The organism is Streptomyces sp. NPDC047886 (assembly GCF_043204435.1).
Taxonomy (GTDB): domain Bacteria; phylum Actinomycetota; class Actinomycetes; order Streptomycetales; family Streptomycetaceae; genus Streptomyces.
In genome coordinates, this window is sequence record NZ_JBIDCF010000005.1 from 567005 (window position 1) to 608210 (window position 41206).

16 protein-coding genes and 1 pseudogene are annotated in these 41206 nt (G+C 74.2%); 6 read left to right on the top strand and 11 right to left on the bottom strand.

Annotated elements, in window-relative coordinates:
- Window positions 1-106 precede the first annotated feature (106 nt).
- The 5 genes and pseudogenes from ACGF5U_RS20425 to ACGF5U_RS20445 form a co-directional block, all read right to left on the bottom strand.
- Window positions 107-2197 carry an RICIN domain-containing protein gene (locus tag ACGF5U_RS20425; protein WP_392713533.1) on the bottom strand — a complete coding sequence of 697 codons (2091 nt, stop codon included), beginning with the start codon at window positions 2195-2197 and terminating at the stop codon, window positions 107-109.
- 402 nt (window positions 2198-2599) lie between these two features.
- Window positions 2600-3037, bottom strand: a complete 438-nt coding sequence (locus tag ACGF5U_RS20430) for a hypothetical protein (RefSeq protein WP_392713531.1) — start codon at window positions 3035-3037, stop codon at window positions 2600-2602.
- A 136-nt stretch (window positions 3038-3173) separates the two neighbouring features.
- Window positions 3174-4031: a metallophosphoesterase family protein gene (locus tag ACGF5U_RS20435; RefSeq protein ID WP_392713530.1), complete on the bottom strand. Its 858-nt coding sequence runs from the start codon at window positions 4029-4031 to the stop codon at window positions 3174-3176.
- Between the two features lie 223 nt (window positions 4032-4254).
- The gene (locus tag ACGF5U_RS20440; protein WP_392713528.1) at window positions 4255-4914 is read right to left on the bottom strand and encodes a response regulator; all 660 of its coding nucleotides are present in this window, start codon (window positions 4912-4914) and stop codon (window positions 4255-4257) included.
- A pseudogene (locus ACGF5U_RS20445) lies at window positions 4887-5861 on the bottom strand (sensor histidine kinase); the annotation flags it as partial. The gene ACGF5U_RS20440 and the pseudogene ACGF5U_RS20445, both read right to left, overlap by 28 nt.
- Before the next feature lie 56 nt (window positions 5862-5917).
- Here ACGF5U_RS20445 and ACGF5U_RS20450 point away from each other — a divergent pair.
- Complete coding sequence (locus tag ACGF5U_RS20450) at window positions 5918-6790, top strand: FtsX-like permease family protein (protein ID WP_392713526.1); 873 nt, start codon at window positions 5918-5920, stop codon at window positions 6788-6790.
- Between the two features lie 135 nt (window positions 6791-6925).
- On the opposite strand, the gene ACGF5U_RS20455 is transcribed toward ACGF5U_RS20450, so the two are convergent.
- The 3 genes from ACGF5U_RS20455 to ACGF5U_RS20465 form a co-directional block, all read right to left on the bottom strand.
- Window positions 6926-8428: a flavin monoamine oxidase family protein gene (locus ACGF5U_RS20455; RefSeq protein ID WP_392713524.1), complete on the bottom strand. Its 1503-nt coding sequence runs from the start codon at window positions 8426-8428 to the stop codon at window positions 6926-6928.
- 146 nt (window positions 8429-8574) lie between these two features.
- Complete coding sequence (locus ACGF5U_RS20460; RefSeq protein WP_392713522.1) at window positions 8575-9465, bottom strand: NAD(P)-dependent oxidoreductase; 891 nt, start codon at window positions 9463-9465, stop codon at window positions 8575-8577.
- Between the two features lie 88 nt (window positions 9466-9553).
- Entirely contained in the window at window positions 9554-10729 is a 1176-nt protein-coding gene (locus ACGF5U_RS20465; RefSeq protein WP_392713521.1) for an acyl-CoA dehydrogenase family protein, read from the bottom strand.
- Between the two features lie 223 nt (window positions 10730-10952).
- Here ACGF5U_RS20465 and ACGF5U_RS20470 point away from each other — a divergent pair, with 223 nt between their 5' ends.
- The gene (locus ACGF5U_RS20470; protein WP_392713519.1) at window positions 10953-11534 is read left to right on the top strand and encodes a maleylpyruvate isomerase N-terminal domain-containing protein; all 582 of its coding nucleotides are present in this window, start codon (window positions 10953-10955) and stop codon (window positions 11532-11534) included.
- An 82-nt stretch (window positions 11535-11616) separates the two neighbouring features.
- On the opposite strand, the gene ACGF5U_RS20475 is transcribed toward ACGF5U_RS20470, so the two are convergent.
- The 3 genes from ACGF5U_RS20475 to ACGF5U_RS20485 form a co-directional block, all read right to left on the bottom strand.
- A complete protein-coding gene (locus ACGF5U_RS20475) occupies window positions 11617-18300 on the bottom strand; it encodes a type I polyketide synthase (RefSeq protein WP_392713518.1) in 6684 nt (2227 codons plus the stop codon).
- A gap of 69 nt (window positions 18301-18369) precedes the next feature.
- The gene (locus tag ACGF5U_RS20480; protein ID WP_392818863.1) at window positions 18370-21936 is read right to left on the bottom strand and encodes a type I polyketide synthase; all 3567 of its coding nucleotides are present in this window, start codon (window positions 21934-21936) and stop codon (window positions 18370-18372) included.
- 36 nt (window positions 21937-21972) lie between these two features.
- The gene (locus ACGF5U_RS20485; protein ID WP_392713517.1) at window positions 21973-36804 is read right to left on the bottom strand and encodes an SDR family NAD(P)-dependent oxidoreductase; all 14832 of its coding nucleotides are present in this window, start codon (window positions 36802-36804) and stop codon (window positions 21973-21975) included.
- A 267-nt stretch (window positions 36805-37071) separates the two neighbouring features.
- On the opposite strand from ACGF5U_RS20485, the gene ACGF5U_RS20490 reads away from it, so the two are divergent.
- From ACGF5U_RS20490 to ACGF5U_RS20505, 4 genes are all read left to right on the top strand, one after another.
- A complete protein-coding gene (locus ACGF5U_RS20490; protein WP_392713515.1) occupies window positions 37072-37449 on the top strand; it encodes a YybH family protein in 378 nt (125 codons plus the stop codon).
- Between the two features lie 229 nt (window positions 37450-37678).
- Window positions 37679-39103: a flavin monoamine oxidase family protein gene (locus ACGF5U_RS20495; protein WP_392713513.1), complete on the top strand. Its 1425-nt coding sequence runs from the start codon at window positions 37679-37681 to the stop codon at window positions 39101-39103.
- Window positions 39104-39246: 143 nt separating this feature from the next.
- Window positions 39247-39666, top strand: a complete 420-nt coding sequence (locus ACGF5U_RS20500) for a YybH family protein (RefSeq protein ID WP_392713511.1) — start codon at window positions 39247-39249, stop codon at window positions 39664-39666.
- A gap of 158 nt (window positions 39667-39824) precedes the next feature.
- On the top strand, window positions 39825-41012 hold the full coding sequence (locus ACGF5U_RS20505) for an acyl-CoA dehydrogenase family protein (protein WP_392713509.1): 1188 nt from the start codon (window positions 39825-39827) through the stop codon (window positions 41010-41012).
- Window positions 41013-41206: the final 194 nt, after the last annotated feature.

Genomic DNA, 41206 nt, shown 5'->3' on the forward strand with positions numbered 1-41206 from the left:
CGGGGGGGGGGGGGGGTGGGGGGGGGGGGGGGGGGGGGGGGGGGGGGGGGGCCCGGGCCCCCCCCCCCCCCGCCGCACTGTGACGGGGTGGCCGGGTCAGGCCGGGTCAGGAGGCCGTCTGGACCGTCCACACCTGGGCCGGGGCTCCAGCGGCGCTCCGCAGCTCGATCAGCCAGGAGCCGTAGTACGGGCGGTTGCTCACGGTGAGGGCGTGGCGGCCGTCGCCGGTGGTGACCATCACGCCGTTGCCGCTGCGGGTGATCCGCCACTGCTGGCCGGTGACGTCGCGGCAGGGCTGCTGCGCCATCCACATGCCGTCGGACGCCGTGCCGCCGGTCTGCAGGCACTTGCCGGAGACGGCGGAGCGGATCCGGCTGTTTCCGTTGCCCGCGTCGTCGAAGTACCACTGCTGCTGGGCGTACCCGTTGCGCTGGGAGCCGACGAGGACGGTGCCGTCGGCGGTCCTGCCGCCCCAGACCTCGGCGGCCGCGCCGGTGGCGCCGTTGGTCAGCAGGTGGCGCGTACGGGGTGCCGGGGTTGTCCCGCCGCCGCCGTTGCCGGGGGTGCGGAAGGAGGCCGCACGGCCCGGTCCGGAGTCCCGGCCCGAGGCGTCGCGCACGGAGACGGCCAGGGTGTAGTCGGTGCCCGGGGTGAGGTTGTAGACGCGGGCGCTGGTCGACTGGACCCAGCCGAACGGCTTGCCGTTCAGGTAGAGCTGGTACCAGGTGGCGCCCGCGACCGCGCGCCAGCTGGCCACGACGGAGTCCGGCGCGAGCTGGCCGACGGTCACGTCGGGTCCGGCGGTGGGCCGGGTCGGCGTGGGCGTCGGTGTGGGCGTCGGTGTGGGGTTCGGGTTCGGGGTGGGGTTCGGGTTCGGGGTGGGGCCGTTGCCCTTCGTGCCCATCAGGAACTGGTTGTTGGCGATGTTCCAGTGCGTGGCGAGGTAGCTGCCGGCCCTGGGGTTGGTGTGGAAGTAGTCGTCGTGGTTGCAGTCGAGCCGGTTCTCGTAGCCCCGGTCCGCGCAGACGGTGCGCATCTTCGGGTAGTACGGGGTGTCCGAGTAGCACATGACGTCCCACTCGTCCGTGCAGTGCGCGCCACGACTGGTGTTGGGGGCGCTGTTGTTCACGGCGCCGAGGTTGTGGCCGAGTTCGTGGGCGGCGGTGTGGCCGCCCCAGCAGCCGGAGTCGGTGCGGCCGTAGGAGGGGCCGAAGTTGCTGAGGTTGTTCTGGCCGGGGCGCTCGTCACCGGCGAAGGTGCCGATGCCGCAGTACACCTGGGTGTCCGCGAAGATCATGTACTTGCGGTCGCGGCGGTCCAGGCCCTTGGCGGCGAGGGCCCGGTTGGTGGCGCTGAACTCGGCCAGCGCGGACGCCGGGAGTTCGATGTTGAGAACGGTGGGCGTGCAGTCGGCAGCCGTCACGTAGCGTATGTGCCGTATGCCGCCGGTGTCCTTGGCGCTCTCGGAGTAGATGAGGTCGGCGTCGGCGGCCCACTTGCGGAAGGACGGCAGGTACTGGGCGTACCGGTCCTTGCCGGGGGCGTGGACGTACACGACCTGGACACGGTTGCCGGTGCTGCCGTCGCCGTCGCACTGCACGGTCTGTCCGGCGGGCCCGTTCGCGGGGGTGGTGGTACGGGACGGGGCTTCGGCGGCGGCGGGCGGGTCGCTCGCCTTGCCGGGGGCCGCGGCGTCCAGGGTGGGCTGCGTGGTGCGGGGCGTCTCACCGCCGGACGGCGTGGCGGCGGACGGCGCGGTGCCGGGCGTCTCGGCCGGCTCGCGCGGCGGTGCGGCGGCCTGGACGGCGGGCGGGGTGTCCTTCTTGATGTCGACGCCCTTCGGCGGGGCGTCGGGGCCGTGGGTGCAGTGGCCGCTCGTGGTGCGGTACACACCGGCGCAGGTGTCGCCCTCGGGGGCGGTGGCGAGGCCCTTGTAGACGAGTCCCCGTTCGGGTTCGTTCTCGGGCATCCGGGTGAGCGGTTCCGGGTCCTTGTCCCGGGCGGGTTCGGCCGCGGGCTCGGGTGCCGCGGCGGGTGAGGCGGCGGCGGGCTGTGCGAGGGCCGACGGACGGTTCCCCGCGTCCGTCTCGCCCGGCTGGGCCGCCTGGTACACGACACCGCCGACGGTCGCCAGGACGGCGACGGCGGCGGTGGCGAGTATGTACCTGCGCGGCTTGCTGTGTTGACGCTTGTTCAATCTCCGGCGTCCGGACAATGCGCACCTCTTCCTTGGTCAGGGGACGGTGCGCGGAAGCCTGCCAGAACAAATGGCCGAAGAATTCCGGCAAACGGGACTGAACAGTCGAGTCCGTTCCGTTACCGGGACTCACCTTCTGATGATCAATCAATCTCCTTTACCTCCAAGGGAGTTACGCGCGTGGACCGCTCATGGTCTAGCCCTTTTTAAGGATGTCGTAATCCGATCGAGATATGCGGGACGCGTATAAGAAAGACCGTCAACACAATGCGTCACTCGACGAATTGCCGCGATCACCGGGGGTTCACCCTCTCAAGCGCCCGCTTGGGCATCCCATAAGTGCCGCTGATCACCGCGCCGGGCCGATGGGCCCGGCGCGCCGTCGTCCACGGCTCCGGGCCGTCAGCCGAGGGTCAGCGCCCTGGCGGCGCTCGCCATGGCGTTCGACGGGGTGAGGTCGGCGAGGGCCACACCGCTGTGGACGCCGGACATGAGCACCCTCGCCACGGCGGTGTTCCCGGGGCGCCAGCCCGGGGCCGTGGCGGCGACCAGGTCCGTGCGCGTACGCCGCGCACCGTCGCACACCTGCGGCTCCTGGACGAGCGTGACCTCGGAGGCCACGCGGCCGGTGGTGTCGGTCAGCCGGACGGCGAAGCGCACCGCCCCCACCTCCGCGCCGCACACGTACGAGTAGGTCACGCTCGCGCGCGACCCGGCGGGATCGGCGACCGCGCGCTCGACCCGTACGGTGCCCGCGCCCGAGGCGGGCGCCGCACTCGTCACCACGGCCAGCAGGGCGGCGGCGAAGGCCACCGGGGCCGGACCAAGCCGACGTCTCATGAAACAGCCCTCCAGAACAGGGAACGAACCAGCCGGAACCTAGCCAATCCCGACGCCCGATTCCCGACGGCGGCCCGGCCCAGGCGCGACACCCCCCGCCCGGCACCCGCCCGGCACCCGTTCGGCGGGCACACCCTCAGCTCGCCGGGAGCCGTGCCGGGTCCTTCTCGGGAAGGATCCGGCGCAGGCCCACCCGGGGGTGACCGGGGCGGCGCCATTCACGCGGGTAGCCGACCGAGACCTCCTCGAAGCGGACTCCGTCGTGCCACGTCGTCCGGGGGATGTGCAGATGGCCGTAGACGACGGCGCGGGCACGGAACCGGCGGTGCCAGTCCGCGGTGCGTTCCGTGCCGCACCACTGGGCGAACTCCGGGTAGTGCAGGATCCGGGTGGGTTCACGGACCAGGGGGTAGTGGTTGACGAGCACCGTGGGCAGGTCGGGGTCGACGGCGGCCAGCCGCCGCTCGGTCGCCTCGACCCTGGCCGCGCACCAGGCGTCCCGGCTCGGATAGGGGTCCGGGTGGAGGAAGAACTCGTCGGAACAGACGATGCCGCTCTCCCGGGCGATGGCGAGGGACTCCTCCTTGGTGGTGGCGCCCGGGGCCAGGAAGCTGTAGTCGTAGAGCACGAACAGGGGCGCCACGGTGACGGGTCCGCCCTCCCCGTCCCACACCGCGTACGGGTCCTCCGGGGTGAGGATCCCGAGGTCGCGGCAGAGCGCCACCAGATGGTCGTAGCGCTCCTGGCCGCGCAGGGCCAGCGGGTCCTGGCGGGGTGTCCACAGCTCGTGGTTGCCGGGCGCCCAGACCACCTGGGCGAAGTGGTCGCGCAGGGTCGTCAGGGCCCAGGCGATGTCCTCGGACCGCTCCCCGACGTCGCCCGCGACGAGCAGCCAGTCGTCGTCGGACGTGGGGCGCAGACCGGCCACGATGGCGCGGTTGTCGGCATGGGCGACATGGAGATCGCTGATGGCCAGCAGCGTGCCCTTGTTCACGCCGCACCGGCCGCTGTTCGGGTCATGAGTGGTCGACTTCCTTCGGTCGCGGGGCTGCTGACGGGTGGTCCGTCCCGTCGTGCCCGGTGGGACCAGCGGAACATCCGGACGCCGGGGGTGTCCAGTGGGCGCGGCACCCGGGCTGTTCCCTCCGGCGGTGTACGGCGGTGCGCGGGCGACGCCGCGCGGTGTGCGGCCGGTGTCAGGCGGTGCGCGGCCGGTGTCAGGCTCGGAGGTAGGCCAGGACGGCGAGGACACGACGGTGGGTGTCGTCCGCCGGCGGCAGGTCCAGCTTGCCGAGGATGTTGCCGATGTGCTTGCCGACGGCGGCCTCGGAGACGACGAGGTCCCGGGCGATCGCGCCGTTGGACCTGCCCTGCGCGACGAGCGCGAGGACTTCCCGCTCCCGGGCCGTGAGCCGTTCGAGCGGGTCGCGGCGGCGGCGCAGGAGGTGGCGGACGATCTCCGGGTCCACGACCGTGCCGCCGTCCGCGATCTCGTGGAGGGCGTCGAGGAAGTCCTCGACCTGGCCGACCCGGTCCTTCAGCAGATAGCCGACGCCCGACCCGCCCCCGGAGTCCAGCAGCTCGCCCACGTAGGCCCGTTGGACGTACTGGCTCAGGACGAGGACGGGCAGCCCGGGGTGGCGCTCCCGGACGGCGACCGCGGCGCGCAGGCCCTCGTCCTGGAAGGCCGGCGGCATCCGGACGTCGGTGACGACGATGTCGGGCGCGTGCTCGGACACGGCGGCCACCAGCGCGTCGGCGTCGCCGACGGCCGCGACGACCTGGTGGCCGAAGCGGGCGAGCAGGCCGATCAGGCCCTCCCTCAGCAGCACGCTGTCCTCGGCCAGTACTACGCGGAACGCTCGCTCCGATCGCACGAAGTCTCCACGGGGATCTCCACGGGCATCTCCACCGGGATCTCCACCCGTACCAGGGTCGGTCCACCCGGCGGGCTGGACAGGGCGATTGTCCCATCCAGCACCGACAGCCGGTCGGCGAGCCCGGCCAGTCCCGTACCGGCGCCGGGGTCCGCGCCGCCCCCGCCGTCGTCGGAGATCTCCAGGACGAGACGGCCGTCCCGGCAGCCCCCGCTGATCACGGCCCGGCCGGCGCCGCTGTGCCGGGCGATGTTCGTGAGCGCCTCGCCGACGACGAAGTACGCGGTGCTCTCCACGGACTTCGGAAGCCGGCCGGCCGGCAGGTCGAGCGCGAGGTCGACGGGGACCGGCGAGCGGTCCGTCGCGTCCTCCACGGCGGCGGCGAGACCGAAGTCCGTCAGCACCTTCGGATGGATGCCCCGGATCAGCTCCCGCAGTTCGTCCAGGGCGCGCAGCGACTCGGCGTGGATCCTGTCGAGTCGCTCGGCGAGCGGGCCCGGCGGCGCGTCCAGCCGGGCCAGGCCCAGCATCATCGTCATGGCGACCAGCCGCTGCTGGGCGCCGTCGTGCAGATCGCGTTCGATGCGACGGCGTTCCGTCTCGAAGGCGTCGGCCAACCGGGCGCGCGAGCGGGTGAGTTCCACGACCCGGCGGTCCAGGGCGGCCTCCCTGGGGGCGATCAGGAACCGGGTGAGTTCCGCGCGGGCCCCGGCCGCCGCCCCGATCCCGTACAGGCACACGGCGAGCAGCAGCAGGCCGAGCAGGGCCACCGCGAGCGCCGCGGGCCAGCCGGTGACCGTCCACTGCTTGAGCACGGGCGTCTCCTGTCCGCCGCCCGGTGCCGCCATCAGAACGGGTACGGACACCAGCCCGAGGGGTACGGAGAGGCCGAGGACGACGGCGAGCGCGTCCAGCGGCCACAGGACCACGGCCAGCAGCAGGCGGTGCGGCGGGCTACGGCGAGGCACCGGTGGCGCGGCTGCGTCAGGTGCCGGGGGTGCGCGTGTCGGCGACGGCCCCGTCCTCCGTGCACGTTCTGGAGGACGGCACCGCCCTGATCAGGTCCGACGCGACGGCCGCCGAGCCTGCGGCGCTCGCCGCGACCGCCCGGCTGCCGATCGTCTCCGGGAGCGTGAGCGATCTCGACGACGGGTCGATCATCGTCAACGACGAGTGGGAGACCCGGGGGGTGGGCCGGACCGTGGACGTGTGGCTGGCCGACGGGACGCGGAGGTCCCTCCGTATCGCGGCGGTGGCGCGCGCGGGCACGGGCGGCGTCGGCGTGTACGTGACACCGCGCAACGCCCCCGGCGCCAGGCCCGATCGGATCGACGTGGCGCTCGCCGGCGGCATGGACGGCGCCGGTCGGGCGGCCGCCGAGGCGGCTCTGCGGGAGGCCGCCGACGCGGTGGGCGGCGGGCTGCTGACCCGGGAGGCGTGGCTGCGGGCCGGCCACCCGAAGAGCGACGGGACGACCCGTACGGGGTTCCTGCCGGTCCTCGGCATCGCCCTCGTCTACACCGGGATCGCGCTCGCGAACACGCTGGTGATGGCGGTCTCGGACCGGTTGCGGGACCTGGCCGTGCTGCGGCTCGCCGGTGCCACGCGGTGGCAGGTGCTGCGGCTGGTGGCGGCCGAGGCACTGCTCGTCGTGGGCGTGGGCGCGGTGCTGGGGGCGCTGGTCGCCGGGGTGAACCTGCTCGGGATGTGGGGCGCGCTGGGGATGCTGGCCGTGTGGAGCCCGGTGGCGGTCCCGTGGGGCGCCGTCGGTGCCGTGACGGCCGCGTGCGCGTGCCTGGCGGTGGTCGCCGCGACGGTGTCGGCGGCCGTGTCCCTGCGGCGTCCGCCGGTCGAGGTGGCAGGGCTGCGCGAATGACCGCGCCGCCCGCTCCACGGCGTTCTACGCTCTTCACATGAGACCGGGGGGCGCCCGCACCGGGCTCACGGGCGCCCGGTGCGGGCGGTCGCGGGGCCCGCCGGTCGGGCCGGCGGGCGGTCGCGGGGCCGCGGGTCAGCGGGCGGCCAGCGCGGTGGCCTGGTCGGCGGCCCGGAAGCCGGACTCGATCGCGCCCTCCACGAACGCGCCGTACCAGCCGCTGGCGATGTCGCCTCCGGCGAAGACGATCCGGCCGTGCGGCTGCTGGATGGCGGGCAGTTGCCGCAGCAGCTGACCGGGGCGGCGCAGCCCCCAACCGCCGCGCGCGTACCGGTCCTTGGTCCACTCCATGGCGCGGTGGTTCACGACCGTGGCCTCGGGCACCAGCTCGCGGACGGCCGCCCGGACGGCCACCGGGTTCGTGACGTCGAGGGCGGGGCCGGTGAAGGCGACGTAGAGCCTGCCGTCGGGCAGCTCCTGCTGGGGCAGCATCAGCAGGATCGGGGCGCCTTCGGGAGCCTGGGCGTACACCGGCTCGGTGGTGCCGCGCAGGTGGAGGAAGAGCTTGGTGGCGTGCGGGACGCCGATGCCCTCGACGGCGGCGTCGGCGTGGACCTTGGGCAGCCCGGGACGGAAGTCGATGTGCCGCCAGGTGTTGACGGGGGTGGCGACCACCACGACGGGCGCCCTGTGCACCTGGCCGCTGCTCACCCGTACGGACACGATGCCGTTGGCCTCGCTGATCCCCGTGACCGGCGACCCGTGGCGGACCACGGCGCCCGACTCGCGGAACATGGCCTGGAGGACGGAGATCATGCCGCCATCGGGCCGCAGGCTCATCGTCGACAGGAACCCGTCGTACGTGCCGCCGGCCAGCTGGAACCACTGGGCGAGGCCGGTCAGGCCGCCGACCGTGTTCCCGCCGGCGAAGACGGAGGTGGCGCCGCTGACCCACTTGTGGTCGACGGCCGGCAGGTCCAGCTGGGCGAGCCGGTCCGCGAGGGACAGCCCGTCCACCTGCTGGAGGAGGTCCTTGCGGTACAGCGGTTCGAGGGGGCGCTCGAAGTAGGCGGCCGAACCCTCGTAGTACCGGTCGAAGAGGGTGCCCAGCCGGCCGAAGGCCGCCGCCGGGTCATGGCTGCGGAATCCGTGGACGTCCGGCATGACGGCCCGGGTCGCGGTCACGTCGTGGGTGGTGGCGATGGAGTACCGGGCCAGTTCGCGGGCGACGAGTTCCTGCCCGGGGCCGAACCAGCCGCCGCCCAGCTCCACACGCTCCCCGGCGAACGAGGAGGTCCATACCCGGCCGCCGATGCGGTCCCTGGCCTCCAGCACCAGGGTGGACAGGCCACGGGCGCTCAGTTCACGGGCGACGGTGCCTCCGGCGTAGCCCGCGCCGACGACGATGGCGTCCCAGGTCCGGTCCACCGAGCCGTCACCGTCCCCGGACCTGGTCACGGAGGGGGCGGCCACGCCCGGGGTCGCCGCGGCGACCGTGGCGACGGTGGCGGCCAGCGCGCCGGCCCCGGCCGCCTTGAGCAGCGACCTGCGGCCCAGGCGCGAGGCGGACGCGGAGCCGGATGGGGACGCGGCGCCGGATACGGAGGGGGACGGGTGCTCGCTGCCGTGCTGACTCACAGGGTTTCCCTTCCTTCGTGCCCTCGTCGAGGGCGGGTCCTACGTGCCTGGGGGCGGGGTGACGGCGGTCGGCGGGGGGGCCGGCCGCTCCGGAGCGTGCCCGGTGCGGCCGGCCCCCGCCTGTCCGCTTCAGCGGAGCCGTCGGCTCACTCCGACGGCTTGCGGTACGCCTTGACGACGGCGGCGTAGCTGTTCTTGGCGTGGCCCTGCGCGATGACCCGCTCCATCAGCGCCTCGGAGTACTTGGGCAGTTCGGCGTCGACGCCGAGCGCCTCGCTCTCGTGGACGAGGTGCTTGAGGGCGCCGAGGTGCGTTTCGAGCGTGGCGTCGTTCGCGGGGAACGCGCCGTCCCCGGCGTCGATCTGGGCGGCGTAGTCGGCGGTGAAGCCCTTGATGGCGTCGAGCCACATGTGCGCCCACGGCAGGAAGTCCTTGGCGCCGACCTTCGCGGTCTCCACGATGGCCACGCCGTGCAGGAAGCTGTTGAGCGTGCCCCACATCAGGCCGAGGAGCGACACGTCGTACAGCGCGGGCATGCCGTGGTCGGTGCCGAGGTACGTGGTGCCGCCGCCCAGCAGGCCCAGGGTCTCCTTGTGGGTCTCGAAGACGTCCTGCGGGCCGGCGTAGAACAGGACGGACGTCTCGGAGCCGATACCCGGAGGCGTGATCATGATCGCGCCGTCGAGGTAGGACGCGCCCCGCTCCTCCGCCCACTTCGCGGTCTCCCGCGCCTGGTCCGACGAGCCGCTGGTCAGGTTCACCAGGACCTTGCCGCGCAGAGCGTCGGCGCCGAGGCCGTCCAGCACGTCGTGCATGACGTCGTACGTCGACACGCACACCACGAGCAGGTCGCTCGCGGCCACGGCGGCGGCGGGGTCGGCGGCGAGGACGGCGCCCTCCGAGACGAGCTGTGCGGCCTTGTCGGCCGACCGGTTCCACACGGTCGTCGCGTGGCCGGCCTTGAGGAACGCGGCGCCCAGCGCCTGCCCCATCAGACCGAGTCCGATCACCGTCACCGGAGTGCGGTTGTCACCCATGGAATGTCCTCCAGAATTACGTGTACTTCAGTACGGGGGTGGTGTGCGGGGGTGTAGGGGGGTGTGTACGGCGGGGTGTGTACGGGGCTCAGAGGAATACGGTCCCGGGGTCCATGCCGAGCAGCACCCTGCCCTGCAGTTCCAGGTTCACGTCGATCTGCGCCAGCGCGTGGAGCGAGAATCCCTGAATGTCGCGGTGGAATCGCTGGAGCGGCACGCTGCGCTGAATGACGGATCCGCCGCTGGCGTTGAAGAGGATTTCCACGGCCTCCTTCGACAACTGGGCGGCGAAAGCGGTCTGGCCGCGTACGATCGCCTTCTCCTCCGGCGTGGGCTGTTCACCGGCGTCGGCGCGTTCCTGGAGCAGCGTGAGCCAGCGGGCCGACAGCGCCTGGGCTGCGTCGATCTTGTTGGCGGCGGTGGCGACCTGGATCTGCGTCAGGGGGTGCTGCTTCTGGTCGGTCCAGTCGGTGTACGTGATGCCACGGCCGGGGAGGCGCTCCAGGAACAGTTCGTACGCGCCGCGCGCGATGCCGATGAAGACGGCGGCGCACTCGGCCATGACGAAGCTGAGCAGCCCGTAGTTGCGGCCGGTGGCACCGGTGTTGGACCGGTCGCCGGTCGCGCTGACCATGACCTCTTCGAAGGTGACCACGTGGTGCGCGGGGACGAAGACGTCCTTGGCCATGGTGGTCGCGCTGCCGGTGGCGGCGCCCGCCGACACGTGCCAGTCGTCCGCGACGGTCATGCTCTCCATGGGGACGATCGCCATGACCTCTTCGTGCGTCCCGTCCGGGCGCTCCAGCATCGCGGCGGTGAAGTTCCACTGGGCGCCGGGGCTGCCGGAGTTGAACCTCCAGGTGCCGTTGAGGATGTAGCCGCCGTCGGTGGGGACCACGGTGCCGGTGGGGGCGAAGGCGCTGGAGATCCGCACCGACGGGTCGGCGAAGATCTCCTCCTGCGCCTTGTCGGGGTAGAGGGTGGCCGTCCAGGTGCTGGTGACCCACACCATGGTGACCCACGCGGTGGCGGGGCAGCCCCGGGCGATCTCCGTGATGACCTCGGCCTGGGCGGCCAGGGGCAGGTCGAGGCCGCCGAACCGGGCGGGCACGGCCATGCGGAACACGCCCGCCTTGTCGAGCAGTTCGATGTTCTCGTCCGGCAGCCAGCGCTGGTCCTCGCCTGCGAGACCGTTGCTGCGGAGGGTGGGAACACCGCTTCTCACCGCGTCCAGTACGGATGCCAGCGCTTCTTCGGTTGCCATTCTGACTCCTCGATAGTGCGGTTCTTGCTGCCTGGCGAGAGGCGCGCGGACACAGCACTCTCAAGGCATCGAAAACACTACTGGGGGCGGAGCGGTTCGCAGTAAGACTCCGTCAACTGCCCGGTCATGGAAGGCAGACACTCATCCGGCCTGCGCAATTACCGTTTCATTACCGTGAAATGGAGGAGAAATTCCCGCCGCGCCGTGTGGCATTATCTGCCGCATGACTCTCTCCTGGCCCGAACTCGTCAAGGCAGCAGCAGCCGACAGCACCGCCGTTCTCGAAAAGGGAGCGGATCAGGACTGGTCCCGGAAGGCGGGCGACCTGGACTGGAGCGTGCGCGAGACCCTCTCGCACATCGCCCTCGGTGTCGTGGGCTACGCCGGTCTGCTGATCGCGCGCCCCACCGACCGCTACATCACCCTGTTCTCCTCGATCGACGGCCACGCGCCGGCGCCCGCAGCCCTGGAGGGGATCCGGATCGCCGGGACGCTGCTGGCCACGACCGTGCGGGACGCCCCGCCGGAGGTGCGTGCCTGGCACCCGTACGGGCACTCCGACGGCCCCGGCTTCGCGGCCATGGGCGTCCTCGAACTGGTCGTGCACGGGCGGGACATCGCCCGGGGGCTGGGGATCGACTGGACGCCGTCGGACGAACTGTGCGCCCCGGTCGTCGAGCGGCTCTTCCCGGACGCCCCGACGGGCCACGGCCCCGCCGAGACGCTGCTGTGGTGCACGGGCCGCGTCGCCCTGCCCGGTCTGCCGCGGCGTACGGGCTGGCGCTGGGACGGCACCGTCCGCTGACCGGGACACCCGGCCGGACAAGGGGCGGCGGGCGGTGCGTACGATCCGTACGCGCCGCCCGCCGCCCCTGTCGTCGTCCCGCTCAGCCGGCCGCGGTGGCCGGGGTGTCCGGTGCGGCGGGGAAGTGGCCTTCCTGGACGAAGAACTCGACGTACCTGTCGAAAAGTTCGCCCGTCAGCGGCGGGCAGTCGATACCGGTGCCGGCGAGCGCGGCGTCCGTCTCGGTGGTGTCGATCGGCGGATAGAACGCGTCCGTGTCGGAGGTCATCATCTCGAAGGCGTGGAGCAGCGGCAGGAGCGCGTTGCCCGGGTCCGACCGTACCGCCGTGTCCCACGCGTCCCGGTCGCTGTCGCGCAGCCGGTAGCCGAGGCCGCGCAGCCGTTCCACGCAGTCGGCCAGGCTCAGGGAGCTGCGGTTGAACAGGTGGAACGTGCCGTCGGCCGTCGCGGGGTCACGGGAGATGCCCAGGATCGCCGCGCTGACGTAGTCGACCGGCAGCAGATGGAACCGGCCGCCCACGCCGGAGGGCACGGCGCCGGACTGGACGAGCCCCTTGAGGGTGAGCCACACGAAGTCGCGGGTCTGGCATGCGCCGTTCACCTGGTCTCCCGAGATGACGTCCACGCGGTACACGGATACCGGCAGCCCGCGCTCCCGGGCGATCCCGATGAGCTGTTCGGCGACCCACTTGCTCTGCAGGTAGCCGCTGGGCAGCGCCTCGGCGGGGCCCGTCGGGTCGGTCGTGCGCAGCGGCTCGCCCGGCGTCGCGGGGCCGTTGAAGACACCGACGGTGGAGACGTAGTGCACGGGGACCGTGCGGTGCCGTGCCGCGAGCCGCAGGATCTCCTCCGTCCCGCCGACGTTGGCCGCCCTCAGCGCCGTGTACGGGTGGAGCCAGTGGACGGTGGCGCCCGCGTGGTGGACGACGTCCACCGTCCGGGAGAGCTCGTCGTACGTCCGCTCGGGCAGGCCGAGGAACGGTTCCGCGAGGTCGCCGGCGAGGACGCGCAACCGGTCGGGGTCGATGTCGTCCCAGACGCGGTACCACTCCAGGCCGGCGCGGAGCCTCTCGTACGCCGCCGTGTCGTCATCGCCCCGCACCAGGCAGTGGATCCGGGCCCGGGTGGTGCGCATGAGGTCGCGCAGCAGGAACGCGCCCAGGAAGCCGCTGGCCCCGGTGAGCAGCACCTCGCGCGGGTCCTCGGCGGTGCGGACGACCTCGGCGGCGGGCCGGATGTCGTCGGCCAGACGGATGTCGGCGGCGAAGTCCGTACCGCGTGTGTCCCCGCCCGCGCCGCCGCCGGTGGTCGGGGCGAGCAGCTCGTCCAGCAGACGGGCGGCGAGGGCGTCCGGTGTCGGGTGGTCGAACACCAGGGTGGCGGGCAGCCGCAGCCCGGTGCGGCCGGAGAGCCGGTTGCGCAGTTCCACCGAGGTCAGCGAGTCCAGGCCGAGCTGCGGGAACGGCTGGTCGGCGGCGACGCCCCGGCTGTCGGCGTGACCGAGCGCCCCGGCGATCTCGTCGAGGACCACGTTCCGCAGCGTCTCGTGCCGCCGCTCCTCGCTCAGCCCGGCCAGCCGCTCCGTCAGCGACGAGGCGCTCTCGGCGGTCTCCCCGAGGGTGACGGCCGGGATCCGCCGGGGCACCAGCGCGGTGAACACGGCGGGCACGCGCGGCTGCTCGCGCAGCGTCGCCAGGTCCAGCGGGGTGGCGACGGCGTCGGGGCGGCCCGCGCCCACGGCACGGTCGAAGAGGGCCGGGCCCTGTTCGGTGGCGACCGGGCGGAAGCCGCCGCGGGCGATGCGCTGGAGATCGGCGTCGCCGAGCCCGCCGGTGAGCCCGGTCGCCTGCGCCCACAGGCCCCACGCGATCGAGGTGGCGGGCAGGCCGTGGGCCGCGCGATGCCGGGCGAGGGCGTCCAGGGCGGCGTTGGCGGCGGCGTAGTTGGACTGGCCGGGGCCGCCGACGAGGGCCGCGACCGATGAGAACAGCACGAAGGCCGAGAGGTCCAGGTGCCGGGTGAGGTCGTGCAGGTGCCAGGCCGCGTCCGCCTTCGGTGCCAGGACGGCCGCGAGCCGTTCCGGGGTCATCGTGGCGACGAGCCCGTCGTCCAGGACGCCGGCGGTGTGCACGACACCGGTCAGCGGGTGCTCGCGCGGGACGCGCTCGATGAGCCGGGCGAGTGCGGCGCGGTCGGACACGTCGCAGGCGGCGATGGTGACGGTGACACCGAGACCGGCGAGCTCGCCGCGCAACTCGGCGGCGCCGGGAGCCTGTTCGCCGCTGCGGCTGGTCAGCAGCAGACGGCGCACCCCGTGCTCGGTGACGAGGTGCCTGGCGAAGAGGGAGCCCAGGGTTCCGGTGCCGCCGGTGATGAGGACGGTGCCGTCGCGCCGCCACACGGGCGGAGCGTCGGCGCGTACGGTACGCGGCGCACGGCCCAGCCGTGGCACGAGGACCCGGTCACCGCGCAGCGCCGCCTGGGGTTCGCCGGACGCGACGAGCGCGCGCAGCACCGCCGGCGCCGCGTCCGCGTCGGTGCCGGTGTCCGGGTCCGCGTCGGAGCCGGTGTCCGTGTCCGGGTCCGTGTCCGTGTCCGTGTCCACGAGGACGATCCGGCCGGGTGCCTCCGACTGCGCCGACCGCAGCAGGCCCCACGCGGCGGCCGCTCCCGGGTCCGTCACGTCCTCCCCCGCCCGCGCGGCCACCGCGCCGGACGTCAGGACGACCAGTGTGGTGTCCGCGCGTTCCTCGTCGGCCAGCCACGGCCGGACGAGCCGCAGCGCACGGGCGGTGGTGTCGTGGATCGCGGCGACGGCGTCACCGGGGTCGGCGGAGCGCAGCCGGGCCACCTCGAAGCGCGGCGCCGTGCCGTACCCGGCGGTGCCGGGCGTGAGCGGGTAGGCCGTCCAGTCGAGGTGGAACAGGGCGTCGTCCCGCCGGGCGGCGGTGGTGCGGGGCCCGTCGGCGGTCCGCACGGGCCGTACGGTCACGGCCGCGACATCGGCGACGGCTCGCCCGGCGGTGTCGGTCATACGCAGGGACACCGTGCCGCCGCTGCCGGGGCTGACGTGGGTGACGTGGGTGACGTCCTCGCCGGAGGTGCCGGAGGTGCCGGGGGTGCCGGGGGTGACGCGGACGCGCAGCGCGTCGGCTCCGGTCGCGTACAGCCGTACACCGCGCCACTCGGCGGTGACGACGGCGGCCGGTCCCGGCACCTGCCCGCGGTCGCTGTCGCTGTCGCCGAGGCCGTCGGCGCCGCCCGCGCTGTCGGCGGCGAGCAGCGTCAGCGGGTGCAGCGCCGCTTCGAGCAGCACCGGGTGCAGTCCGTAGCGGGTGGCGTCGGCGGTCGTGCCCTCGGGCAGGGACAGCTCGGCGAACAGCTCCGGGCCGTGGCGCCAGACCCCGGTGACGGCCCGGAAGGCGGAGCCGTACACGACTCCGGCTTCGGCGAGCCGCTCGTACAGGGTGCCGTGGTCGACGGGCTCCGCCCCGGGGGGCGGCCACTGTTCGCCGACGGTGTCCGGTGACGCCGACGGCGTCGCGCTCAGCAGGCCGTGCGCGTGCCGGGCCCAGGGCGCGTCGGTGTCGTCGGGGCGGGCGTGGACGGTGACGGTGCGCAGCCCGGACGGGTCGGGGGCACCGACCCGGACCTGGACGTGGACGCCGCCCCGCTCGGGCAGCACCAGCGGCTCGTCGGCGGTGAGCCGGTCCAGGACTCCCCACCCGGCCTCGTCACCCGCGCGCAGCGCCAGCTCCGTCAGCACGGTGCCGGGCACGACCGTCGTGCCGGCCTCGGTGCGGTCCGCCAGCCACGCGGCCGTACGACGGGACAGACGGCCGGTGAGCACGGTCTCCTCGCTGCCGCCGAGCCGCAGGGCGGCGCCCAGCAGCGGGTGGCCCGCGGGGGCCAGGCCGAGCCCGGTGGCGTCGGAGGACGCGGTGTCCGCCTCCACCCAGTACCGCTCGTGCTGGAAGGCGTACGTGGGGAGGGGCACGCGGCGTGCGCCGGTGCCCGCGAACCAGGCCGCCCAGTCGGGCCGTACGCCCGTGCAGTGGAGCCTGGCGAGCTCGGTGAGGAGGCCGAGGGTCTCCGGCCGGTCCCGGCGCAGCGGCGCGAAGGTGGTGGCCTGGCCTTCGCGGCCGGCGAGGACGTCCTGGGCGAGGGCGGTGAGGACTCCGTCGGGGCCGATCTCGACGTACGACGTCACGCCCTGCTCGTGGAGGGTGGTGACGGCGTCGGCGTAGCGGACGGCCTGGCGTACCTGGTCGGTCCAGTAGTCGGCGGTCCGCAGGTCCTCGCCCGCCGCGAGCCGCCCCGTCAGCGTCGACACCACCGGAATCTCCGGCTCCCGATACGTCAGGTCCTTCGCGACCGTACGGAACTCCTCCAGCATCCCATCCATGTGCGGCGAGTGGAACGCGTGCGACACCGACAACCGACGCGTACGCACCCCACGCCCCGCCAACAGCCCCGCCACCTCGTCCACCGCCCCCGCGTCACCGGAGATCACCACCGACGACGGCCCGTTCACCGCCGCGACACCCACCCGGCTCTCACGCCCCACCAGCAACGAACGCACCTCAGCCTCCGCCACCTGCACCGCCACCATCGCACCACCCGGCGGCATCGACCCCATCAACCGCGCCCGCGCCGCCACCAGACGACACGCGTCCTCCAACCCCAGCACCCCCGCCACATGCGCGGCCGCCAGCTCACCCACCGAATGCCCCGCCACCAGATCCGGCACCACCCCCCACGACCCGAACAACCGGAACAACGCCACCTCCACCGCGAACAACGCCGGCTGAGTGAACCCCGTGTCATCCAGACCCACACCCGAAGCGATCACCTCCCGCAACGGCCGCTCCAACAGCGGGTCCAGTCGCGCGCAGACGGCGTCGAACGCCTCCGCGTAGGCGGGGAAGGCATCGTAGAGTTCCAGACCCATGCCGACACGCTGGGAACCCTGACCGGTGAACAGGAAGCCGAGACGGCCGGTGGTCCGCTGCCCGGTCACGACGCCGGGTGCCGTCGGCTCCCCGTCGGCCAGTGCCCGCAGGCGGGTGATGAGTTCGTCGCGGTCGGCTCCGGTGACGACCGCCCGATGGTCCAGCGCCGCCCGCGTGACCGCCAGCGAGTACGCCACATCCAGCGGCCGCAACCCCGCGTCCGCCTCCACCCGCTCCAGCAACCGCCGCGCCTGACCCGCCAGCGCCTCCGGCGACCTCGCCGACAACACCCACGGCACCACACCCGACACCGCCGACGACCCCGACAACCCCGACGCCACCGACCCCGACGCCACCGACGCCACCCGCGGCGATGCGTCGAGAGACCCGGACACCTCCTCAAGAGCCTCCCCGGGCGCCTCCTCCACGATCACATGCGCGTTCGTGCCGCTGACCCCGAAGGCGGACACGGCCGCGCGGCGGGGAGCGCCCGACGGTCCGGCCGGCCAGGGCCGCTCGCCGGTGAGGAGTTCCACGGCACCAGACGACCAGTCGACCATCGGCGTCGGCCGGTCCACGTGCAGCGTCTTCGGCAGTACGCCGTGCCGCATCGCCTGCACCATCTTGATCACGCCGCCGACACCGGCGGCCGCGACCGTGTGGCCGATGTTGGACTTCAGCGAACCGAGCCACAGCGGACGGTCCTGGGAGCGCTCGCGCCCGTACGTCGCCAGCAGCGCCTGCGCCTCGATCGGATCACCGAGCCGCGTGCCGGTGCCATGCGCCTCCACCGCGTCCACATCCGCCGCCGACAGACGCGCGTCCGACAGCGCCGCACGGATCACCCGCTCCTGCGAAGGACCGTTCGGCGCCGTCAGACCGTTGCTCGCACCGTCCTGGTTCACCGCACTGCCCCGCACCAGCGCCAGCACCCGGTGCCCGTTGCGGCGGGCGTCCGACAGCCGCTCGACGACGAGGACGCCGACGCCCTCCGACCAGGAGGTGCCGTCGGCGGCGGCCGCGAAGGACTTGATGCGCCCGTCAGGGGCGAGCCCCTTCTGCCGGGAGAAGTCGACGAACCCGCCGGGTGTGGCCGTGACCGTGGCCCCGCCCGCCAGGGCGAGCGACGACTCGCCGCGCCGCAGCGACTGCACGGCGAGGTGCAGGGCCACCAGCGACGACGAGCAGGCCGTGTCGACGGACAGGGCGGGCCCTTCGAGGCCGAGCGTGTAGGCGATCCGGCCGGACGCGACGCTGCTGAGCCTGCCGGTCATCAGATGGCCTTCGAGCTCCGCCGGGCCCTCCAGGCCCAGGTAGCTCTGTTCCACGACTCCCGCGAAGACGCCCGTCCGCGTGCCGTTGAGCGTGGTCGGGTCGATGCCCGCGTCCTCCAGGGCCTCCCACGCCGCTTCGAGCAGGACGCGCTGCTGCGGGTCCATGGCGCGGGCCTCGCGCGGGGAGATCCCGAAGAAGCCCGCGTCGAACAGGGCGGCCCCGTCGAGGAAGCCGCCTTCCTTCGTGTACGAGGTGCCGGGGGTGTCGGCCTCGGCGTCGGGGTCGTGGAGCCGTTCGAGGTCCCAGCCCCGGTCGTCGGGGAACTCGCTGATGGCGTCGGTGCCTTCGCTCACCAGCCGCCACAGCCCGTCCGGGGAGGTGACACCGCCGGGGAACCGGCAGGCCATGCCGACGATCGCGACCGGCTCCTCCTCGGCGTTCTCCAGTTCGGTGATCCGCTCGCGGGCCTTCTGGAGATCGGCGGTGACCCATTTCAGGTAATCGACCAGCTTCTGCTCTTTGGACGGTTCGGCAGGCATGCGGGATCAGTGTCTCCTCGGGGCGGGCTGGAACAGCGTGGTACGCGGCGGGGCGGAGGCAGGCAGCCGTCAGGCGGTGCCGCGGCCCAGCTGGGTGTCGATGAAGTCGAAGAGGTCGTCAGCCGACGCCTCCGCGAGCCGGTCGGCGAGCTCCTCGTCGGCGGTGGCCGTACCGGACCCGGTGGCCGTACCGGACCCGGCGGGCCCGGCGTCGTACCGCGGACCGTCCGCCGGGACGAGCCCGGCCAGCAGGGCGTGCAGGCGTGCGGAGACGGTGTCACGGGTCGCGTCGTCCGGCGGCGCGGACGTCAGCAGCCGCTCCAGCCGGTCGAGTTCGCCGAGTACGGATCCGGAGACCTCGTCGTCGGGCGCCGGGGCCACCGCCGGGGCGACCCGGCCGTGCAGGTAGGTGGCGAGGGCGGCCGGGGTGGGGTGGTCGAAGACGAGCGTGGCGGGCAGCGGGACGCCCGCCGTGGTGCTCAGCCGGTTGCGGAGCTCGACCGCCGTCAGCGAGTTGAACCCGAGGTCCAGGAACGGCTTGTCGGGGGCCACGGCGGCCGTTCCCGAGTGTCCGAGTACCGCCGCCACCTCGGCGATCACGGTCGTCAGGAGGTGGTGGCCGCGCTGGGCCTCCGGCAGTTCCGCGAGCCGCTCGGTCAGCGTCCTGGCCGCTGCGGGACGGTCCGTGACGCTGCCGTCGCCGCCCGCCGCGTGAGCGGCGCCGTGACCGGTGGGGTCGGCGGAGTCGGCGTGGCCGGTGTGGCCGGTGTGGCCTGTGGAGTCGGGGGCCAGGGGCTGGAGCCAGTGGCGCCGGTTGTGGAAGGCGTAGGTGGGCAGCGGTACGCGCCGGGCGCCGGTCCCGGCGAAGAACGCCGGCCAGTCGACGGGCACGGCGCGCCGGTGGAGCGTGCCGAGTGCGCCGACGAGGGCGGGGACCTCCGCGCTGTCCTTGCGCAGCGCCGGGAAGGCCGCCACGGTGTCGGGCCGCTGGACGGCGGCTGCCGCCAGGGCGCTGAGGACTCCGTCGGGGCCGAGCTCCAGCAGCGTGGTGACGCCCTCCTCCTCCAGGGTGGTGACGGCGTCGGCGTAGCGGACGGCCTGGCGTACCTGGTCGGTCCAGTAGTCGGCGGTCCGCAGGTCCTCGCCCGCCGCGAGCCGCCCCGTCAGCGTCGACACCACCGGAATCTCCGGCTCCCGATACGTCAGGTCCTTCGCGACCGTACGGAACTCCTCCAGCATCCCGTCCATGTGCGGCGAGTGGAACGCGTGCGACACCGACAACCGACGCGTACGCACCCCACGCCCCGCCAACAGCCCCGCCACCTCATTCACCGCCTCCACGTCACCGGAGATCACCACCGACGACGGCCCGTTCACCGCCGCGACACCCACCCGGCTCTCACGCCCCACCAGCAACGAACGCACCTCAGCCTCCGCCACCTGCACCGCCACCATCGCCCCACCCGGCGGCATCGACCCCATCAACCGCGCCCGCGCCGCCACCAGACGACACGCGTCCTCCAACCCCAGCACCCCCGCCACATGCGCGGCCGCCAGCTCACCCACCGAATGCCCCGCCACCAGATCCGGCACCACCCCCCACGACCCGAACAACCGGAACAACGCCACCTCCACCGCGAACAACGCCGGCTGAGTGAACCCCGTGTCATCCAGACCCACACCCGAAGCGATCACCTCCCGCAACGGCCGCTCCGACTCCCGGTCGAGGAAGGAGCACACCGCGTCGAAGGCGTCGGCGTACGCCGGGAACGCCTCGTACAGGGCCATCCCCATGCCGACGCGCTGGGCGCCCTGACCGGTGAACACGAACCCGAGGCGACCGGCGGGCGGCACGGCGGTACCGTGCGGTGCGCCGCCGCCGTCGCCGGTGCCGGCCGCCAGTGTCCGCAGCTGGGCGATGAGTTCGTCGCGGTCGGCCCCGGTGACGACCGCCCGATGGTCCAGCGCCGCCCGCGTGACCGCCAGCGAGTACGCCACATCCAGCGGCCGCAACCCCGCGTCCCCCTCCACCCGCTCCAGCAACCGCCGCGCCTGACCCGCCAGCGCCTCCGACGACCTCGCCGACAACACCCACGGCACCACACCCGACGACACCGGGGACACCGGGGACAGCGACGACCCCGACGCCACCGACGGCTCCCGCGGCGATGCGTCGAGAGCCCCGGACACCTCCTCAAGAGCCTCCCCGGGCGCCTCCTCCACGATCACATGCGCGTTCGTGCCGCCGAAGCCGAAGGAGGAGACGGCGGCGCGCCGGGGGCGGCCCGTCTCGGGCCACGGGGTCTTCTCGGTCAGCAACTCCACCGCCCCGGACGACCAGTCGACCATCGGGGTCGGCTCGCCCACGTGCAGCGTCTTCGGGAGCACGCCGTGCCGCATCGCCTGCACCATCTTGATCACACCGCCGACACCGGCGGCCGCCTGCGCGTGCCCGATGTTCGACTTCAGCGAACCGAGCCACAGCGGCCGGTCGTCGCCGTGCTCGCGTCCGTACGTCGCCAGCAGCGCCTGCGCCTCGATCGGGTCGCCGAGCCGGGTGCCCGTACCGTGCGCCTCCACCGCGTCCACGTCCGCCGCCGACAGCCGCGCGTCCGACAGCGCCGCACGGATGACGCGCTCCTGCGAAGGACCGTTCGGCGCCGTCAGACCGTTGCTCGCACCGTCCTGGTTCACCGCACTGCCCCGCACCAGCGCCAGCACCCGGTGCCCGTTGCGGCGGGCGTCGGACAGCCGCTCGACCAGCAGCAGGCCCACGCCCTCCGACCAGCCGGTACCGCTGGCGTCCGCCGAGAACGACCGGCAGCGGCCGTCCTCGGAGAGGCCGCGCAGCCGGGAGAACTCGACGAACGCGACGGGGGTGGACATGACGGTGACGCCACCGGCGAGCGCGAGGTCGCACTCGCCGTTGCGCAGCGCGTTCGCCGCGAGGTGCAGCGCCACCAGCGACGACGAACACGCCGTGTCCACCGTCACCGCGGGGCCCTCGAACCCGTACGTGTACGACAGCCGTCCGGAGGCGATGCTGCCCGCGCTGCCGCTGAAGAGATAGCCCTCGAAGCCCTCGGGCGGCAGATGGGGGCGCGCCCCGTAGTCGTTGTACATCACCCCGGTGAAGACGCCGGTCCGGGAGCCGCGCAGGGCGGTGGGGTCGACACCGGCGTGCTCGAAGGTCTCCCACGCCGTCTGGAGCAGCAGCCGCTGCTGGGGGTCGGTGGCGAGGGCCTCGCGCGGGGACAGCCCGAAGAACTCCGGGTCGAAGCCGTCCGCGTCGTGCAGGAATCCGCCCTCGCGCCCGTACGAGGTGCCGGGCTTGTCGGGGTCGGGGTCGTACAGCCCCTCCAGGTCCCAGCCACGGTTCACCGGGAACCCGCCGACGGCGTCGGTCTCCTCGTCGACCAGCCGCCACAGGTCGTCCGGCGAGCCGACACCACCCGGGTAGCGGCACGCCATGCCGACGATCGCGATCGGCTCGTGTCGCCTCTCCTCGGTCTCCCGCAGTTGTCTGCGGGCGTCCCGGGCATCCGCGATGGCCTTCTTGAGGTAGTCGCGGAGCTTCTCCTCGCTCGACATGCCGTCCTCAACTCCTGTGTCAGTGCTGCTGGGTGGTCGCTCGATGGCCCCCGCCGGGCGGGCGGGGGCGCGGCCGGTGTGTCAGTCGAGCTCGTCGACCAGGGCGAAGAGCTCCTCGTCGGTGGCGGATGCCAGGTCGTCGTCGGTGCTGCCGCCGGAGGCGCGCGCGTTCACCGCTTCGGCGGCGTCGAGCAGTTCCCGCAGGCGCGCGGTGATCCGGCCGTGTGCGTCCGGGTCAGCGGCCGCCTCTTCGATGGCCGCTTCGAGGCGGGACAGTTCGGTCAGGACGGCGGCCCCTGTCTCGCCCCCCGTCCCAGTCCCGGTCCCGGCGTCGCCGGGTGCGGTGTCGTCGACGGTGAGCCGCCCGAGGACGTAGGCCGCGAGCGCCTCGGGGGTCGGGTGGTCGAAGACGAGGGTCGTGGGCAGCCGCAGTCCGGTCTCGGCGGCCAGCCGGTTGCGGAGTTCGACCGCGGTGAGGGAGTCGAAACCGAGTTCCTGGAGGGCCCGGTCGGCCCCGATCTCGCCCGGGTCGGCGTGGCCCAGGACCGCGGCGACACTCCGCCGGACCAGGTCCGTGACGGCCCGGTCGCGGTCGGCGGGGCGGAGCGCGGCGAGCCGTTCCGCCAGTCCGGGCGCGGTGTCCCGGCCACCGGCCGCGCCGCCGGTCGCGGCCGGCCGGGACGCGGTGCGGACCAGGCCGCGCAGCAGGGCCGGCGGCCGTTCGCCGGAGGCGCGCAGGGCGGCGGTGTCCAGGCGGGTGACCGCGAGTACGGCCTCGCCCGTGGCCGGAGCGGCGTCGAACAGCTCCATGGCGTCGTCGGTGGCGAGGGGGAGCAGTCCGGAGCGGGCCAGCCGACGCAGGTCGGCGTCCTCCAGATGCCCGCTGAGTGCGCTGCTCTCGGCCCACAGGCCCCAGGCCAGGGAGGTGGCGGCGAGGCCGTGGGCGCGGCGGTGGGCGGCGAGCGCGTCCAGGAAGGTGTTGCCCGCCGCGTAGTTGGCCTGCCCGGCGGTGCCGAGGAGGCCGGCGACGGACGAGTAGAGCACGAACGCCGAGAGGTTCAGGTCGCGGGTGAGGTCGTGCAGATGCCAGGCGGCGTCCACCTTGGGCCGCAGCACCGCGTCCAGCCGCTCCGGCGTCAGCGCCTCCACCGTCGCGTCGTCCAGCACACCCGCCGTATGCACCACCCCGGTCAGCGGACGATCGGCGGGAATACCCGCCAACAACCCGGCCAGCGCCGCACGGTCGGCCACATCACACGCCGCGACCGACACCTCCGCACCCCACTCCGCCAAATCCGCGCACAACTCCGCCACACCAGGCGCCTCAGCACCACGACGACTCACCAACAACAGCCGCCGCACACCGCGCCGCACCACCAGATGCCGGGCCAGGACGGCGCCCAGCGCTCCGGTGGCCCCGGTGACCAGTACGGTGCCGCTGCCGTCGCCCCAGTCGCCGCCGTCATCCGGTGCGGCGGTGTCGGCGCGTACGGGGGTACCGGCGGCCCGGTGGTCCGCGCGGGCGAGCCGGGGGACGAGCATCCGGTCGCCGCGCAGGGCGAGTTGCGGCTCGTCGGTGCGCACGGCCCGGACGAGCGGCGTGGTCTCCCCCGCGTCGTCCGCACCGTGCTCGCCGGTACGGTCCGGGTCGAGGTCCACGAGCACGACACGACCCGGGTTCTCGGTCTGCGCGGACCGCAGCAGGCCCCAGACCGGCGCCTGGGCGAGATCGGTCACGTCCTGCCCGGGGGCCGTGGCGACGGCGCCCCGGGTGACGACGACGAGCCGCGATCCGGCGAACCGGTCGTCCGCCAGCCATGCCTGGACGTCCCCGAGTACCCGGTACAGGGTCGACCGGACCGTGTCGGGCACGGCGGCCTTACCCGCCGCCGCCGTGGCGGCGAGCGGGAGCAGGACGACCGGCGGGGCTTCGGCGCCTTCGTCGACGGCGCGTGCCAGCGCGGCCAGGTCGGCGTGGGACGGCAGCCCGGCGACCGGCCCGCCGCCCGCGCTCCCGGCGCCGATGACGGCCCAGCCGTCATGGCCGGAGTCCTCCCGCCGGGACGGCCGCTCCACCCAGTCGACCCGGAGCAGACCGTCCGCCGTGGGCGCACCCGCCGCGCGCAGGGCCTCGGCCGAGAGCGGCCGCAGGGTGAGGGTCTCGATGGTGGCCACGGGCGCCCCGGTGCCGTCGGCGACGGTCACGGTGACCGTCGGCGCGTCGGTGTCCAGGCCGGTCGCGGTTCCGGTGCTGGAGGTGCCGGTGCCGGTGCCGGTGCCGGAGCTGCTGGGGCCGGTGCCGGAGCTGCTGGAGCTGGTGCCGGTGCCGGTGGGCGCGAGCCGGACGCGGAGCGTGTCCGCGCCGGTGGCCCGCAGCGTGGCGCCGGACCAGGCGAACGGCAGCAACGGCCGGCCGCCCTCCGGGTCGGCCACTCCCGGGAGCAGCGGGTGCAGCGCGGCGTCCAGCAGCGCGGGGTGCAGCAGGAAGCGCCCGGCGTCGGCGCGGGTCTCGTCGCCGAGGGCGACCTCCGCGTACCGCTCGCCGCCCGGTCCCGTCCACAGGCGGCGCAGGTTCTGGAACGGGGCGCCGTAGGCGTAGCCCTGCTCGGCGAGCCGCTCGTAGGCGCCGCCGAGATCGGTCTCGGTGGCTCCGGGCGGCGGCCAGGCCGTCAGGTCCGCGTCACCTGAACCGGTGGGCGCGGTCGGCGGGGTGGTCGGCGGGGTCGTCACGAGCCGCCCGTGGGCGTGCAGCGTCCAGGCGGACTCGGCCTCCCCGTCGCCTTCGCCGTCGGGCCTGCCGTGGACGCGGACCGTTCGGCCGCCGTCGTCGTCGGCGGCTCCGACGGAGACCTGGAGGTGGACGCCTCCGTGCGTCGGGAGCACGAGCGGGGCGGTGAGCGTCAGCTCGTCGACCACCGGGGTGCCGGTCTGCTCGCCCGCCCGGAGGGCGAGTTCGAGGAGGCCGGTGGCGGGTACGAGGACGGTGTCCGCGACGGCGTGCCCGGTCAGCCAGGGGTGGGTGTGGCGCGAGAGCCGGCCGGTCATGACGTGTTCGTCGCGGTCCGCGAGGGCCACGGTGGCGCCGAGCAGCGGGTGGTCGGCGGCGGACAGCCCGAAACCGGTGGCGTCGCCGACTCCGGCGGGCGCGTCCAGCCAGTATCGCCGGTGCTGGAAGGCGTAGCCGGGCAGATCGACCCGCCGGGCGCCGGGGAAGAGGGACTCCCAGCGGACCGGCGCGCCCCGCATGGCGTGCTGGGCGAGCGCGGCGGCGAAGGACCGGCCCTCGGGGCGGTCCCGTTGCAGGGCGGGCACGAGCGCGCCGACCACACCCGGCCCACCTGCCGCACCGGGTCCACCGGACGCACCGGACGCACCGGACGCACCGGACGCACCGGACGTAGAGGATCTGCTGGACCCACGGGCCCCATCGGACCCATCGGACCCACCGGCCGCACCGGATCCGCCCGGCTCACCCGGTTCGGCCGGTTCGGCCCGCTCGTCGGGCTCCGCCGTGAGGATGTCCTGGACGAGTGCGGTCAGCACCCCGTCGGGGCCGAGCTCCAGCCACTCGGTGACGCCCAGCCCGGCCAGGTGCCGCACCCCGTCCATGAAGCGGACGGCTTCGCGGATGTGCCGGGCCCAGTAGTCGGGCGAGGCGAGCTGTTCCGGTGTGGCGAGCGTCCCGGTGACGTTGGAGACCACCGGAACGCGCGGGGCGTGGAAGGTGAGGCCCTCGGCGACGGTACGGAACTCGTCCAGGACCTCCGCCATGTGCGGCGAGTGGAAGGCGTGGCTGACGGAGAGCCGCTTGGCCCGGCGGCCCCGCCGCCGCCAGAGCCCGGTGACCTCGTCCACGGCGGCGGCGTCGCCTGAGACGACGGTGGAGCGGGGGCCGTTGACCCCGGCGACGGTGACGGCGTCCCCGTACGCGGCGAGCACGCCCCGTACCTCGGCCTCGTCCGCCTCGATCGCGGCCATCGCCCCGCCCTCGCGGGCGGCCTGCATCAGCCGGCCGCGCTCGGCGACCAGGACGCAGGCGTCCGGCAGGTCGAGGACGCCGGCCAGGTGGGCGGCGGTGACCTCGCCGACGGAGTGGCCCAGGAGGAAGTCCGGGGTGAGGCCGTGGTGTGCGGCGAGCCGGAAGAGGGCCGTCTCGACGGCGAACAGCGCGGCCTGGGTGAACGCCGTCTGGTCGATCAGCGCCGAGTCGGCCGACCCCTCGGGCGCGAACAGCACCCGCTTCAGCGGACGCACCAGCTCGCGGTCCAGGTGGACGCAGACCTCGTCCAGCGCCGCGGCGAACACCGGGGACGTCTCGTACAGTTCGCGTCCCATGCCGAGCCGTTGCGCGCCCTGCCCGGTGAGCAGGAACGCGGTCTTGCCGCGGCGCACCGTGGACGTCGACGCGGCGGGGCGTACGAGGGCGGGCGAGGTCTCGCCGCGGCCGAGCCGTTCGAGTGCGTCGAGGAATCCGGCGCGGTCGTCGGCGACGACGGTCGCGGCGGCCTCGTGGAGGGCGCGCGTGGTCGCCAGCGAGAGGCCGACGTCCGCGAGGTCCAGCTCGGGTCGCGCTGCCACATGGGCACGGAGCCGTTCGGCCTGGGCGCGCAGGGCGCTCTCGCCGCGTGCCGAGAGGAGCCACGGCAGGGCAGTGCGCTCCGCTGTGGCACCGGAGGCGGCTGGGACGCCGGGCCCTGCGGGTGCGGCGGAGTCCGCGGGGCGCGGGGTGTCCTGCGGCGCGGCCGGGCCGGGCGTCCCGTCCTGTTCGATGATGACGTGGGCGTTGGTGCCGCTGATCCCGAAGGAGGAGACGGCGGCGCGCCGGGGGCGGCCCGTCTCGGGCCACGGGGTCTTCTCGGTCAGCAACTCCACCGCGCCGGACGACCAGTCGACCATCGGGGTCGGCTCGCCCACGTGCAGCGTCTTCGGGAGCACGCCATGCCGCATCGCCTGCACCATCTTGATCACACCGCCGACACCGGCGGCCGCCTGCGCGTGCCCGATGTTCGACTTCAGCGACCCCAGCAGCAGCGGACGATCCGGGGTGTGTTCGCGTCCGTACGTCGCCAGCAGCGCCTGCGCCTCGATCGGGTCGCCGAGCCGGGTTCCGGTGCCGTGCGCCTCCACCGCGTCCACGTCGGCGGGCGAGAGTCCCGCCGACGTGAGCGCCTCCCGGATGACGCGCTCCTGCGAAGGACCGTTCGGCGCCGTCAGACCGTTGCTCGCGCCGTCCTGGTTCACCGCACTGCCCTTCAGCACCGCCAGCACCCGGTGCCCGTTGCGGCGGGCGTCGGACAGCCGCTCGACCAGCAGCAGGCCGACACCCTCCGACCAGCCGGTACCGCTCGCGTCCGCCGAGAACGACCGGCAGCGGCCGTCCTCGGAGAGGCCGCGCTGCCGCGAGAACTCGACGAAGACGCCCGGACCGGCCATCACGGTGACGCCGCCCGCGAGCGCGAGGTCGCACTCGCCGTTGCGCAGCGCGTTCGCCGCGAGGTGCAGCGCCACCAGTGACGACGAACACGCCGTGTCCACCGTCACCGCGGGGCCCTCGAACCCGTACGTGTAGGAAAGGCGGCCCGATACGACGCTGGACAGGTTCCCGGCGAGCAGGAAGCCCTCGTACTCGGCGGGGCTGCTCGCCAGCCGCGACACGTAGTCGTCGTACATGGCGCCGGTGAACACACCGGTCCGGGAGCCGCGCAGGGTGGCCGGGTCGATGCCGGCGCTCTCCAGCGTCTCCCAGGCCGTCTCCAGCAGGAGCCGGTGCTGCGGGTCGGTCGCGGTGGCCTCGCGCGGGGAGATGCCGAAGAACTCGCGGTCGAACTGGTCGGCGTCGTGCAGGAATCCGCCGTGGCGGACGTAGGACGTGCCGGTCTTGCCGGGGTCCGGGTCGTACAGGCGCTCCAGGTCCCAGCCGCGGTTCACCGGGAACCCGCTGATCGCGTCCGTCTCCTCGTCGACCAGCCGCCACAGGTCGTCGGGCGAGCCGACACCCCCCGGGTAGCGGCACGCCATGCCCACGATCGCGATCGGGTCGTCGGCGGTGGAACCGCCGGGCGCGCGGGCGGCGCGGTGGGCGGCCCGCTCCTCGGGGTCGGGCGTCGTGCCCGGGAGCAGGGTGAGCAGATGGTCCGCGAGGGCCTGCGGGGACGGGTGGTCGAAGACGGTCGTGGCGGGCAGGCGGATGCCCGTGGCCGTGCTCAGCCGGTTGCGGAGTTCCACGCCCGCCAGCGAGTCGAACCCGGTCTCGTTGAAGGCCCGGCGCGGGTCGAGGGCGGTGGCGTCGGCGTGCCCGAGCACCCCGGCGACCGTGGAGGTCACCAGCCGCAGGACGGCTTCGGCACGCTCCTCGTCGGGGAGTGCCGCCGTACGCCCGGCCCATCCGCCGCCGTCGGACGGCCGGGCCGCCGCGGCACGGCGCGGTCCGGCGAGGCCGCGCAGCAGGGGCGAGTGCGGTGCGTCGCGGTCGCGGTCGCGCAGCGCGGCCAGGTCGAACGCCACGGGGGCGCGCAGCGGCCCGCCGTCGGCGAGCGCGGCGTCGAACAGGGCGAGCCCCTGCTCGGGGGTGAGCGGCCGGACACCGGCGCGGCTCCACCGGGCGAGGTCGCCGTCGCCGAGGGTGGCGCCCATGCCGTGGGTGCTGTCCCACAGGCCCCAGGCCAGGGAGGTGGCGGCGAGGCCGTGGGCGCGGCGGTGGGCGGCGAGCGCGTCCAGGTAGGTGTTCGCGGCGGCGTAGTTGGCCTGTCCGGCGGTGCCGGTGAGTCCGGAGACCGAGGAGAACAGGACGAACATCGACAGGTTCAGGTCGCGGGTGAGGTCGTGCAGGTGCCAGGCGGCGTCCACCTTGGGCCGCAGCACCGCGTCCAGCCGCTCCGGCGTCAGCGCCTCCACCGTCGCGTCGTCCAGCACACCCGCCGTATGCACCACCCCGGTCAGCGGATGCTCCGCCGGAACACCGGCCAGCACCCCAGCCAGTGCCGCACGGTCGGCCACATCACACGCCGCGACCGACACCTTCGCACCCGACTGCGCCAACTCCGCGCACAGCTCCGCCACACCAGGCGCCTCAGCACCACGACGACTCACCAACAACAGCCGCCGCACACCGCGCCGCGCTACCAGATGCCGGGCGAACAGTGCGCCGAGGCCACCGGTTCCACCGGTGACGAGCACGGTTCCCTCGCCGTCCGGTTCCCCGGCCACCGAGGCGGCGGCCGGGTCCGCCACCGGGGCGGCCAGATCCGCCACCGGGGCGGTCGGGCCAGCCGCTCCGGTGGCGTGCGGCGCTCCGGTGGCGGTGCGGGCCGCGCGGACGAGCCGGGGAGCCAGCGGCGTCCCGCCCCGGACCGCGAGCTGCGGCTCCCCGGTGGCCAACGCGTCCCGTACCCGGTCCCGTACGCCGTCCCGCTGCCCGTCCCCGTCCCCGTCGCCGGCCCGGTCCGTTGCGTCGCCACCGGCCTCGTCCGCCAGGTCGACAAGGACCAGCCGGCCGGGGTGCTCGGTCTGGACGGTGCGGACCAGGCCCCACACGGGGGCGGCGGCCAGGTCCGCGACCGTGTCGTCCGGGCCCGCCGCGACAGCGCCACCCGTCGCGACGACGAGGCGGGCCCCGTCGAACCGTTCGTCCGCCAGGAACCGCCGCACCACGTCCAGGACGGCGCCCACCGTCTCGTGCGCCGCGCGCACGGGGTCGCCCGCCGCAGCGGCGAGGCGGCCGGCACGTGCGAGGCGGCCGGCGCGTACGAGGACGGCGTCGGCGCCCTCCGCGTCGGGCAGCGCGCCGGAGGCGGCGTCGGTCTCCACGATCCGGATGTCCGCGCCCGCCGGGGAGTCGGGCACCGGCACCCAGTCGACGCCGTACAGGGCGTCGCGCTGGAAGGCCGTGCCGGCCGTCGGCGTGGCCTCGGGTGCCGCGCGCAGGGTGAGCGACGCCACGGCGGCCACGGGCGCACCGGTGGCATCGGCCACGGCGAGCGCGAAGGTGTCGGGGCCGACCGGGGAGACGCGTACCCGCAGGGCGGTGGCGCCCGTCGCGTACAGGTCGGTGCCCGCCCACGCGAAGGGGAGACGGACGGCGCCGTCGGCGGCCGCGTCGGCGGCGTGCAGCACCAGGGGGTGCAGGACGGCGTCCAGCAGGGCGGGGTGCACGGCGAACCGCGCGGCCGCCGCGTGCTGCTCCTCGGGCAGCCGCACCTCCGCGTACAGGTCGTCACCGGCCCGCCACAGCGCCGTCACGCCCTGGAAGGCGGGGCCGTACGCGTAGCCGAGGGCGGCGAGCCGGTCGTAGACGCCGTCCAGCGGCTCGGCGGACGCCCCGGCGGGCGGCCACTGGCGCAGGTCGGTGGGCGGCGCCGCGGGCGCACCGGCGAGCACGCCGGACGCGTGGCGGATCCACGACGCTCCCGCATCGGCGCGGGCGTGGATCTCGAAGGTGCGGTCACCGCCGTCGGCGGGAGCCGACACCGAGACCTGGATCCGTACGGCGTCCCCGTCCCGGGGCAGGACGAGCGGCGCCTCCAGGGTGAGTTCCTCGACCCGGTCGGCGCCGAAGTGGCCGCCCGCCGTCAGGGCGAGGTCGAGGAAGGCGGTCGCCGGCACGAGGACGTTCCCGGCGACGGCGTGGTCGGCCAGCCACGGGTGGGTGGCGGTGGACAGGCGGCCGGTGAGCACCAGGTCGTCCCGCCCGGCGAGTTCCACGGCCGTGGACAGCAGGGGGTGTTCCGCCGGGTCGAGGCCGAGCGTGCGGGCGTCCCCGGGCGTGCCGGGCGCGAGCCAGTAGTGGGTGCGCTGGAAGGCGTACGTCGGGAGGTCGATCCGGCGGCCGCCGGGGAAGAAGGAGGCGCCGTCGAGCGGGGCGCCGTTGACGTGGGCGGTGGCCAGCGCTCCGGCGAGGTGGCGCGGTTCGGGACGCCCGGCGCGCAGCAGCGGCACGGTGACCGCGTGCTCGCCGCCGACGGCGCCGTCGGCGAGGGGGGCGAGGACGGCGTCGGGGCCGATCTCGACGAAGAGGGTGGCTCCGTGCCGTTCCAGTTCACGGACGGCGTCGAGGAAGAGCACGGCCTCACGGATCTGGCCCGTCCAGTAGTCGGGGGAGGTCAGCTCGGCCGTGGTGGCGAGCCGGCCGGTGACCGTGGACACGAGGGGGACGGCCGGGGCGTGGAAGGTCAGTTCCGCCGCTACGGACCGGAACTCGTCCAGGATCTCGTCCATGTGCGGCGAGTGGAAGGCGTGACTGACCGTGAGGCGGCGCGTGCGGCGGCCGCGCGAGCGCCAGCGCTCCGCGACGGTGTCGGCCGCGTCGGCGTCGCCCGAGACGACCACGGAGGACGGGCCGTTCACGGCGGCCACCGAGAGCCTCCCGTCGAACTCGGCCATGTCGTCGGCGAGTTCACCGGCCTCCGCCTCGATCGCGATCATGGCGCCGCCCGCCCGCGCGGACTCCATCAGCCGGCCACGGGCGGCGACCAACCGGGCGGCGTCCTCCAGCGACAGGACACCGGCGGCATGGGCGGCCGCGAGCTCGCCGATCGAGTGGCCCGCGACCAGGTCGGGAACGAGCCCGTGGTGGGCGGCCAGCCGGAACAGCGCCACCTCGACGGCGAAGAGCGCGGGCTGGGTGTACGCGGTGCGGTGCAGCGACGCCGCGTGGCCGGTGTTCCCGGTGCCGTGGGTGGCGGCGGTCTCCCCGGTGCCGTGAGCGGCGCCGGTGTTCCCGGTGCCGACCGCGTCCTCGGCGGCTCCGGTGCTGCTCGTCCCCTCGGCGGCGTCGGTGCTCTCCGTGTCCTGGGTGCCCTCGTCGGCGAACATCACCTCGCGCAGCGGCCGTTCGAGATGCCGGTCCAGGGCCGCGCACACCTCGTCCAGGGCGCGGGCGAACACGGGGCTCGCGGCGTACAGCTCACGTCCCATACCGGCGCGCTGCGCACCCTGGCCGGTGAAGAGGAAGGCGGTCCGGCCCGCGCCGTCGGCGCTGCCGGTGACCACCTGGGGCGTGTCGGCGCCGTCCGCGAGGGCGTCCAGCCCTGTGAGCAGCTCGTCGGCGGTGGTGGCGACGACCGCCGCCCGGTGCGTCAGGGCGGTACGCGTGGTGGCCAGCGAGAAGCCGATGTCGGCCGGGTCGGCGACCGAGCCCGACTCGGCGCCGGAGCCGGAGCCGGAGCCGGAGCCGGAGCCGGAGCCTGTGCCGGTTCCAGAGGCGGTGCCGGTGGCGCGGGCGAACTCCGCGATGCGGGACGCCTGCGCGCGCAGCGCCGCCGGGTCCTGGGCGGAGAGCGTCCACACCCGGGGGGCGACCGCCTCGGTGCCGGTTTCCTGCTCCGTACCCGTACCCGTACCCGTACCCGTTAACGTCGCCGTACCCGTGACGGCGTCGGCAGGCGTGTCGTCCTGCGGGTCCCGTTCGAGGACCACGTGGGCGTTGGTGCCGCTGATCCCGAAGGACGAGACGGCGGCGCGGCGAGGCCGGCCCGTGTCCGGCCACGCGGTCTGCTCGCCGAGCAGCTCCACCGCGCCCGACGACCAGTCGACGTGCGGCGACGGCTCGTCCATGTGCAGGGTCCTGGGCAGCACGCCGTGCCGCATCGCCTGCACCATCTTGATGACACCGCCCACACCGGCGGCCGCCTGCGCGTGCCCGATGTTCGACTTCAGCGAGCCGAGGAACACCGGGGCCCGCTCGGCGCGGCCCTGGCCGTACGTGGCGAGGATGGCCTCCGCCTCGATGGGGTCGCCGAGCCGGGTGCCGGTGCCGTGCGCCTCGACGGCGTCGACGTCGGCCGGGGTGAGCCCGGCGTCGGCCAGCGCCTGGCGGATGACCCGCTCCTGGGAGGGGCCGTTCGGTGCGGTGAGACCGTTGCTCGCGCCGTCCTGGTTGATCGCGCTGCCCCGGATGACGGCGAGGACGCGGTGGCCGTTCCTGCGGGCGTCGGAGAGCCGTTCGACGACGAGCAGGCCCACGCCCTCGGCCCAGGAGGTGCCGTCGGCGGACGCGGCGAACGACTTGGACCGGCCGTCGGCGGCGAGGCCGCGCTGACGGGAGAACTCCACGAACATGCCGGGCGCCGACATCACCGTCGCGCCACCGGCGATCGCCAGCGACGACTCGCCCGAGCGCAGGGAGCGCACGGCCAGGTGCAGGGCGGTGAGCGAGGACGAGCAGGCCGTGTCGACGGTGACGGCCGGCCCCGTGAGGCCGAGTTGGTAGGCGATGCGGCCCGACATCACACTCGGGGTGGTGCCGGTCAGGACGTACCCCTCGACGCTGTCGGGGGCGTCCTGCATCCGGGGCCCGTAGTCGAGGGTGGTGGCGCCGACGAACACGCCGGTGCGGCTGCCGCGCAGGGCGTCGGCGGTGAGACCGGCCCGCTCGACGGCCTCCCAGGCCGTTTCCAGGAGCAGGCGCTGCTGCGGGTCCATGGCGAGCGCCTCGCGCGGCGAGATGCCGAAGAAGGCGTTGTCGAACATGGCGGCGTCCTGGAGGAATCCGCCTTCTCGGACGGTGCTCCGGCCGCTGCGCGCGGGATCCGCGTCGTACAGGTCGCGGTCCCAGCCCCGGTCGGTGGGGAACCCTCCGATGGCGTCCCGGCCGTCGGCCACGAGCTGCCACAGGTCCTCGGGGGACGCGACGCCGCCCGGGTAGCGGCAGGCCATGCCGACGATGGCGATCGGCTCGTCGGCCCCAGCCCCGGCCCCGGCACGGGGTTGCTGTCCGGTGGCCGGCGGGTCGGCCGGATCGGCGGCGGCGAGCGCGGCGCCGAGGTGGTCGATGAGGGCGGCGGGCGTCGGGTGGTCGAACAGCAGCCCGCTCGGCAGGCGCAGCCCGGTGGCGGCGGCCAGGGCGTCGCGGAGTTCGACCGACATCAGCGAGTCGAAGCCGAGTTCCTTGAAGGTGGTGTGGAGGGCGACCTGCCGTCCCTGGGGATAGTCGAGGACGGCCGCGATGTGGGCGGCGACGAGCGCCGTCGGATCGGCGACGGCCCCGGCGGGACGGGCGGGCGCCGCGCCGCCGTCCTCGGCCGGGGCGGCGGCCGTCGCGGTGGGCGCGGTGGATGCGGTGGGCGCGGTGGTACGGGCGGTGCCGCCGATCCAGTACCTGTCGCGCTGGAAGGCGTACGTGGGGAGGGGGACCCGGCGGGCACCGGTGCCCTCGTAGACGGCGGCCCAGCGGACGTCCGTGCCGTGGACGAAGAGCGTGCCGAGCGCCGCGAGCAGCGTCCGTGCCTCGGGGCGGCCCCGGCGCAGGGCGGCGACCGCGACGACGGCGTCCCTGTCGCGTACCGAGTCGGCGACCATGGCCGAGCAGACACCGTCCGGTCCGAGCTCCAGGAACGCGCCGGCACCCGCCGCCTCCAGCGCACGGGCCGTGTCGGCGAAGCGGACCGGGAGCCGCACCTGTTCGACCCAGTAGTCGACGGACGACCAGGTGCCCTCGGTGACCGGTGCGCCCGTCACGGAGGAGACGGCCGGGATGCGCGGCTCACGCAGGTCCATGTCCGCGACGAGCGCCCGGAAGTCGTCCAGCATCGGCTCCATGAGCGGCGAGTGGAAGGCGTGCGACACCGTGAGCCGGGTCGTCCTGCGGCCCTGGCGGCGCAGCTCCCCGGCGACGGCCGTGACCGCTGCCTCGGTCCCGGAGACGACGGTGGCGCGCGGCCCGTTGACGGCGGCGATCGCCACCTGTCCCGGGTGCCCGCCCAGCAGGGGCAGCACCTCGTCCTCGGCCGCCTCGACCGCGACCATCGCTCCCCCGGCGGGGAGTTCCTGCATGAGCCGGCCCCGGGCGGCGACCAGGCGCGCCGCGTCCGCGAGGGACAGGACGCCCGCGACGTGGGCTGCGGCGATCTCTCCCACGGAGTGACCGGCCACCACGTCGGGGGTGACGCCCCACGACTCGACGAGGCGGTACAGCGCCACCTCGACCGCGAACAGCGCCGGCTGCGTGTACGCGGTGGTGTCGAGGCCGTCACCGGAGGCGATCACCTCGCGCAGCGGCCGGTCCAACAGCGGATCGAGCAGGGCGCACACCTCGTCGTACGCGGCGGCGAACGCGGGGTGGGCGGCGTACAGCTCCTCGCCCATGCCGATGCGCTGGGCGCCCTGCCCGGTGAACACGAAGGCCAGACGGCCCGGCTTGACCGTACCGAGCAGGACGTCGGCGGCGGGGATGCCGTCGGCGACGGCACCGAGGACGGCCGGGAGACCACCGGGTCCCGTGCCGGTGCCCGTGCCGGTGCCGGTGCCGGTGCCGGTGCCGGTGACGGTGTCGGTGTCGGTGACGGTGTCGGTGAGGACGACGGCACGGTGCTCGAAGACGGTACGGGTGGTGGCCAGCGACCAGCCGGCGTCCACCGGGGACGGCGCCCCGTCCGCCGCGAGGTGGTCGCGCAGCCGGGCCGCCTGGGCGCGCAGAGCCGCCTCCGTACGGCCGGAGAACACCAGCGGAACGATGGCGGCACCCGCACCCGCACCCGCGACCGCGACCGCACCGGCGGGCGCACCGGCACCGGCGTCGGCGTCGGCGTCGGCGTCGGCGGTGGCGGTGGCGGTGGGGCCCTCGGTGAGCACCACATGGGCGTTGGTGCCGCCCATGCCGAAGGAGGACACGCCCGCCACGAGGGGGCGGTCGGGCGCGGGCCAGTCGGTGAGCTCGCGCTGCACGTGCAAACCGAGTTCCGCCAGCGGGATGCCGGGGTTCGGCGTGGCGTAGTTGAGGCTCGCGGGAAGCCTGCGGTGGGTGAGGGCCAGCAGCGCCTTCAGCAGCCCCACGATGCCGGCGGCGCCCTCCAGGTGGCCGACGTTGGTCTTGGCCGAGCCGACGCGGAGCCGCTCGTCCTCCGCCCGTCCGGCGCCGAGCACGGCGCCCAGGGCGGCGGCCTCGACGGGGTCGCCGACGGGCGTGCCGGTGCCGTGGAGTTCCACGTACTGCACGGCGGCCGGGGCGATGCCGGCCTTCTCGTACGCCTCCCGCAGGACGCGCTCCTGCGCGTCCCGGCCCGGAACCGTCAGACCGGGCGTGGCACCGTCGTTGTTGACGGCGCTGCCCCGGATGACGCCGTAGATCCGGTCGCCGTCGGCCTGGGCGCGGGCCAGCGGCTTGAGCACGACGACCGCGCCGCCCTCACCGCGTACGAAACCGTTGGCGCGGGCGTCGAAGGTGTAGGCGGTTCCGTCCGGTGACAGCCCGCCGAAGCGCTCCTCGGTGACGGCGCTCTCGGCGAGGATGTTCAGATTGACACCGGCGGCGATCGCGAGGTCGGACTCGCCGCCGCGCAGGGACTCGCAGGCCAGGTGCACGGCGACGAGCGACGACGACTGGGCCGAGTCGACGGTCAGGCTGGGGCCCTGGAGTCCCAGGTGGTACGAGACCCGGTTGGCGATCACGCCCCGGTTGACACCGGTCATCGTGTGCTGGGTGATCGCCTCGACACCGTGCTGGTAGAGCAGCGCGGCGTAGTCGTCGCGCAGGGTGCCGACGAACACGGCGGTGCGGCTGCCGCGCAGCGTGCCAGGGACGGTGCCCGCGTCCTCCAGCGCCTCCCAGGCCAGTTCGAGCATGAGGCGCTGCTGCGGGTCCATGGTGACGGCCTCGCGCGGCGAGATGCCGAAGAACGCGGCGTCGAAGGTGTCGACGCGGTCGAGGAAGCCGCCCCGGCGCATCCCGGCCGGGGTGCCGCCGGAGCCGGAGGCGTCGCCGGAGCCGGAGGCCATGGCATCGGCCGTGGCAGGGTCGCCGGACGCCGGCTCCCAACGGCCCTCGGGTACGGCGGTGATGGCGTCCGAGCCGGTGCGCAACAGGTCCCAGAAGGCGGCCGGACCGTCGGCTCCGGGGAGCCGGCAGGAGATGCCGACGACCGCCACGGCCTGCTCGTGCGCACCGGTTCCGACGGTCCCTCGGGTGTGCTGATTAGTCATCGCGCTCGACTGCCCTTTCCAGCTGATTCCGGTCGGACCGGCCGGACCGGCCGGACACCAAAAGCATTTCGGCAAAAACTGCTGGTCGATCGTAGGCAGCCGTTCTCTCCGCTCTCCCAGCGTCCGGCCATGAACCGGTAATTCAGCTCTCCCGGCGGTGAGATCGGCGCATTACCGGTCCATGGCCGGTGCGTTGAAGTCGGCGCAATAGTGTCGGTCATCGATCGCACGATCCCCTAGTCATGGGAAGGCAGGCCGACACTCGCCATGTCTCGTCTTACCGACAACGTGGAAAAGCACACCGCGCTCTATGTGGAGGCTTTCAACGCCGGCGACTTCGAAACGGTGGACAGCTTCTACACCGAGGAAGCGGTCGTCGTATGGGAGCCCGGGATGCCGCTGACCGGCGATGAGCGCCGGCGGTACCAGCGGGAATTCCTCTCCCGGCGGCCGAAAATGACCGCCACGCCCCGGCAGTCGTTCGTCACCGGCGACACCGCCCTGCTGATCGTCGACTGGACGATCGACACGGTGGACGAGGCCGGTGAACCGGAGCACCTGGAGGGCGTCGGGGTCGACGTCCTGCGGCTCGGCGACGACGGCGTGTGGCGCTACGCCGTGGACGACCCGTTCGGCCAGGACTGACCCGGTCCGGCCGGCCCGTCGGCCCGTCGGCCCGTCGGCGCCGACACACCCGCTCACCCGCTCACCCGGGCCCGGACCGGGCCCGCCCGCAGCACGGGACCGGCACCCGCACCCGCACCCGCACCCGCACCCGCACCCGCACCCGCACCCGCAGAGAGCACACCACCTTGAACGGCATGCCCGCTCCGCCCGGCGGACCGGCGCTCAGGACACGAAGGCGCATCACACCATGAGATCCAGCACCGATCGACCATCCCGCCGCTCGCTCCTCAAGGCGGCCGGAGCCGCCGCGCTGACCACGCCGGTGGTCATGGCGGCGGCGCCCACCACGACCGCGGCGGCCGCGACGGCCGGTGCGCTCGACGACGCGGCGGCCGACGTCATCGTCATCGGCGCCGGCTTCGCGGGCGTCACCGCCGCCCGGGAACTGCGCGCGCGGGGCAAGCGCGTGATCGTCCTGGAGGCCCGCGACCGCATCGGCGGCCGTACCTGGACGAGCACCTTCGCCGGGCACACGGTGGAGCGCGGCGGCACCTGGGTGGAGACCACGCAGCCGCACATCGGCGCCGAGCTCAAGCGGTACGGGATGGCCCTGGAGACCGACCAGGACGTCGACCGGCTGCTGCTGCCGACGCCCGCCGGCCCCCGGCAGTTCACCCCGGAGGACGGCTTCGGCCGGCTCGGCGGCATTCTCGAGCGGATGTTCGAGGGCTCGGAGACGTACTTCGCGAGGCCCTTCGAGCCGCTGTACCGGGCCGACCTGCTGCAGAGCCTGGACAAGCTGTCGCTGCGCGACCGGCTGACGCAGCTCTCCCTCACGGCCGAGGAGGAGCTGCTGATCAACGGGCAGACGGCGGTGTACTCGGGCGGTGCGAGCACCCAGGGCGGGTTCACGATGCTCGCGCACTGGTGGGCTCTCGCCGGCGGCACCAACGACCTCTGGAACGAGACCCAGAAGTACCGCATAGCCGCCGGCACACACGGGCTGCTCACCGCGATGCTCAACGAGGCGAAGCCGGTCGTCCGGCTCAACTCGCCCGTCGCGTCCGTCACCGACACCGGCTCCCGGGTGTTCGTCACGCTGAAGAGCGGTGTCCAGTACAGCGCCCAGAGGGTCGTCGTGGCCGTCCCGGTCAACGTCCTTCCGACGATCCGGTTCTCGCCGGCCCTGCCGCCGGCGCTGACGACGGCCGGTTCCCAGGGCATCGCCGTCAAGAACGCCGTCAAGCTGTGGATCCACGCCCGCAGGGGAGCGGGCCGGTTCTACGCGCAGGGCGCCGAGGGCGGCTCCCCGATCTCCATGATGCTGCCCTTCAAGGAGACCGCCGAAGGCATGCTGTACGTCGCCTTCAGCACCGACCCGACGTTCGCCCACACCGACAAGGCAAAGGTCAGGGAAGCGGTGCGGCGGCTCGGCGTGGACCTGGACGTCATCGGCGTCTTCAACCACGACTGGGGCAGGGACCCCTACGCACGCGGTGGCTGGGCGTTCCGCAAGCCGGGCCAGCTCACGTCCCTGTACCCCGATGTGCTGGCGCCGGCCGGCCGGCTCTCGTTCGCCAGCGGTGACATCGCCAACGGCTGGAGCGGCTACATCGACGGCGCCATCGAATCCGGCCTGCGCGCCGCGCAGCAGGCCTCCGGAGAGGCATAGGCCCCGCCTCCGGCCCCGGCGCGGCCGGGGTGGCGCACCGCGCCGTCCCCTCCCCCGGCTGCTCCGGCTCCCCGGCGCCTCCGGCCCCCGGGCTTCCCGGCTCCTCCTCCCCACCATCCGACCCTCAGAAGGGACCAGCAGCCATGTCCTCCACCGTCGCGTTCGACCCGGCACGCCCCGACCTCACCGACGACCCCGAGACCCAGAACGACATCTTCATCCAGGTGTTCAACTCCGGGGACGGCGAACTGTTCAACCGCCTCTACCTGGAGGACTCCATCTCCAACTTCTCGGGCGAGCCCCTCACGGGCGCGGCCCGGCTGGCGTTCTTCAAGGAGTTCCTGGCCGCCAAGCCGACGCTCAAGGCGTCGATCACGCACTCGTACGTCGCGGGTGACGTGGCGCTGATCGGCGTGGAGTACAGCATCGACACCAAGGGCCCCGACGGCGAGCCGATGCGCCTGGAGGGCACCTGCACGGACGTTCTGTGCCGTGGCGCCGACGGGCGCTGGCTGATGTCGATCGACCGTCCGGTGGCCGCCACCGGGCTGGTCGCCCAGTAGGAGCACCGCCGGCGGAACCCCTCTGGAAGCGCGGCGTCCCAGAGGGGTTCTCCGCCGTGTACCGGCCACCGCCGCGCGCGACCACCGGAACACCGCGAACACTGCCGGCACCGCGAACACCGCCGACACCGCCGACACCGCTGACATCGAGGAGTGACGTGACCACACATGAAGAGCAGGCGTCCGCCCTGGAGGCCGTCCTGGACGCCGTGAGGGACGCCGTGCCCACTCTGCGCCGCAACGGCATGGAGGCGGAGGAGAACCGCTGGATCCCGGAGGAGAACATCCGGCTGCTGGAGAAGGCGGGGGTGTTCCGGGCGGCGGTGCCCCGCGCGCACGGCGGCCTGGACCTCGACGCGGCGGCGCAGGCCCGGATCATCTCCGAGGTCGCCCGCGGCTGCCCGTCCACCGGGTGGCTGACGATGGTGTGGCTGACCAGCGCGTGGGCCGCCGGGCTGTATCCGGACCGGGCGCAGGAGGAGGTGTTCGCGGGCGGCAGCAGCCGGGTCTCCATCGTGTTCGCGCCCACCGGGACGCTCCGGCCGGTCGACGGCGGTTACCGGCTCGACGGGACCTGGCGCTTCAACTCCGGGTGCCGGGGCGCGGACTGGGACCTGCTCGCCGCCATGGTCGAGCGTCCCGACGGGACGAGCGAGGAGCTCGTCGCCCTCGTTCCCACCACCGAGCTGTCCATCGCCGACGACTGGCACGTCTCGGCCGGTGCCGCCACGGGCAGTTCGACCACGACGGCCGACGGGGTGTTCGTCCCCGCCCACCGGGTCGTCTCCCTGGAGGAGGCGATGGTCAGCGCCACCGGCGACCGCCACAACGCGGGTGTCACGGGACGCAACTACGGGCTGCTGGGCTACGTCCTGTCGAGTGTCGCCGCGGCGTTCACGGGCATGGCGCGCGGGGCGTACGAGCTGTTCCTCGAGCGGCTCCCCGGGCGGGGCATCACCTACACGGAGTGGACCGAGCAGAGCCTCCACCCGGTGACGCAGCAGCAGGTGGCCACGGCCGCCAACAAGATCGACGCGGCGGAGGCGCTGTCCGGCGGCTGGCTGAGCGTCCTGCAGGGCCGCGCCGACGCGGGCGAGCAGCCGACGGACACGGAGAAGGCGGTCATCCGGGGGCAGACGGCTTACGCGGCGCAGCTGTCGAAGGAGGCCGTCGAGGTCCTCTTCGCCGCGAGCGGCGGTTCCGTGATCCGGCGGGACGTGGACCTGCAGCGTTTCCACCGCGACATCCAGGGGTTCTCGCTGCACGCCCTCGTGCAGCTCAACGCCAATCTGGAGGTGCAGGGCCGGGTGCTGATGGGCATGGAGCCCGGCACGTACTTCCTCTGAGCCGTTCACCCCATGAGCGAAGGCCCGGGCCGTCCCATCGGCCCGGGCCTTCACCCGTGGTGCGCACCGCCCGACCGCACACCGGGCGGTGCGCCGCCGCCCCCGCTCAGGGGGCGGCCGGCGACGGCCTGCCGAAGCGGCCGGTGTCGAACAGCAGCTCGTCCGCGGCGGCGCCCAGCCCCGCGGCGCGCACC

Excerpts from the sequence above, each read along its gene's own strand:
- ACGF5U_RS20430 (WP_392713531.1), bottom strand. The coding sequence starts at position 3,037 with ATGAGACGTCGGCTTGGTCCGGCCCCGGTGGCCTTCGCCGCCGCCCTG.
- ACGF5U_RS20460 (WP_392713522.1), bottom strand. The coding sequence starts at position 9,465 with ATGGGTGACAACCGCACTCCGGTGACGGTGATCGGACTCGGTCTGATG.
- ACGF5U_RS20465 (WP_392713521.1), bottom strand. The coding sequence starts at position 10,729 with ATGGCAACCGAAGAAGCGCTGGCATCCGTACTGGACGCGGTGAGAAGC.
- ACGF5U_RS20470 (WP_392713519.1), top strand. The coding sequence starts at position 10,953 with ATGACTCTCTCCTGGCCCGAACTCGTCAAGGCAGCAGCAGCCGACAGC.
- ACGF5U_RS20475 (WP_392713518.1), bottom strand. The coding sequence starts at position 18,300 with ATGCCTGCCGAACCGTCCAAAGAGCAGAAGCTGGTCGATTACCTGAAA.
- ACGF5U_RS20485 (WP_392713517.1), bottom strand. The coding sequence starts at position 36,804 with ATGACTAATCAGCACACCCGAGGGACCGTCGGAACCGGTGCGCACGAG.
- ACGF5U_RS20490 (WP_392713515.1), top strand. The coding sequence starts at position 37,072 with ATGTCTCGTCTTACCGACAACGTGGAAAAGCACACCGCGCTCTATGTG.
- ACGF5U_RS20495 (WP_392713513.1), top strand. The coding sequence starts at position 37,679 with ATGAGATCCAGCACCGATCGACCATCCCGCCGCTCGCTCCTCAAGGCG.
- ACGF5U_RS20500 (WP_392713511.1), top strand. The coding sequence starts at position 39,247 with ATGTCCTCCACCGTCGCGTTCGACCCGGCACGCCCCGACCTCACCGAC.